This is a genomic window from Sorangium sp. So ce185 (assembly GCF_051526825.1).
GTDB lineage: Bacteria > Myxococcota_A > Polyangia > Polyangiales > Polyangiaceae > Sorangium > Sorangium cellulosum_D.
In genome coordinates this window covers 173,015-230,685 of record NZ_CP150316.1, presented here as the reverse complement: position 1 = coordinate 230,685, position 57,671 = coordinate 173,015, and the positions used below count along the sequence as shown (strand labels likewise).

The window sequence follows — 57,671 nt, the reverse complement described above, 5'->3', positions numbered from 1 at the left end:
GGTTCGGGATCGGCGATGAGGACGCCGCCGTGGTGGCCCGGCTGCGCGCCGCGACCGACCCGGGTCGGGACGAGCGCACGCTCGGCGCGGCGCCGGGCCTGGAGGCGCTGCGACAGCCCGGGGCGCTGGCCGGCGGGCTCTTCTCGCTGGCGGGCCTCACGTTGCTGGGGGCGACCGGCGACACGAAGGAGGCGCTGGATGAAGCCGCCGAGCAGCTCGCCGGGCTCGCGACGCTGCCGGCGCGCGGCGAGGTCGCGATCCCGGTCGCGGTCACCTCCGACGTGCTCGGCTCCGGCGCGGCCCGCGTCACCGCCCGCGTGCGGCTGCCCATGGCCGCGATCCAGGACGCGATCGCGCTCGGCTCGCGCTGACGCCAGGCCGCCTCGGGCGAAGCCCGCGCAGCGCTCGCCGCGGGCTCACATCGACACGTTGATCGTCGGCGTCTGGTCGGTCGTCCAGCCGTCGGGGCTTGGGAAGTAGGTCGTCTCCTCGTCGCCGCCCCGGGTCGTGTGGATCTGGTACCGGCGATTCGCTCCGCAGTTGAAGAGCGCCCCATAGACGATCGATTTCGTCTCACCGGGGTCGACCTGCTCGGACGAGCTCTTCGCGAGCTTGTCCCACGTGCCGCCTCTCGCCTTCACCTTGCTCTCGTCCCAGTCGACCGCGAACGGCTGGCTGCCGGAGTTGTGCACGCGCACCGTGATCTGGCACCCGGCCACGGCGTCGTTCGGCACGCTCGCGGCGACCGCGGCGGCGATGGGCAACACGGCGGCGGCGGCGATCAAGGTCCGGCGGATGAGCACACGTCGATCGAGCTTCATGGTGAGTCCTCCTCTGGTTGCGGCCGTCGATTCACCGCGACGGCGCGCTCGCGGGGGCAGGCTCAGCAACCGGCAGGCCAGGCGAGAGATCGCGCCGATCCCCGGAGATCGAGCCGTCTCGCGGCCGCGCGCCGCCTGCCTCGGAGGCGCCGAGACGCCCGCGCTCCGCACGGCCGGCTCGCCGGTGCGCCCTCTCCGCGGATCTCTGCGGGTGACACACTGTCACAGGGGTGTCCGGTGACACCCTGTGACAGGAGACGCTACGCCCGCTTCGGCGGGATCGGGTACATCGCGGCGAGGTCGTCGTTCCGCCGGAACCCGAGCGCCTCCCGGTGCACGCGCAGCTCCCAGAGCGCCTGCGCGGCCACCTCCCGCTGCCGGTTGTAGGCCGCGATCATCGCCGCCCGCTCCCGCGCGTCGGCGCCCTGGCCGCGGGCGAGCTCATCGAGCGCCTTGCCCTGCAGCTCGAGCTCGAGCAGCGCGACGTTGATCTTGTCCTCGGACCTCCCGAGCGCCGAGGCCATCTCCCTGAGGATCTCGCCGGCGAGATCCGACGGGGCGGCCGCGGGCAGGCGCTGCCGGAGGCGGTCGAGGTACGGGCTCTTGTGCCCCTGGTCCTTGAGCTGATCGACGAGCTTCTTCCACGCGGGCTCGGACATGCCCCTTCAGCGTAGCAGCGCCCCGGGATCGCACCGCCTCGCCGCGGGCGCGCGGCGCCGCCGGGGCCGGCCGAGCTCGCCCGCGCCGCGGCCGCGCGCGGCCCGGCGCGCCGCGCGGTCAGCCCCACCCCTCCAGCACGACCTTCCCCACGGTCTGCCCCGACTCCAGGCGCGCGTGCGCGGCGCGCAGGTTCGCCGCGTCGATCCGGCCGAGGTGCTCGCGCCGCGTCGAGCGGAGGCGCCCCGCGTCCACCCACGCCGCCACGCGCGTGAGGATCTCCCGCTGCGCGACCATGTCCGGGGTGCCGTGGAGCGACCGCGTGAACATCAGCTCCCACGAGAAGCTCGCGCTCTTCGACATCAGCTTGCCGAGGTCGACCGGCCCCGACGTCTCGACGATGCCGACGATGCGCCCGAGCGGCGCCACGACGTCCGCCATCGTGTCCCACCACGCCTCGGTGCTCTGCGTGTTGAAGATCAGCTCCACGCCCTTCATGCCCGCGGCCTCGAGCTGCGGGCGGAGCGGCGCGCGGTGGTCGACGAGGACGTCGGCGCCGAGGAGCGCCGCCCACGCCCGGCTCTCCTCGCGCGACGCGGTGGCGACCACGCGCAGCCCGGCGGCCTTCGCGAGCTGCACCACCATCGAGCCCACGCCGCCGGCGCCGCCGATGACGAGCACCGTGCGCCCCGCGTCGCGGCCGTCGGGCTCGACGCGGAGGCGCTCGAACAGCCCCTCCCACGCGGTCAGCGCGGTGAGCGGCAGCGCCGCCGCGTCGGCGAACCCGAGCGTCCGCGGCATCGGCCCGGCGATGCGCTCGTCGACGAGGTGCACCTCGGCGTTGCTGCCGGGCCGCGCGATGCTCCCCGCGTAGTACACGCGGTCCCCCGGGCGGAAGGCGGTGACCTCCGCGCCGACCGCCTCGACGACGCCGGCGGCGTCCCAGCCGAGCACGCGCGGCGCGTCCTCGACCCGGGGCTTCGGCGAGCGGACCTTCACGTCGACCGGGTTCACGGCGACCGCGCGCACCCGCACGCGCAGGTCGCGCGGCCCCGGCTCCGGCTCCGGAAGCTCGACGTCGAGCAGGCTCTCGGGGTGATCGATCGGGAGGTAACGGTGGAGTCCTACGGCGCGCATGGCTTCTCCTCGCGGGGACCGGCAGAGGTCCCCGTCACGCATCGCAAGGTGCACCCGGCGGCCGCAGCGCACAATCGGCCCGCGGAGACGAAGATCTGTGAATGCAGTTCATCAATGACGCCGACGCGACGGCCGAGCTCACCCCGCGGCCGTCGCCGCGCCGTCGGCGGCCGTCAGCGCGCCCGGAGCGCCTCGTCGAGATCGGTCCAGAGGTCGTCGAGCGACTCGAGGCCGATCGAGAGCCGGAGCAGGTTCGGGGGCGCCAGCGTCCGCGGGCCCTCCACGGTCGCCCGGTGCTCGATCAGGCTCTCGACGCCGCCGAGGGAGGTCGCGCGGAGAAAGACCTTCACGCGGCCGGCGACGCGGAGCGCGTCCTCGGCGCCGCCGCGCACGAGGATGGAGAGCATCGACCCGAACCCGCCCTGCATCTGCCGCGCTGCCACCGCGTGACCGGGGTGGGACTCGAGCCCCGGGTACAGCACCCGCTCGACGCCGGCGTGGGCCGCGAGGCGGCGGGCGAGCTCCAAGGCGGTGGCGCTCGCCCGGCCGACGCGCACGAAGAGCGTCCGCATGCCCCGCAGGAGGAGCCACGCCTCGAACGGGCCGGGGACCGCGCCCTGCACGTGGCGGAGGTGGCGGACGCGCTGCCACGCCTCGTCGTCGCGCGCGGCCACGAGCGCGCCCGCGAGGACGTCGCTGTGGCCGTTGAGCGCCTTGGTGGCGGCGTGCATCACGAGGTCGGCGCCGAGGTCGAGCGGCTGCGTGTGGACGGGCGTGGCGACGGTCGAGTCGACGGCGAGCCGCGCGCCGCGCGCGCGGGCGATCTCGGCCGCGGCCGCGATGTCGACGACGTCCCAGGTGGGGTTCGCGGGCGTCTCGATCCAGACGAGGGACGTCGGGCCGCGCTGGACGGCCGCGCGGAGCGCGTCGAGGTCGGTCGCGTCGACGAGCTCGAGATCGACGTTCCACGTCGCGCACCACTCGGTCATCCAGAGGCGGAGGCCGTGGTACATCGCGCGCGAGGCGACGAGGCGCGCGCCGGGCCGCACGAGCGCCTGCACGGCCGTGGTCGCGGCGGCCATGCCCGACGCGAACAGGCGCGCGTCGGCGCCGCGCTCGAGGGCGGCGAGCAGCGCCTCGGGCGCGCGGTACGTCGGGTTGTCGTCGCGCGTGTACTCGTGGGCGGCGGGCAGGCGATAGCCCTCGTCGCGCGCGTACGTCGTGCTCGCGTGGAGCGGCGGCACGACCGCGCCGGTCGCGTCGTCGATGAAGTGGCGCGCCTGCGCGGCGAGCGTCTCGGGAGAGGTCATCGGGGCCGAGGATAGCGCGGGCGCCGGCGCTCGCGCCCGCCCCGGTCGATGGCCTCGCGGCGCATCGACGCGGCGGGCCATGGGCTGCGAGGCGATCCGACTCAGTCCACGCGCACGACCGCGACCTGCGCGACCTTCCCGGGAGGCTCGACGTCCACCGTGAGGAAGTGTCGCCCGATGCCGTCGAGCCGCTCGGGGATCGCGCCGCCGCCGCCCGAGATGTACGCCGGGATCCCCGCGTTCTCGAACGCATAGAACGAATGGATGTGGCCGTAGAACGTGAGATCCACGCGCCCGTCCGCGAGCATCGTCAGCAGCTTGTTCGCCTCGGCGCGGCTCGCGAACGCGCCGTTGCGCGAGCCCACCGGATCGAGGGGCGCGAGGTGCATCGTGACCACGTGCAAGCGCTCCCGCCCCTCGGCGAGCCAGCCGTCGAGCCACCCGTACGCGAGCGGATCGATCGTCGCGCTCGCCGAGTCGAGCATCGTGAACTGCACGCCCCGGAACGCGAAGCTGAAGTTCCCCCGGCCGAACCACTCGTGATAGAGGTCGTCCCGCGTGCCGAGCTCGTGGTTGCCGAGCGTCGCATAGCACGGGAAACGCAGCGTCTTCATCTCGCGCTGGAACCGCTCGAGCTGCTCGGGCGAGCCGCGCGAGGTGAGATCGCCGCTGATGAGCGCGAAGCGGACGCCCTCCGCCTCGTTCATCTTCGCGTAGATGTCCTGAACGCTGTCGATCTTCTCCTGGACGTCGGCGAACACCGCGAACCGCCACGGCTCGAGCCGCGCCTCGTCCGGCGGGCGCAGCGAGAGCGCCGCCTCGGCGCCGGGCGGCAGGGAGAGGCGGAAGGTGCGCTGGGTCGGATGCGGCGCCTCGACGAGCTCCACGGGCACGCGCTCGTCGCCGACGCGGGCCGAGAGCTCGGCGTCGACGAGCATGTTCTCGATCGTGATCGTCCACGGCCCGCCCGCCTCGTCGGTGAGGCGCATCGAGAGCGCGGGCGCGCTCGCCCAGAGCGAGAGCGCGCCCGGCTCGAGGCGGCGGATCGCCGCGAGCCCCTCGTCCACGGCGACGCGCGCCTGGCCCCGCGAGGCCTTCCCCACCTCCAGGTCGCGGCGCGCGCGGCCCTCGGCGACGTCGAGGCAAGAGAGGGTGAGCGGCGCGGTGAGGGCGAGCAGCGCGAGGAGAGCGTGTCTCGGGATCATGGCGAGTCTCCAGGGCGGAAGAGCAGCGACAGGCGCCCGACGTACGCGGAGCCGGCCTCCACGTCGGCGAGCAGGCCCCAGCGCCGCGAGGCGTAGAGCCGGCCCTCGAGGCCGAGGTGGCCCGGGACGCCGCTGCCGAGGCCGGGGATCTTCGCGCCGCCGGCATACCCGTCGTGCCGGTGGTCGTAGACCACCTTGGCCTCGCCGCGCGGATATCCGGCGTGCCCGAGGTACATGCCGAAGGCGAAATGGGGAATCAAGAGCTCGTTCCCCTCGAGCGGGCGGCGGCCGTAGCGGTAGCCCTCGACCGCGATCCCCCACCCCATCTCCGCGAACGAGCCCCGGAGCGTGCGCCCGATGTGGGCGAGGTCGAGCCGGCCCTGGAGGGTGACCTCGCCGGTGGTGATCGAGAAGTCGTCGGAGGTGTAGCGATGATGGGTGATCGCGCCCTCGAGCTCGAGGAACGAGCCGTCGGCCGCGCGCGGGCTTTCCGGCGTGCGGGGGCCGAGGAAGCGGTACGCGGCCTCGGCGCGGAGGCGCGCGTTGTCGTCGTTCAGGGAAAACCAGCCTGAGCCCGAGAGGCGGAGCGAGCTCAGGCGCAGATCCATGCCCGGCACGAGGAACGTGCGGTAGGCGAACGTGGGGTCGTACACGTAGGCCACGCCGAGCTGCGTCTCGACCCAGGGCAGCGACCGAGGAGGGCTGCCGGTGCCGCCCTCCGGGGCGAGCACGCCGTAGAGGTCCGCGAGGAGGGAGATCCCGAACAGGCCTGCGCCCGTCACGGTGGTGAGCACGATGGGGGCGATGACGCGCCGTGAGGCCCCGGAGACCGCCGCGCCCGCGAGGCCGCCCACGGCGAGCCCGGCCCCTGCGCCCTCGAGCCCGAGGAGGATCCACCCCGTGCGCGCCTCGCCCAGGAGGAAGTGCCCGGTGCCGTGCGCGACGACCCCGGGGACCACCGCGCCGGCCGCGGCGAGGGCGCGCCGCCCGGTGGAGACGCGTTCCCTCGCCGGCGCGGCGGCCGCAGGCGCTTCGCTCGATGCGGATGCCGCAGGCGCTCCGCTCGACGCGGCGGCCGCAGGCGCTCCGCTCGGCGCGGCGGCCGCAGGCGCTCCGCTCGGCGCGGGCACGGCCGGGGAGCCCGGCGCGCCCTTGCCCTCCCCGGCCTGGGCCGGCGCGGCGACGAGGAGGAGCAACAGGGCGAGGAGGTGGCCTGTCGTACGCGGGGTCCTCAGCATCGAGCTCTGCGCGGCGGAGGCCTACCGTGGCACGGTCGCTCGGACTTTGCACGCGTCGACAGCACCCCGGCCACGACGTCGCTCCTCGGCCAGGGTCGGCCGCGTGTCCTCAGGACCACGAGCACATCGGGCTGCTCGCGCCCGCGGAGCGGACGGCGGGACATCAGCGACTCTTCGACCAGCACGACGCGCAGCGCCCGTATCGCCTACGAGCCCTGCGTGCGCGGTTATAGATTCAAGTTGACAACCACGTCGTCCGCGCCTCCGGCGGACCGCTCACAGGGCCGGTGAGACCGGCAACGCCGGGGCGAGGCGCGCGACCGAGATCGGGACCGGCTCAGCCGAGATCCGGGAACCAGCTCCCGTGGATCCCGAAGGGAACGCGCCTGGGCAGCGCGATGGTGGCGAGCGCGGGTGCCGCGAAGTCGGCCGCATCGAGCACGACGAGGTCGCTCGCGTTCCGTCTGCGATCGTAGACATAGCCGATGGCATAGCCGTCGTCCTCGTCGGAGCCCGGCGTCCTGGGGACGAAGACGCACTCGCCGGGGAAGCGATCGGGCCCGAAGTCATGGACCGTGGAACGGCCGGTTGCGACATCGTACTTGCGGAGCGCGGTATGGGTCGGAATGCCGTTTACCAGGTTGCGGAGCTCGAGGGCGTACACGTACCGGTGCGCCGATCCCGTACGGCGGTCGTCGATGCGCGGGAACTCGGCGTGCAGCGCGTCGAGCGCGGCCTCATGGACGACGCCCTCCTCGAGGTCCACGGTGTAGCGATGGAGCCGTGAGGGCGCGTCCAGCGTCGAGGCGCGCATGACGTCGAGCACGATCGTCCCGCCTTCCTCGTAGGCGTTGGCGGTGTGAACGACGCTGCAAGGCGCGATCGGGAACCAGCGCACCTGGTCGCCCCGGCCGTCGCGCGGCAGCACGCCGATGCGCGCGCCGTAGTCGTCGCTCCACTGGATCGGCACGGGAGTACGCCAGCCATGGAACAGCACGGGGAGATCGAGGAAGACCGCGTAACGTCGCGTGATCGCGAAGTCGTGCATGTAGGTGGGGCTCCCGACCTCGATCGGCTCCGATTGCACCAGCTCACCGGACGCATTCGCGCGGTAGTACGTGACGAACGGCGCCTGCAGGCCGTAGACGAAGAACAGCAGCTCTCCGGTCGAGGGGCAGATCTTCGGATGCGCGGTCATGCCGCGGGTCAGGCCGCCCGCGAAGTCGAGCGCGCCGACGGTCGCGAGCTCGCCGGTGACGACGACCGGAGGCGCCGTCTCGACCAGGGCCAGCAGCCTTCCCGCGTGACGGACGATGTTCGTGTTCGACGTCGTGGGCGCGTCGATCCAGCGGTTCCGGTACCAGCGGGCCCGACCGCCCTCGATGCGAACGCCGTGCAACATGCCCTGGCCGAGAAACCAGGTGGGCGATGGGCCGTTCCTCGGGTTGGGCCCATTGCGGACGTAGGTGCCCGCCAGCTCCGGCGGCAGCGTCCCCGTCACGTCGAGGTCGTGAACGGCGATCTCGTCGGGCACCGGGGCGAAGTTGCCGGTCAGGTGAAAGGGCAGGGTCTCGGGCGAACTGGGTCCAGTCATGCGCTCTCCTCGTCGTGGCCGTACCCGCTCCCCTCGGCCGGAGGACATCGCAATGGGACACCCGCGTTCGTCGCGCGTGCAGGGTGAAGGCTTCTTCTCGGCGGGATGGGCGCCCCTGCGCACCCGCGGACCACGGTAGCAGCCGCGAAGCGGGGCGCAACCGGCGCTCGACGAGTCCCACGCACCAGGAGCCCGCCGCGGGATCTGGAAAGAGAGTTTAACGCAAAGGCGCAAAGACGCAAAGGCGCAAAAAAAAAGAACAGTTGTTACGCGCTTTTTGCGTCTTGGCGCGTTTGCGTCAAAATTTCTCTTTGCTCGCGAGGCAGATCCCCGGTGGGATGTACGGACGCGCGGAACTAGGCCCCTCGCTGCCGCTCGAGCCGCTCCCGCATCACGTTCGGGATCCTCCCCGCCGCCTCGATCGCCCTCTCGAGCGCCGCCTTCGCGTCCTCGTGGCGGCCGCGCCGAGCGAGAGCGCGCGCCCGCGCCTCGATCACCTCGATCTGCTCCTGCCCCACCGAGTGGCGGGCCGACCGCTCCTCGAGCTCGTCCCACGCCTCGTCGCTCGCGTCCCGCGTCGCCAGGTCGATCATCGACCAGAGCACCTCTTCCGCGGGCGCCATCGCCGCATCCTCGCGCCCCGCCGCCGCGGCCTTCGCCTGCTGCGCCCGGATCGCCTCGATGATCTCGCGCGCCCTGCTCTCTTCGCCGCGATGGAGGAGCAGCCTCGCCAGGAGGAGATGCACCACCGGCCGCGCCTCCTCCCCGCGCAGCTGGCGCTCCAGCGACACGACCCGCTCCACGTGCGGCATGGCCGCGTCCAGGTCGCCCATCAGGTAGAGGTACTCGCCCAGGTTGAACTCCCCCACGACCTCCATGGTGCCGAGCCCCAGCTCGCGCGAGATGGAGAGAGAACGGCACAGGTCCAGGACCATCCCCTCGTTGTCCCCGAGGCACGCGCGGAGCATCGCCCGGTTGTTGATCGCGGGCCCGAGGTGCAGGAGATCGCCGCGCTCCTCGCACATGTGGATCGCCCGATCTAGCACCGCGCGTGCCTCGTCCAGCTTGCCCAGCCCCGGGTAGATGAAGCCCAGCAGGAGCAGCGACACCACCAGCGTCTCGTAGCCGTCGTCGCCCAGCCCTTCGGCCTGCGCCGCCGCGCGCTCGAACTGCTGCGCCGACTCCTCCTCCCGGCTGTCGCGGTGGAGCGAGCGCGCCACCGCCATCGACAGGCGCGCCGCGAGCGCCGGCGGCAACTCGCCCGGAGCGAGCGCCCCCGCCTCCTCCACCCGCTGCTTCGACCGCCCGTAGTCATCCATCCAGTCGAGCGCCGTGGCCTCGTCGAGCAGGATCTCGACCTGCTCGGTCACGTCGCCCTCCTCGACCGCCATCGCGCGCGCGCGATCGAGATCCCCGAGCGCGTCGTGGTAGCGGCCCAGCCGGTAGCGCATGAGCCCGCGGCCCCGGTACGCCGCCCTCCGCCGCGCCCCGCGCTCCGGGGCCGGCTGCGCGAGCGCCCGGCTGTAGTAGAGCTCCGCCTCCACGTAGGCGTGGCGCGCCCGCGCCCGCTCGGCGAGCTCCAGGTAGACCTCCTCCGCGACCGTGGCGAGCCCCGCCTCGGCCGCGTGGTGCGCGATCTTGTGCCGCCGCTGGTCCCGGCCCTCGTGCGCCGCCTCGCGGTGGTGCTCGTACGCGGCCAGGTGGATCCGCCGCCGCTCGGCCTCGGCGACGTCCTGCGCGACGGCCTCCCGCACCATCGCGTGCCGGAAGCGCAGCCGGCCCTTCCGCTCGTCGACCAGCACGCCCGCCCTCAGCAGCCGCTCGGTCCCGACGCGCGCGTCGAGCGGGAACGCCGCGCCGTCGCCGCGGAGATCCAGCTGGCGCAGCACGCCCGCGATCTCGTCGATCGACACGTCGGCGCCCAGCAGCGAGACGAGCCGCGCGTGCGACCCGAGCGCCGGCCCGAGCGCCTCGATCTCCGCCTGCGCCAGCGGATCGAGCTCCGGCAAGGCAGGCAGGCTGTCGAGCTCGTCCGTCGCCAGGTACCACGCGTCGCCCCGCCGGTGCCGGCGCAGGATCCCCTCGCGCTTGAGCCCGTGCACGAGCTCCACGAGGATCAGCGGCACCCGCTGGGAGCGCTCGAGCAGGCGATCGATCGCCGGCTCCGGCACGTCCCGCGCGGGCAGGAGCAGCCGCCGGCACAGCGCCCGCGCGCTCTCGTCGTCCAGCGGCTCGAGCCGCAGCGCCTCGCGCCGGGCGGCGCGCTCGCCCCAGGAAGGGTTCGCCTCGGCGAACGCCGGGCGCCCCATCGCGCAGATCCACAGCGGCGTGGCCTCGTCCGCGAGCGCCGCGTACTCGAGCGCCGCGAGCGTCGCGTCGCGGGCGTAGTGCGCGTCGTCGAGGACGACGAGCACGGGCGCCGCGGCCGCGCTCCGGCGCAGGCACTCGCCCGCGGCCCGCACGCGCGCCGAGTGCAGCGCGCCGGGCGCGGCCCGGAGCGCCTCGAGCTCCGGGAAGATCTCGACGCCCGTCTGCTCGTCCACCCACCCGAGCGCCATCGCGAGCCCGGAGCAAAGCTCCTCGCCGACCGCGGGGCCGAGCCGCTCGGCGAGCGCCGCGCGGACGCCGCTCTCCGGGGGCTCCTCGGGCACGCCGAGCGCCTCGCGCACGAGCTCGTGCAGCGTCGCGTCCGAGGCGGCGCTCGTCGGCTCGTGCCCCCGGAGATCGATGATGTGGGCGTGCGGCAGGCGCTCCCGGAGCCGCCTGACGAGCTCGGCGAAGAGGCTGCTCTTGCCGTGGCCGGGCCCGCCCGTCAGGGAGACGACCGTGGGCTGCCGCAGGCGGAGCGCGTCCTCGGCGCTCTGCAGCAGCTGATCGAGGATGTCGCGGCGGCCGACGAACGCGTCGGGCCGCGTCGCCTCCCGCGACTGGTCCTCGATGCCCGGCGGCAGCTCGTCGGCCGCCGGGGCGTGCGGCGCCTCCGGGAGCGCGGCCGACGCCTCGGGCGTGAGGAAGGGCCCGGTCGGCCCGGAGGCGGCTGGCCACCGCTCGGCGCGCGAGAAGAGCGGGCTCAGGAGACGCCGCGTCCCGTCCGCGCGCCCCTGGATGGACACCGGCGCGAGATCGATGAGCACCCGCGCGCACACCCCGCGCCGCAGCAGCTCGTCGGCCGCGCGCCGCGCGCGGCGGGCAGGGCTGGCCGCGCCCTCCTGGGCGAAGACGCCCACGTAACGCGCGCCCGAGGCGTGCGCGAGCTCGCCGCCGAGCGCCCGGAGCCGGCGCTGCACGGCGACGCGATCGGACGCGCTCTCGAAGAACAGGAGCCCCATCACGCGGCGCTCGATGCCGGCCACGGAGCGCGGCGCCTCGCGCTCGCCCGCCGTGCGCTCGTCCCGGAGCGCGCGCTCCAGCGCGGCGCGGAGCTCGGTCGCGCTCGCGAACCGCTCGCTCCGTTCCTTGGCCAGGCAGCGGTGCACCACCTCCTCGACCGCCCGCGGCACGGCCGCGCTGGCCGACAGGCGCGGCGGCCTGCGGCTCCGGTGGTCCTCCAGCACCGCCGCGCGCGGCCCCCAGAACGGGGGCCGGCCCGCGAAGAGCTCGTAGAGGATGACGCCCATCGCGTAGATGTCGGCGCGCGCGTCGAGATCGGCCCACCCGGCGGACTGCTCCGGCGCCATGTACTCGGCCGTGCCGACGGCCAGGTCCTCGTCCTGCCCGTCGTAGCGCCGCCCCACGACGCGGGCGATGCCGAAGTCGATGAGGGTCGCCTTGTGCTGATCGACGAGGATGTTCTCGGGCTTGAGGTCGCAGTGCACGTAGCCGCGGGCGTGCACGGCCTCGAGGGTCGCGAGGGTCGCGAGCCCGAGCCGGGCGGCCTCCTCGAGCTGCGGCGCGGGGCGCGCCGCGAGCCGGGCGGCGAGCGTGGGCGCGGCGATGTGCTCGATCACCGCGTAGGGCGAGCCGTCGTCCAGCACCCCCCACGCGTGCACGGCGGGCACGTGGGGGGCGCCGATCGACGAGAGCGCGTCGACCTCACCCCGGAGGCGCTGGGCCGCGTCGCGCCGGTCCGCGCGCGCGAGCTTGATGGCCACGCGCGCCCCGCCGCCCTCGGGCTCGGCCTCGACGACGAGGCCGAAGCCGCCCTGCCCCAGCGTCCTCCGGGTCCAGAAGCCCGGGAAGCGAGGCAAGGAGACGGGGACGATCTCCGTGATGTCCGGCGGGATCGACGACTGGCCGGACGGCGGCCGAGCGGACTGCGTGCACTCGGGGCACGCGCCCTGGCTCCGCCGCCCGCAGGCCGGACAGCGCCCCGCTTCACGGGCCGCGCGTTCCGGCTCCTCGCCTCGCAGGGCTTCCGAGCGCATTCACGCTCCTAGGGGGCGGGCGGCAAGAACGTGGTGATCACCTCGTCCATGCGCTCCCACGGCGAGACCGAAGGATTCCTGAGACACCCCCTGTAGAAGCCGTTCACCGTGTCCGTCCCGTTGCAGATGGTATCGCAGGAGCCCACGATCGTCATCGGACCACACTGCTGAACGGTCGTGGCCCCGGTCCCCGGGTCGACGCTGATGTGGCCGGCCGCACAGTCGCGCTGCAGCTGGCGCGCGCGCGTGACGCCTGCTGGTGAGTAGCAGGCCCGCAGAAAGGCCGGCTCCACCGTGCCGAACATGTTGCCCCAGAACGCGCCCTCTCTCACCGGATAGGCCGTGCGCTCCGCGGCGGTCGATGGCATCTCGTTGTTGCGCAGGGAGATCCTCACCGAGACGCCGTACCAGTTTATCCGCGCGGCGAGGCAGGCCGTGATCTGACGCTGAACGTATGTGTTGGGACCGATGGGGGTGGTCGCCCACCAGTGCGCGTACCCGAGCTCGCCGCGGTAGACCTCCGGGCGGGAGACCCCGCCGCTGTCGATCCATGAGAACGAGAACGTCTGGTCTGGGCGCAGCGCACAGCTCACGATGTAGCGGAGGAGGTCCCGCGCCATGGCGCCGTTCGTTCCCGGGTCCCGGATGGTCGACAGCGCGTTCTGGCTCAGCGCGTTCTGGCTCAGCGCGTTCTGGCTCAGCGCGTTCAATGTCAGCGAGTTCTGGCTCAGCGCGTTCTGGCTCAGCGCGTTGATGAGGTAGCCGTTGTCGCCCTCGAGCGCGCCCTCCGCCTCCTCGAGCAGCGCTTCCGGGTCGGAGTCGAGCTCAGCACCGATGCAGGCAGTGGTAACCAGAGGTACGACGAACAATGCAGCGAGACGCGCGCAGGAAAGTTCCATGATCGTCTCCCCCTTTCATCTCAGGGTTTTCAAAGCGAGGTCGAGCTATGGGAAAGTTTAAGTTACCATTTGGAAACGCCCCTGTATATGGCTTCGTAAAAGTTAATAAAAAACGTATCGCTCGATCAAAAATATATCGTTTGGTTGAACGAACACGAACGAGCGCCGCGTCGGCGGCTGGGAGCACGCAACGCACGCGCAGGTGGTAAGATATCGACGCACCACGCGAAGAGGCGACATGACGGACGAAGATGACGAAACCAGGACGTTGTTGTATGCTGAAAGGCTTATCGCGCACAGCGAGCTCCCGCCAGGTACGATGGCCGGCGAGTACATCCTCGAGGAGTTCATCGCCAAGGGCGGCTGCGGGGCCGTGTTTTCTGCGCGGCACCTCCACACGGGGAAGCGCGCCGCTGTCAAGGTGCTGAACGAGGCAGTGGTCCACTCCACCCGCGTGCTCGACCGGTTCGCGCGCGAGATCGAGGCCCTGCGCAGGATTTCCCACCCGAACATCGTCGAGATCTACGAGGTCGGCGAGATCGACGATCACCGGCCCTTCTACGCGATGGAGCACCTCGAGGGCCAGACGCTCGACGCGCTCATCAAGGCCGAGAAGCGGCTCGGGCTCCGCGACGTGCTGGAGCTGATGGAGCCGGTATGCGCGGCGCTCGGGGCGGCGCACGCTGCAGGGATCATCCACCGGGATGTCAAGGCGAGCAACATCTTCATCTGCTCGGGCCAGCCGCGCACCGTGAAGCTGCTCGACTTCGGCATCGCCAAGATGATGGCCCCCGAGGAGAGCTCGACCTGGCTCACCACCGCCGGACGTATGCCCGGGACGCCATCGATCATGGCGCCTGAGCAGATCCTGGGCGGTCCCATCGATGCGCGGGTCGATATCTATGCGCTCGGGGTACTTCTCCATCGCATGCTGGTAGGTAGATTACCATTCCACACAACCGACACGGACGAGATGGTGCGAAAGCACCTGGAGGAGACGCCGCTGCCCCCGAGCGTGCGGGTCCCGCTGCCTCTCGAGCTCGACGCGGTGGTGCTGCGGTGCATGGAGAAGATGCGTGAGCGGCGTTACAGCTCGGTCGAAGAGCTGATGAGCGCGCTCCGGGACGCCATCGGCGGGCCGGCATCGGTCTCGCCGGGCGGCCCTGATCCGACGCACGCGGCGGTGGCGGTTTACCTGGAGGTGCGGACGCGCGGCGGCGCCGACGAGCTCGACGAGGCGCTGGCCGCCGATATCGGGCAGGTGCTCGACCTCGCGGAGGCGCGGCTCTCGCGCGCGGGCTTCATCCTGGCGTCGCTCACCAGCAACGAGGTGCTCGGGGTGCGCCTCCTCCCGGCCACTGCGGCCGAGGAGCGGCGGGCGCGGCGGATGGCGCTCGACGCCGCCGCGTCGCTCCACGAGGCGCTGGCCCATCGCCCCGACGCGGACCCGCGCGTGCACGTCAACGTGTGCGTCCACGCGGACGAGGTGCAGGCGCGCCCCGGGCCGCCGCCCGAGATCACGGGGGGCGCGCTGATGAACGCTGGTCAGTGGGCGCCGGCGGACGAGGTGCACGGCGTGTTCGCGACGCCGAGCGCGACCGCGGGCATGACGAGCAACGACCCGGCGGAGCCCACGCCCGTACGATGACCGCGCGATGACCGGCGATGACCGCGCGACGACCGCGCCGCGCTTGCGTCTCCGGCCCGGTCCTCTGTACCTCTCCATCGGAGGAGGATCCCATGACGAAGGCCGCTGTTCTCCAGTTCTTCCCCGACTGGATCCACGCGCAGCAGGGCGAGATCGAGCGCCGAGGAGCGCTCAGGATCGAATACGACATGAGCCGCCTATCGCGCTGCTTCACGACCTGGCGCGGCGCCAAGATCGGCGACATCGTCGCCTACGTCCGCTTCCACCCCCGCGGCGAGATCGTGCAGGGGAGCGTCGTCGAGGAGGTGCGGGCCGAGGGGAGGCCGCCCGGGCCGGTGGTCGCGCACCGGGCCGCGCCGCTGGAGCTCGCGGTGCCCGACGACGCCACGGGCGTGGAGCTGTGGTTTCACCATTTCTCCCAGACCAGCCGTCGCTGCGACGCGTGGGACAGCCGCTTCGGGGAAAACTACTGGTTCGACGTCGGCGGCCCGCCGCCGCGGAGCCCGGCGCAGCCGGTCGTCTACCGCGCGGGGGCGCAGGCGCGGGCCGACATCGCGAACGTGCAGACCGCCCAGGTCTCGAAGATCAACGCGTTCCCGAGGCCCGCCGACGGGCCGAGCGTCGGGAAGGACATCCAGACGAACCTCAACCTCGTCGCGTGGGTCAGCCACACGGCCTGGGGCGCCAACGCGTGGATCGATGTCCACGTGTTCGACGGCGGCGACGCGCTCATCCACGCCGAGACGTTCCCGCTGGCCTATGCCGGGTTCGGCCCGGTCCAGCAGTATATCTTCACCGGCAAGATCTTCCAGGGATCCACGGCGACGCCAGGGTCGGTGTCGCCGCGGCCGGACGCGCGCAAGGTGCAGTTTCGCTTGTACTATGAAGTCGACGGCCAGGTGTTCACCGATGGCATCCTGCACCAGGCGGAGCTCCCCGAAGACGCGCTGATCTGAAAGGCGCCCTGCGCGCGCGCAGGGAGCGCGGCGCGCCACGGCGCAGGCCGCCGTGGGCCCTCCCGCGCCTCGAAGAGGGCTCTCTGGCTCCTCGAACGCCTCCCGGGCGCGCCGGAGGCGGCCGGACGCGCCCCAGACGTCCGCGCCGCGCCGCGGCGCGGCGCTCGCCGCGGGAGAGCGCCCCGTGGTAAGAGAGCGCTCCCATGGCGAGCCGCTTCTACGTCACGACGCCCATCTATTACATCAACGACGTCCCGCACCTCGGCACCGCCTACACGACGATCGCCGCGGACGTGCTGTGCCGCTATCACCGAGTGCGCGGCCACGAGAGCCGCATGCTCACCGGCACGGACGAGCACGGCCTCAAGATCCAGCGCGCCGCCGAGGCGCGCGGCCTCGCGCCGGGCGTCCACGCCGACGAGATCTCCGCGGCCTTCCGCGCCACGTGGCCCAAGCTCGGCTGCGCTCCGGACGACTTCATCCGCACGAGCGAGCCTCGCCACAAGAAGGCCGTGCAAGAGCTGTGGCGCCGCATCCAGGCGCGCGGGGACATCTACCTCGGCCACTACGAGGGGCTCTACTGCGTCGGGTGCGAGGCCTATTATACCGAGAAGGACCTGAAGCAGCCCGGCAACGTCTGCCCGCTGCACCACCGGCCCGTCGAGAGCGTCAAGGAAGAGAGCTACTTCTTCCGCCTCTCCAAGTATGGAGACGCGCTGCTCGACTACTACCGGCGCAACCCCACCTTCGTGCAGCCGGCGAGCCGCCTGAACGAGGTGACGAGCTTCGTGCGCGAGGGGCTCCAGGATCTGTCGGTCTCCCGCACCACGTTCCAGTGGGGCATCCCCGTCCCCGGCGACCCGAAGCACGTCATGTACGTGTGGTTCGACGCGCTGGCGAACTACCTCACCGCGCTCAAGGAGCCCGAGGACAACACGCGCTTCTGGCCGGCCGACGTGCACCTCGTCGGCAAGGACATCCTCCGCTTCCACGCCGTCTACTGGCCCGCGTTCCTGCTCTCGGCCGGCTACGGCGAGGCCGAGCTGCCGCGCCAGGTGTTCGCCCACGGGTTCCTCACCTACAGCGGCCAGAAGATGTCGAAGACGCTCCGCAACACCATCAGCCCCGTCGAGGTGGCGGAGGCCCTCTCCGAGGCGGCGGCGGCGGCCCTCCCCGGCGGCGCGGGCGCCGCGGCCGGCGCGCCGCCGGTCGGGGTGGACGTGGTGCGCTATTGCCTCATGCGCGCGATCTCGTTCGGTCACGACGGCGATTTCAGCATCCAGGACCTCCTGGCCCGGTACGGCTCGGAGCTCGGCAACGCGCTCGGCAACCTGCTGAACCGGGTGCTCCCGTTCGCCGACGAGGTCCCCGAGAAGGGGGAGCTCGGCCCGCTCGAGGAGGAGCTCCTCGCCGCGCAGCAGCAGGCCTCGGCGGCCGCGGCGGCGGCGTTCGACGCGCACCAGCCGACGCGCGCGCTCGACGCGATCTGGACGGTGATCGCGGCGGCGAACCTCTACATCGACAAGGCCGCTCCGTGGGTGGCCAAGAAGACCGATCCGCGGCGCCTCGGGACGATCGTCGCGACCCTGGTCGAGCAGCTCGGCGCGATCAGCGTGATGATCTCGCCCGTGATGCCGGTGGTGGCGGCCAGGATGCGCGATCAGCTCGGGCTGCAGCCGCTCGCGCCCGAGCCGGGCAACGACCAGTGGCCGCTGCTCCCCGCCGCCCGAGCGCCCGGCGAGAAGCTCCGCAAGGGCTCGCCGATCTTCCCGCGCCTCGAGAAGGAGAAAGAGGCCGAGCTGCTCGCCCGGTTCGCCCCGCCGCCGGCGGACGCCGAGGCGACAAAGGCCGCGCCCGGGGCCAAGGCCGCGCCCGAGGCGAAGGCGACGCCGGAGGCCAAGGCCGCGCCCGAGGCGAACGGCGGCGCCGGCGCCGCTGCCCAGCCGGCGCGTGAGGGCAAGGGCCCCGTGCCGTTCGACGACTTCGCCCGGCTGGACCTCCGGATCGGCGTGGTCGCGAGCGCCGAGCGCGTGAAGAAGAAGGACCGATTGCTCGATCTGCGGGTCGATACCGGCGACGGCGCGCCCCGGCGCATCATCTCGGGCATCGCCGCGAGCTACGCCCCGGAAGAGCTGGTCGGCAAGCGGGTCGTCGTCCTCTGCAACCTGCCGCCGCGCGACTTCGGCAAAGGGCTCGTGTCCGAGGGCATGCTGCTCACCGCCGAGGTCGACGGGCGAGTCCGCACCATCACGGTCGAGGACGCGGCGCCGGGCACGCCGGTGCTCTGAAGCCACGATCCAATTTGTAACATTTACTGCATTACCGGCACACGGCAAACGCCCCGGCGCCACCGCCGCGGCGTTCCGACCAGCCCGCATCCGTCCGTTCCAAACAGATACCCCCGGCGCGCTGTGCCGTGTTATGGGTCTTTTCCGATGATTCCCAGTCGGCTCGTCGAGATCGGCTCGCCGGGATCGCCGTTGGGGAGGGAGACGGAGGGTTCGATGCGCTTCCTTGGCGGCCTGACGAGGTCTCGTGGGCGGATGTCGATGGCGGCGGCCCTGCTCGCCTGCACAGGGCTCCTGGGGGGCTGCGACGACGGGAGTCCGCAGAAGAACGATGTCGCGCCGCCGGCCGAGCAGGCCAAGAACGGCCAGGCCAAGGTCGATGAGGGCAAGGCCGATCCGGCGAAGGGCGACACCATCAAGATCGGCGTGATCGCCACGATGACGGGCCCGCTGGCCTCGCTCGGCGAGGAGGCGATGCGGGGGGTCGACCTGGCGTTCGACGAGCTCGGCGGCGCGATCCCCGGCAAGAAGATCGTCCTCGTGAAGGAGAGCTCGGACGCGACCCCGAACGTCGCCCGGGACGCCGCCCGCAAGCTCATCGAGCAGGAGAAGGTCGACTTCATCGTGGGCCCGCTGTCGGGGGACGAGGGGCTCGCCGTCCGCGATCTCGCGAAGAGCCACCCGGAGCGGGTGTTCGTCAACGGCAGCGCCGCGGCGCAGGACATCACGCTCCGCGACCAGGCGCCGAACTTCTATCGGTTCTCGCCCGACGGCGCGCAGTGGATGACCGGCGTCGGGAGCTACGCCTTCAAGGAGAAGGGCTACAAGCGGGTCGCGACCCTCGCCGAGGATTACTCGTACCCGTACACCCTGGTGGGCGGGTTCATGGCCGAGTTCTGCCACGTGGGCGGGCGCGTGCCGAAGAAGCTGTGGGTGCCGCTCGGGACCAAGGACTATAGCTCCGTGATCTCGTCGCTGCCGAAGGACATCGACGCCATCTACGTGGCGCTCGGCGGCGCCGACGCCCTGACGTTCCTCAAGCAATACAAGCAGTTCGGCGGGAAGGCGCCGCTCATCGGCGGCTCGAGCACGGTCGACCAGATGGTCCTCGACTCGAAGGGGGACATCGCCGAGCACCTCGTCGGGACCATCTCCGGGGTGCCGATCGCGGACGACAATCCGAGCGAGGGATGGCAGGCGTTCGTCAAGGCGTACCGGGCCAAGTTCCCCGACGCCTACAAGTTCCCCTCGGGCACCCTCCACTCGTATTACACGAACATGAAGGCGGCCCTGCTCGCCCTGAAGCAGGCCGGCGGCGACCTCTCGAACGGCCAGCAGAAGCTCAAGGACGCCCTGGGCAAGCTCGAGTTCGAGGCGCCGAGCGGCAAGGTGAAGCTCGACAAGAACCGCAACGCCATCTCCGACTCGTACCTGACCGTGGTCGAGAAGAAGCCGGACGGGACGCTCTTCAAGCGCCTGCTCCAGGTCGTCCCCGAGGTGAACCAGACCATGAAGCTGCCCGAGGACGAGTTCCTCAAGCTGGGCTCGTTCAACCGCGACAACCCCAGCTGCCCGTGACGCGGGCGCCGCTCCGCCGCGCGGTGGGGCGCCGAAGCGCGCCGCGGCGGCGGGCGGACCGGACGCCAGGGAGATGACCCAGCTCATCCTCGTCACGCTGAACGGGCTGACCCGCGGCGCGCTCATTTTCCTCGTCGCGAGCGGTTTCACGCTCGTCTTCGGCGTGATGCGGCTCGTCAACCTCGCCCACGGCGCGCTCTGCCTGATCGGCGCTTACGCCGCCCACTCCATCCTCGAGGCGACCGGGAGCTGGGCGCTCGCGGTGCTCCTCGCGCCGCTCGTCACGGTCGTCGCGGGGCTCGCCCTCGAGCGGACGCTCCTCCGGCCGACGAAGGGCTCGGACATGCGCCAGGCGCTCGTGACGATCGGCGCCGGGATCGTCATCGCCGATCAGCTCCTCGCGCAGTACGGCGGCCACACCGTCGACGTGACCCCGCCGCCCGCCATCGACGGCAGCACCAGCGTCGCCGGCGTCGTCTACCCGACCCTCCGCCTCGCCACGATGGCCGCCGCGGTCCTCGTCGGGGTGGCGCTCTGGCTCCTGATCCAGCGGACGCGGCTCGGGCGCCTCGTCCGCGCGGGGATCGACGACCGGGACATGGTCGCCGCGCTCGGCATCGACGTCGACGCCGTCCTCCTGGTCGTCTTCGCGCTCGGGGCCTTCCTGGCGGGGCTCGCGGGCGCGATCGGCGGCACCAACCTCTCGATCTCCCCCGGCGACGACGGGAGCTACCTCCTCTCCTCGCTCGTCGTCGTGATCGTCGGCGGGCTCGGGAGCATCGGCGGCGCGGCGCTGGGCGCGCTCCTCGTGGGGCTCATCGAGCAGGTCGGCCTCGCGTACTTCCCCACGTACTCGGTGATCGTCACGTACCTCTTGATGATCGCCGTCCTCGCCTTCCGCCCCCAGGGGCTCCTCGGGAGGGCCGGGTGACGGCCGAGGAGCCCCGGAGCGCCGCCGGCCCGAGCGGCCCCGCGGCGCTCGCGATCCTCGCGCTGCTCGCGGCGTGCCCGCTGCTGCTGCCCGACTTCTTCGTGGTGCAGATCGGGGCGCAATCGCTGTTCCTCGGGACGGTCGCGCTCAGCGTGGTGTTCCTGTCGCGGTTCGCCGGGATGTTCTCCCTGGCGCAGATCGCGATCTACGGGGTGAGCGGCTACACGGTCGCGATCCTCACCGCGACGCACCGGCTGCCGTGGTACGCCGGCGTGATCGCGGCGCTCGCGATCGCGAGCGCGGTGGCGTTCGTGTTCGGGCTCGTCGCCTGCCGGACGCAGGGCATCTATTTCTTCATGATCACGCTCGCCCAGGCGATGCTGCTCTACCGGTTCGTCGACCAGGATCACGCCCTCGCCAACGGCCATACGGGCATCAACGGCGTGCGGGCGCCGTCGTTCGGCGCGATCTCGCTGTCGAGCCCGGGCGCGTTCTATGGCGTGAGCCTCGCCGCGGCCGCGGCGATGTACTGGCTCGTGCGCCGCGTCGTCCGGACGCCGTTCGGCCTGACGCTCCAGGGGATCCGCGACAACCCGCGCCGGATGCGGACGCTCGGCTTCAACGTGGCCGCGTACCGGGTGGCCGCGTTCACCCTGGCCGGCTTCGTGGCGGCGGTCGCGGGCGTGCTCGGCGTCTGGTACAACGGCTCGATCTCTCCCGGGGCGATCGACATGTCCCGGACCGAGGCCATGGTGGTGATCGCGGTCGCCGGCGGCCTCGCGCACCTGGAGGGCGCGTACCTCGGAGCGCTGTTGTTCACGCTGGTCACCAACTTCGCCAGCTCGTACACGGACCGCTTCAACACGCTCATCGGGCTGATCTTCCTCGGGGTCACCCTGTTCCTCCCCGAGGGGCTGGCGGGCGTCGCGCGCCGGGCCGCGCGCCCCCTCGGGCGGCTCCTCCGCCCCGTCGAGGGCCGACTTCTCCGGCGAGGGGGCCGCCGTGATCGCGGGCCGTGATCGCGCGCCGGCGCTGGAGGTCGCGGGGCTCGGGCGTCGCTTCGGCGGGTTCCACGCGCTGCGGGGCGTCTCGCTCCGCGTCGAGCGCGGCGAGCGCCGCGCGATCCTGGGGCCCAACGGGGCCGGGAAGACGACGCTGTTCAACCTCCTCTCCGGGGAGCTCGAGCCCACCGAGGGCGCGATCCTGCTGTTCGGCGAGGACGTCACGCGGCTCTCCCCGCACGAGCGGGCGCGCCGGGGGCTCGGCCGGACGTACCAGACGGCCCACCTGTTCGCCGAGCTGACCGTGCGCGAGCACCTCTTCCTGGCCGCGCGCGGGAGCGGCCAGCGCCGGACGAGCCTCTTCGCGGCGCTGGCCGAGCGGCCCGACTGGGCGCGCGCCGACGCGATGGCGGAGCGGGTCGGGCTGAGCGCGGAGCGCGGCACGCCCGCGGCGGCGCTCTCGCACGGCCAGCAGCGGCAGCTCGAGATCGGGATGGCGCTCGCCGGCGGGCCGCGGCAGCTGCTCCTCGACGAGCCGGCGGCCGGCCTCTCGCCAGGGGAGCGGGGCCGGCTCCTGGATCTGCTGTCGGAGCTCGAGCCGGACATGACGGTCCTGCTCATCGAGCACGACATGGATATCGCGCTCGAGTTCGCGAGCGTGGTGACGATCCTGCACCAGGGGCATACGGTCGTGACGGGGAGCCCGGAGGAGATCCAGTCGAGCGACGAGGTGCACGCGCTCTACCTCGGAGCGGTCCATGGGTGACCTCGGAGCGGTCCATGGATGACGCGCTCCTCTCGATCTCGGGGCTGCACGCGTATCACGGGCAGGCGCACGTGCTCATGGGGGTAGATCTCGAGATCGGCCAGGAGCCGCTCTCGCTCGTGGGCCGCAACGGGATGGGGAAGACGACGCTCTGCAACACGCTGATGGGGCTCGTCCCGCGCGCGGAGGGGCAGGTGCGGTTCGGCGGGGTGGAGATCCTCGGGGAGAGGCCGGATCGGATCGCGCGCCTCGGGATCGGGTATGTCCCGCAGGGGCGGCGGATCTTCCCGTCGCTCACGGTGGAGGAGCACCTCCAGATGATGGCGGAGCGCGGCGGCGAGCCGGGCGCGGGCTGGACGCGCGAGCGCGTCCACGCGCTGTTTCCGCGGCTCCTCGACCGCCGGCGCGTCCTCGCCGGCGCGCTCTCCGGGGGAGAGCAGCAGGCGCTCGCCATCGCGCGGGCGCTGATGATCGGGCCGCGCTTCCTTATTTTGGACGAGATCTCGGAGGGGCTGGCGCCGCTCGTGGTGGAGCAGCTCGTCGAGGCGCTGCGATCGCTGTCGCAGGAGGGCATCGGGATGCTCGTGGTGGAGCAGCGGCTCGCCGTGGCGGCGGCGCTCTCGCGCCGGCTCGCGGTCATGGTCGGCGGGCGGATCGCGCTCGAGACGACGTCGGCCGCGATGATGGCGAGCGCGGAGGATCAGCAGCGGTACCTCGGGGTGAAGGGCCGTCGAGGGCAGAGGGCGCGGTGAGGGGCTGAAGGCAGGGCGCGCGGCTTCGTAAGATGACTTACCTATCTGGCCGATGACGTCGCCACCGGCGGATGCCGGTCCCTGCAGCCGACGGCAGCCGCCCGACGTGGCCGCCGCCGCAATCGTGCTTCTCGCGGCGGCGGGCGGGGGACGCAGGGGGAAGCCGGTCCGCGCGCCGGGGGACATGCTAGCTTCACTCGATGCGTAGTCGCCTTGCATCGAGGAGGCGGTGAGCATCTCGTTGCGGGGACGCGAGGCCGTGGCCCTGGCCATGGCGGTCGCGGCGCACCTCGCGATCCTCGCGGCGCCGACGCCCGAGCGGCCCCCCGCGGCCCCGGCCGGGCCGCAGGCGGCCGTCGACGGCATCGACATCGAGCTCGAGCCGCCCGCTGCGCGGGGCGCCGCGGCGGCGCCGGCCGGAGGCGAGGCGGTCGCGAGCGCGCCGGAAGAGGCCGGCGAGGTCGGCAAGGCCGCTCCGGCCGAGAAGACGCCGGCGCCGGCGCCGGGCGCCGCGGCCGCCAAGGTCGCCTCGACCGAGCGCGCGAGGCCGGCTCCGGCCGCGCCCGCGGCGCCTGCCGCCGAGCCGAAGGAGGCGCCGGAAGCCGCGGCGCCGGAGGGCGCCGTGCCGGACTCCGCGCCGCCGGAGGCGACGGCGCCCGCCGCCGAGGCCGCCGCGCCTGGGGCTGAGGCGCCCGGGCCCGTGGCCGAGTCGCCGGCGCCCGCCGAGGCGCCCGGGCCCGTGGCCGAGGCGCCGGGCCCTCCGGCGGCGGCGCCGCCCGGCGGCGAGTACGGCGGCCCGCCCCCCGCGGCGGGCGGGGGCGTCGCGCTCGCGCCCGGGATCGGGACGCCCCTCTGGAGCGTGCCCGGCCTGCTCCCCGGCCCCGACGCGCCGCGCGCGGCGCCGACGGCCGCCCCGCGCGCCCAGCCCCTGGATCCGGCGATCGCGGGCAAGGTGCTGAACGAGACGCTGCACAGCAAGGACAAGAGCGTGGGGATCAGCGTCCCGGCCGCGGGCGTGGTGGCGAGCACCCTGGCGGACACGGTGCGCGCCTCGGCCGCGCCGCTCGACGCGCGCGCGACGTTCGAGGTGAAGCTCGGCGCCGACGGCCAGGTCCTCGGCGTCCGGCTGGTGAGCGCGACGGCCGGAGACGGCCCCACGTGGGATCGCATCGTGGACGCGGCCAAGGGCGCGCTCGCGGGGAGCGCGCTGCAGATGGGGCCCGACCGGCAGCCGGTGACGGTGACGGTCAAGGTCCAGTCCAAGGTGCAGTATCCGTCCGGCAGCAAGAAGAAGCCCACGCCGGAGCTCGTGTGCGCCGAGGAGGTGCTCGAGCAGCTCCAGCAAGCGGTGGAGAACCCGAACATGATCGGCGACCGGCGCGGCCTGGGCGGCGGGGCGGCGGCGGCCGACATGGATGAGGAAGAGAGAAAGCGGCTCTTCTGCATCCCTATCGGGCTCCGCGTGAAGGGGGATCTGTCGGATGTCGGGGCGCACAGGATCAACGTGGTCTCGGCGTCGTTCGCGGTGAAGCGCGAGGGCGAGCGCGCGCTGCCGCACGAGGACATCCTGCCGATCGACACGCGCGTGCCGTGGGCGCCGAAGGACCCGAAGAAGACGAAGCCGCCGCCGAAGCCGAAGAAGAAGTGGAAGAAGAAGAAGCAGCAGCAGCCTTGAGGCTTCGCGTCGAAGGTGACCGTCTGCGCGGCGCCCGTTACCAGGTCCATCGCTGACGAAGGAGGCGATGGCGACGGGAGCGGCGTGGGCCGATCGGGGGGCCCCGCGGATGCCGGCCAGGGAAGCCGGCGCGTTCGTTACGACGCCCGCGTCGGCTTCCGCGGGGCTGGCGACTTACGCCCCTTCCGCTCCGGGACGCGCGAGCGATTCCCCGGGATCGAGCGCTGTGCCGCCCTGACCGGTTCCGGCGCGAACACCTCGCTCATGGAGGCGGCCGTTACGGCGCGGGCGATCCATCGATCGAGCTCCGCCGGGGTGGTGCAGGCCTCGATGTGAGCCCGCTCCTCCGCCGTCAGCGACAGGCCGCGCGCGTCGAGCACGGCGAGCAGGGCCTCCTGCTTGCCCTCGATCTTGCCCTCGGCTCTCCCGCGCTTTTCAAAGAAGAGCCGGAAACGCCGAGACGCTTGGGTTTCAGGGACTTTGCTCGGATCCATGGCCAGCTCCCTGAGCGAGGCGACCATCGCGTCGCTCAGCACGGCCAGGATCGCACGTGCCTGCGCGTCTCGCAACGGCTCGTCGGTGAGGTGCTGCTCGGTGAGCTCCAGGGCGCGCACCACGATCCTGCGCGCAGCGGGCCCGTGGCGGTGGTGCACGGCCCAGGCGGCGAAGAGCGCCAGCTCCGGATACGCCGGATCGAGCAGCGCCTCGACGCGCCGACCCGAAAGGAGCAGCACCCGCGGCGTCAGCTCGAAACGCGTGCCGAGCTCGCCCCGAAAGCGCGCGGCCCGCTTCGCCCAGGAGGCCACGCGGCGGCTGGCCGTGATCACGATCACCTCGCCCATCGCCTTCTCCTGATGGACGAGCACGCTGACCGCCAGCGGCCAGCTCCTCCGCTTACGCTCATCGATGGAGTTCTGGATCTCGACCATCACCCAGCCTAGCCCCCGCGAGCGCAGGAGCAGGTCCGGACGAACCTCGATGGCCCTGGTGAAACGCACGGTGGCATCGGTCGCCTCGGCCGGCGTGCCGAACGAGCTACCGGTGAGCCGCCGGAAGAGGTCGGCGAGCAGCGCTGGACGGTCCCGCAGCGCGACGATGAGCACCACGTGAGGCGTTCCCGGCATCCGCTCCTCTCTACTCGACGCGAGAAGAGTTGGCGAGGCATCAAGTTGCGCGATCGATGCTCGTCTGAGGCCCGCCCACCCGCCGGAGCAATCACGAGATCCTTTCTTGCTATTCCTGACCAAACACGTCTGGTGCACGTAATGAAGTGCAGAACGCGCCAAGAGCTGCCTGCCGGAAGAGCGGAGAACGGCCGTGTTGACCTGCCGCGGAGCCAACGTGGGTGTGCTGGGAGGGGCCCGCGAGCGCCTCGGGCCCGGCGCCCCTGGCGGCCGCCACCCCCTCGGCCGCATCCGCCACCCCTGGCTGCCCGTAAGTCCCTGGAATTGCGTGCGTCCCGGCCTGGCACGCCGTTCAACGCGAGGAGGCCTTGAGGACGGCGAGAGCGGACGTGTACTCGGCCATCGCCGCCGAGATCGTCGCGGCTTGCCGCTCGAGCGACGATGCGCGGTGGAGCGCCTCGCGCTGCCGCGAGAGCGCATCGCGCGCGAGATCATCATCGCCCGCCAGGACCGCGAGCTCCGCGCGTCGCTCCCATTCACCGGCGTTCGCGGCATGCTGTTCAGCCTCTCGCGCCAGCGCCGCGCCGTACTTCTCGAGGGATTCCAGGCGGCGTTCCACCTCGTCGAACCGGCGAGCTTCCTCATCCCCGGCGTTCGGCTGATCCTTCGAACGACGTCGCAATCTCGAAAGGACGCGGGCGAACCAGGGAATCGCCGTTTCCCGTGCCCGCGCGGGGCCGAGCCGAGCAGCGGCGGCCGCGGCATCATTCATGCGCTTCAGCTCGCGTTCGATTCGCTCGGCGAGCTCGGCGAACTTCTCACCTTGGGAAGCCATTTCGACTCAGCAGCCTCGAGACCCCCGCAAACGCCGGGCGCGTCACCCGCCCGCGCCGCGGAGCCCCGCCTCGGTGACGGCCCGCTCCACGCGGTCGGGCGACCACGCGCCGGCGTGGCGCGTGAACAGCGTTCGCCCCTTGAACGCGCGGCCCGCGAGCGCCGCGGGCATGTCGGGCCAGCGCGCGACGAAGCTCCCCTTCGGCGCCCCCTTGCGCGCGGCGACCCAGGGAGGGGCCCCGCCCTCGATCGTGAACCAGTCGCTCACCCGCTCCACGTCCTGGGCCGCCTCCAGCCGCCCGACGAGCTTCGTGCTCGTGTTGCCGAACACGTTGTAATCCACCGAGCGAGGGCTCTGGGTGCATAGCAAACAACCGACGCCGTATTTCCGCCCCTGGGTGAAGAGCCGGATGAGCGGCTGCTTGGCGGGCGGCTTGCTGCCGCCGGCCGGGATCCAGTCGCGCGCCTCGTCGATGTAAAAGAGCAGGTTCACGCCGCCGGAGGTCGCGTCCACGGTCGTGATCATCCACCGGTACAGCTCCGTCGCGAGGGCCGCGAGGAAGAAGTGCTTCTCGTCGTCGTTGCTGAGCGCGTTCAGGTAAACGATGTTGAGCGGGACGCGCCCCGGCCTCGAGGGCCGGAGCAGCTCGGTGAAATCGAGGCGCGTCCCCCCCGAGAACAGCCGCGCGGACGGGCCCTGCACGAACGTGTTGAGCCGGCGCGCGAGCCGCTCGCGCTCGGACTTGCGGATCAGGCTGTCCACCTCGTCGATGCCCAGGTCCTCGGGGGCAGTGACGGCGGCCACGATGTCCCTCAGCCGGACCGGCGCCGCGCGCGGCAGGCGCTGCAGCACCTGGAAGAGGAACGTGCGCTGCGACTCCTCCTCGCCGCCGCACGCGCACAGGCTGACGAGGTTGGCCGCCACCGCCACGAGCAATCCCTCCTCCTCCTCGGCGCGGAGCGCCGGGTTCGCGATGTGCGACAGCTCGCTCGCGCTCGGGAGCCGCAGGGGGTCGAGGCAGAGCCGCTGGCCGTGCGAGGACCCCGGGGTGAGGATGCGCGGCTCCATGCGCTCCTGGAGCTCCTCCCACGCGCGGAGCAGCGCCGGCGGCACGTCGGGGCGCGGGCGCGCTTCCATCATCTGGACGAGATCGCCCTGCGGGTCGATCGCGAGGACGGGGACGCCGGCCCGCAGCGCCTCCTCCGCGATGATCTTGGCCATCCACGTCTTGCCGCTGCCCGCCGCGCCGACCACCGAGACGTGCGTCCGCAGCACCGCGGGATCCATGCAGACGGGCGAGCCGCCGTCGTCGAATCCGAGGAGCATGCCGGCGACGTCCGCGGTCCGCGCCGCCGGCGGCCCTGCTCCCGCGTCGAGCGCCGCGGGCGTCGAGCGCTCGCCGCTCGGCGGCGCCTTCCCGCGGCCCGGCGGCGCCTCCGCCGGCGTCGAGCGCGCGCCGCCCGGCGGCGCCTCCGCCGGGGCCTTTTTCCTTCGGCCCGGCGCCGGCCTCGGGCGCTCGCCGGCCGGCTTCACGACCGCCAACGCCTCTTCCAGCTCGGGATCGTCCTCCACCATCGGCTCGTCTTCGAGCGGCTCTCCGGCCGCGACGCGCGCGCCCTCCTCCGGCGCCTCGCCGCGCGTCGCCTCGAGCGCCGCCCAGCGCCGGTCCCACGCGCCCCTGTCCTTGTGGCCGAGCTCTGCGACGCAGGCCCCGGAGCGCTCGTGCTTGCAGCCGTCGCAGTAGGTGCGGTCACCCGGCGGCGAGAGCCCCCCGGCGCCGAGCGCGTGGTCGGACCAGGCCACCATGCTGGCGATGAGCTCGTGGATCTTGCCGCGCTTCGCCTCGACCTCCTCCCAGCGCGCCTCCCGCACGCTGCGGGTCGGGTGGAGGTAGAACACCGCCACGTCCGGCTTCGTGCCGTGCTGGTGGTGGTGCATCAGCGCGTACGTGAAGACCTGGAACAGATCGCTGTTGGGAGAGGTCGCCGGCGTGAGCTTGTAGTCGACGATGCGGTGCTTCCCGAGCCGCGGATCGAAGTACACGTAGTCGATCGCCCCGGTCACGTGGACGTGGACGTCCTCCCCCACGTGGAACGTCACGTCGACCCGCTTGCGCGAGTCCCCGAACAGCTGGCTCCTGAGCTCCGCGGCCGGCAGGCCCGCCGCCCGGGCGTGCACCGCGAGGCGCGCGAGCTCGTCCATGTAGACCTGGACCGCGGCGATGAACCCCAGCCGCAGCGGCACGGGGCGCGCCGCGAAGGCGTCCAGGTCGAGGCAGCTCGCGTTGAACCAGCGCATCAGCGCCTGCTGGAGGGCCGCGGCGTCGCGGGCGCCCTCGAGCGCGGCCAGCACCTCGTCCGAGCTCGCGGCGGCGGCGTTGAAGCGCTCGACCGCGGTGTGGAACAGCGCGCCGCAGCCGGGCGCCTCCCCGCCCTTGCGCCAGATGCGGCTCACCACCTTCCGCCCGTCCTGCCGCTCGGCCGTGGCGCGCGTGTCGAACCAGTGGAGCCTCGGGCACGTCGCCGCGACGCGGAGCTGGGTCACGTTGACGTGGACGAGCCTCATTTCCTGCCCCGGAGCTGGACGAAGAGGTCGTCGTCGGTGGCCGTCGCGTGGACGAGCCCCTCGTCGTGGAGCGCCTGCGCCGTCTTCTTGATGTGCGACCAGACCTCCGGGAAGCGCTTGTCGGGGACCTTCTTCCGGCCCGCGAAGATCTGCGCGAGCTCCCTGGCCATCAGGCCGAGGCGCCACGACAGCTCGGCCATGACGTGCTCGCGCGTCTGCTGCGGATCCCACGGCGGGGGCGGTACCGAGTCCGTGCCGCCCTTGACGATCTCCTCGGTGAGCAGCTCGCGCAGCAGCGGGTGCGCGAGCAGCAGGCTCTGGCGCTGGAAGGACGCGATCACCTCGTCCTCGGTCACCTTGCGGTACTGCCCGCGCGGGTGCTCGATCTCGAGGTCCTGGCTCTTCGCGGCGCCGAGGAGCCCCACCAGCGAGTCGAGCTCCGCGTGCCCGGCGAAGTCGAGGTGGAGGTGGAGGAAGCGCTGGCGGCCCAGCTTGCAGAGCGCGTCGTACGCGGCCTTGCCGGCGCCGCCGAGCCGCAGCGGCCGGCGCTCCTCGTCGGTGACCAGGATGCGCTTGTCCGTGTGCTTCGTGTCCTCGGCCATGCGCTGGAGCGGCGTCCGCGCGCCGTGCCCGCTCGGCGCGCAGAGGAACGTCACGCCCGTGGTCACGATCACGCCGTCGGCGCGCCTCTCCTTGGCGAGGAGGTGATATGCCGGGGCCTTCCCCCGCTTCTTCGCGGTGAGGTGCTCGATGCCGAGGAGCGTCGCGTTGGCCTTGCCGGCGCACCTGGAGAGCAGGCGGTGCGTCAGGCTCGCGAGGTTGTCCTCGTCGGGCGGCAGCGACGCTTGCTGCAGCCGGCGGCGGTTCTTGCCCTCCTCGAGCTTCTTTCTCACCTCGGCGTCGATGACGTCCTCGAGCTTCGGCGGCGGCGGCTTCGCTCCGCCGTCCTCGGGGCCGGGCCACTCCTTGAGCCAGCGCTTGCCGCCGACGGCCGCGAGCCGGTCCTGTTGCGCTTCCCAGCGGTCCCGCGCCCAGAGGATCGCGTCGCGCGGCCGGAGCTCCTGCACGCCGTCGAGGCGCCGCTCGAGCCACTCGCTGCCGAGCGGGAAGAGCCGATCGCGCTTGCGGGCGGCGATGACCTCCTCGATCTCCTTCTCCTCGAAGCCGGAGAGCGCGGCGTCGAGCCGCCCCGCGAGGATGGCGCGGGCCTCCTCGGGCGAGATCATGTGCAGCTCGAGGATCCGCTCGGCGATCCGGTCCCACGCGGCGGCCGGGATCACCTCGCCGGTGCGCAGGGAGAGCATGGACTGCTTCACGCCGGAGACGATCACGACGAGGTGCTTGGCCCGGTCGAGCAGCGCGTGGGCGTACGACATCAGGGCGCGTACGGCGTCCGGATCGAGGTTGTCGACCTGGTCGAGGCAGAGCACGAGCGGGAGCTCGGCGAGCGCGCACAGGTGGGAGAGGACGTGGAGGACGCGCTCCACCGCGGCGTCGTCCGGGAGGGAGAGGCCTTCGTCGCCGGCGGCCTGATCGAGCAGGCGCGTCTGGTCGAGCAGGCGCGCCTCGTCGGGCCCGAGCGTCTCGCCGGAGAGCCAGAGCACGGCGGCCAGGGCGCGCTTCTCGGCGCTCGGGTCGCCGAGGCTCGCGTGCGACGTCCCGGTGAGGAACGCGTTGAGCACGGGGATGACGGCGTTCTGGGGGTCGATCTTGGCGCCGAGGCGGGCGAGCGCCTCTTTGCGCGCCTCGATCTCCTTGGGGCCGGTCATCATCTTGCGGCCCTTGAACGCGCCGGTCCGGATGAGGGCGCGGTTGAGGATGGTGTAGAGGCGCGACTGCGTGTAGTCGCTCCCGCGGTGGCCCGCGAGGTCGCTGACGGTCGCGTTGAGCACGTACCGGAGCATCCGCTCGGGCGAGGCGAGGATGTTGTGCAGGTAGACGACGGTGGCTTTGTCTTCGCCGGCCCACTGGAAGAGGCGCGCGAGCAGGTGGCTCTTGCCGACGCCGGGCGCGCCGATGAGCAGGGCGCCGATGCTTGTCGGCTCCTTGGCGGCGTCCTGCACGACGCGCGTGAGCTTGGTGAAGGCGTTCTTGTGGATCGACTCGACCGTGGCCTCGCCGCCCCCGACGTCGGTGATGCGGTGGCTGCGGAACGGGTTGGTGCCTCGGAGCGCCTGGAGGAAGCGCTCGAACGTGGGCTCCTCGGCGCTCATGCGTCGTGCCTCCGCGCGACGTAGACGAGCAGGTTGCCGGCTTCGAGGATGCCGGCCTCGCGCTCGGCCTCGGCCATCTGGTGGTGGCGGCCGTCGGAGGGGTCGAGCGAGTAGCGGCGCTGGCGCCGGAGGGCGGCGAGCTCCGCGTCGAAGGTGGCGCGCGGGACGTCGGGGAGCGCGGCGCGGAGGGCGCGGAGGGTGACGTAGTTGTTGCCGCCGGAGACGCGGTCGAGGGCGGTGAAGGCGGCGTCGAAGCGGGCGGCGAAGGGGGCGGCGGGAGCGGGGGCGGGGGCGCCGGCAAGGGAGGCGGCGGGGGCGCCGGCAAGCGAGGCGGCGGGGACGCCGTTGGAGGGGGCGTCGGTGGGCGCCGCGTCGGCAGGGTCGGCAGGCGCTGTGCGGGCGCCGCGAGGGGCCGTGGGGCGGGGAGCGCCGTCGGTCGGGGCCGTGGCGGGGCGCGCGGGCGAGTCGGCAGCCGGAAGGACGGCGTCGGCGAGGAAGAAGAACAGCGGCTTCTTGCCGGTCAAGGCGCCGATGGTCCGGGGAATCCGGCGCTCGGCGAGGCGCTGATCGAGCGCCGCCTTGAACGCGCGGCCCAGGGCAGGCAGGAGGCCCTTGGGGAGCTGCGCCAGATCGACCGCGGGCGCGTCGGGCTTGCGCGCCGACTGGAGCTGCACCTCCAGGAGCCGGTCGGACTGCGCGACCGTCTGGAGATCTTCCTTGAGCAGCACGAGCACGGTACCGGGCGGCGGCTTCTTCCTACCTTCCGCGTCGCGAGAAAGCAGCACGCGCGCCTTCGCCTCCTCGGTGATCAGCGCCTTGATGGTCGCCGTGGGCTTGTCACCGGCCAGCTCCGCGAGCCGCGCGATCGTCGGGGGGTACGACGCGCCGCCGAGTTGCTTCTGGGACTCGAGGATGCCGAGGAGCTTCGGCAGGGGCGAGGGCGGCGGAGCTTTCTTGCTCGCCGTAGATTTCTGCCTCGCGGGCGCCTTCTTCGACGCTGCGGCCGTGCGGGGCGCGGCAGCCTTCTTCGACGCTGCGGCCGTGCGGGGCACGGCAGCCTTCTTCGGCTTCTCGGCGCTGCTCTTCCTGGCTGCCGTGGACTTCGTGGTCGTCGCCCGCGCGCGCGGGCTCGATGCGCTGTTCGTGTTCGTGGCCCACCTCCCGAGCGTCCGAGATTACCCGGGCGTCCAGCCATGGGAAGAGGCTCCGCGCCGCGGCGCGGCGGCGGAAGGCGAGCGTCTCGCGGGTCACGGGCTCGGGAGGATCCGATCAGTCTCCAGCGGCGAGGAAGACGACGCGGCTCACGACTCGCGGGTGGTCATCTCGGCTCGGACGTCCTCCCAGGGGAGACCGACGGGGCCCTCGCGCTCGAGGCGGTCCAGGCGGCGGTCGAGCTCAGCACGAAGCTCGGAGCTCAGCGGAAGGTCGTCCGAGGAAAGGCTTCGCCAAAGGTCATCGCTCAGCTCGAGCTTCTCATCGGCGGTGAGCTTGGACAGATCGAGTGTGGGCTTGTCCATGGGTGGATCCTGCACCAGCGGGGCCGGAATGCCAGCACACGCGAGCCTGGCCGGGGCGTCGAGGGCCCCCGCCGCAACGCGGGCGAGGCTTGCACCAGAGCGCTGGCGGGAAGTGCTGGCCAGGGATCGTGGGGTCGGAGGAAGGCCTCTCCAGCGCAGAGACGGGTGCCGCCCATCTTTTGCTAGAGGCACGTCCACTGGGAGACGGGTGTCACGCATCTTTTGTTGGAGGCACGTCCACCGCGGAGATGCGTGCCACCCGTCTTTTGTTGGAGGCACGTCCACCGGGAGACGGGTGCCACCCATCTCCCGCGTGGACGAGCCAGGTCACCCGGATGGGTTCACGGCGTCCCGCCCGCCTCGGGCGGGGGCGCCGGGACGGCTTCGGGCTTCCTGGCGGGGGCTCTTCGACGGGTCCTCGCAAGATCGTCGACCATCTCGACGTAGGGCGCCAGCAGGAACGCGGCGAGCGCCTCGCTCCCCGGGATCTCCGGATCGGCGTGGCTCTCGATCTTCTGGATCAGGCTCCGCAGCGCATCTCGGGCGGCGCTCCACTGCGGCCGGCCATCGGTCGGCGTTCCCTCCTTGGCGAGGACCACGTTCGTGAAGCCGTACGCCTCGCCGAAGCGCGCGTGGGCGGCGACGAGCTGCCGGTGATGCCGGGTCCCGCCGAACCCCTCGATCACCGCCTGCGCGCGCTCCTCCTCCAGCGTCTTCATCCGCTGCACCATCGCGGCCCACTGGACCCGGGGCCGGCGCGTGATGAAGCGAAGCCCCTCGGGCGTCGGGAAGAGCTGCGCGTAGAGCCAGCGCGCCTCGGACGGCGCCGGCGTCTGCCCATCGTCGGAGAGCGCGGCAGCCCCCGCGTTCCACTGCTCGAACGCGCGCCACCGGTCGTCGCTGTCGGTGTTCGCCGCGCTCCGCTCCTCCTCGCTCGCCGCCGAATGGCGCTGATCGGCCTGCGCGCTCGCCCGCAGGTCGCGGAAGCCCTGAAGCTCGGTCGCGGCCGCGTCGAAGCGCCTCCACGGCCTGTCGATGTGCGGCGGCAGCGCCGCGAGGGGCTCGAGCCCCTTGGGCAGCGGCGCGTCCGCCTCCTTGCGCTTGCCGCCCTTGGGCCGGAGCACCGCCGCGATGCGCGCGCTCATCTGATCGCGGAGACCGATCACGTCATCCGCGACGAGATCCGGGGGGAGGGCCATGGTCGAAAACATCGGGGATTCACTCACGGGGGAAACCTCCTGTGATATCATATGGTTCTGGCCTGCCGCGGTGGCGACATGCCGTCGTTTCGTTGCGGCGTCGCGACGCGGCAACAGATATGCCGGCGCAAGATGAGCCCATGTATCGGGTGCAGCGGATGAGGACAGCAATGAGGGAAGCGCAAGGGTCTGCCACGAACCGCAACGGATTGCGGCGTTGCGCAACGCATGCGCTGGCGCGCCACGAGAGTTTGCGCGTCGAGCTACGCAGGGGCGTTGGCGGCGCGCAGGGGATCCATAAACTTGCAGCGTCCCCTTAAGGGCTAGCGTCCGACTGATCCTTACCGAGGGCCGCCGTGCCGGGCGCCGCGGCCGGCGGTCGCCTCAGGTCACGGCCGTCTGATCGTAACCGGCCGACCATCGCCATGGGCGCGGCCCATTGCAGCGCTCGTCAGGGTCGACGAGACTGGACGCGGGGCCGCGTCGGCCCACGGCCCCGGGCGGGCCTGGAACGGTGCCCGCCGAGGCGGCCTCCGCCCGCGTCGCCACGATGTTCGCGTTGTTCTGTTCAGGTCGCGTCGGCGTCGCCAGCGGTCGGAGCAGTGCGCGCCGAGCTCGCCCACGCGTCGGGCGGCAGTTCGTCGAGCCGTTCGCACGGCCAGCCCGCCTGCAACCTGCCGATCACGTCCGTCGCCCAGGCGAGCGGGTTGGCACCGTGCATCCGACACGAGCCGAAGATCGTATAGCCGATGGCCAGGCGCTGAGCTCCCTTGTCGGAGCCCGCGCATAAGTAGTTCTTTCTTCCGAGCGCGACACGCCTTAGCTGCCGCTCGACTCCCCCAGTCGCACCGCCTTTCCCCCAGGCGCACCGCCTTGGGGGACTGCCGGGCCCAACGCCTAGCGATCGTGCAGACCGGCCGACGGACGGTCCACACGATTCGCATTATTTGGCATCGCAAGCTCTATTTTTTTCCCTTTGTTTTCGCGGCCGGCTTGGGGGGCGGCGGAGCATGCTCGCTGATCTTGAAGGTCTTCTTGAGCAAACGTTCAAGACACAGAACCACAACCTTGCGACCAAAGCTGGCGCCGGATCGGCTCATGACATCACGAATTTCGAAGCCCAGATCTCCGAGTTCGTTGGTCAGGTGCACCGTACCATAGCAATCGTAGTCATCCTGAACAATGTCATCTTGCTTGGGCAGAACCATCTTCCAACAAACTATATAGTCAGTAATCGTCAGCGGATGATTAAAGACGCTCTGCCCATCAAAATCATACTTGTACTCAATCGCAAGCAGATCGTCCTTTTTGAGAGATCCGTCTGCGCCAACGGCCAAGCTGTCCACGCCACGACCCGAGAAGGTGAGTGCCCTGGGCCAGAGAGCCGCTGTCGAATCCTGCGAAGTCACCAAATGCGAAAAGAGTGTATATAGCGCACCTACCCAGTGTTCCTCACCGGGAAGCGGTGTAACAAACCACTTATCGTGAAGCACGGGTACACTGGTTACACGAAATCGCGTGCGCTCACTGATCCCTTCCTTCAGTTCCTCAGCCTGCTGCGTCTGGGTCTCACGTTTCACGTCCACGGCCTCCTTCCGCAGCCGGTCTACAAGGCGTTGGAAGGTAGACTTCTTCTGGTACGCGGTATCGAGGAAGGACTTGATCTTGTCAACGAACGCATCGCTTCGGAGCAGCTTGATCGCATCCTCTGCGAGGTCGTTGCGATTTGTGACCAAGTCGAACGGGCCATCAACAACCAGAGCGTAGTGGGATTGCGCCTCGCCAGTAGCGAGGATCCCATATCTGGCCTCAAGCTTGCCATGGGAGAACAGTTCATTGTACGGGCAAACCTTGACCCCGTTACAGGAAATGAACGCGCCACGCTGATCAGTTAGGCGGACCCCAGAAATGGTTTTTCCTCGCCGATCGAGGTATTCATACTGCTTATGAGCTCTTGTGTTTCCATCGATGGCAGAGCAAGGCTATAATGCCGCCCTGCATGCTCGAACATCATAGCATGACGATCCCAGAACGTCCCATCACGCAGCCTCGTGATCTCGTGCGGATCCTTGATCGGCGCAGTAGCGTCAGGCTTCGCGAGCCAAAAATAACCGGCTGGAACATCATGCAGCGATTTCCCTGCCCAGATGCCGAGCGTGCACCGGTCATTATAACCGGTACTCTGCCTGAATGCATTCTGCGCGTCCGTGGGAAAACCAGTCTCCTTCGGCTTCAGGACTCTCACATCACCGTGCTTTGTCGAAGACAGAATATAATTGTACAGATAAGACGACTCCGGCTGCGTTGCCTTCGCAGTAAAGTAAGTATCAAAGTCCTCGACTTCGTAGCCCAGCACAACAATCATCGTTCCTTGCTTAAATCCATCAAAGTAGTCGCGACTCAGATGGTCAATAACGCTCTTGGTCTGCGCATCAGGAAGCTCGAGCAACTGCTCAATGTTCTTCCAAGGCTCCAAAATTCGATCAGGCGTAATATCTCGCTGAATATCCAGCGTTGCACGTGGGTTCTCGAGGAGCTTGAAGCGGAAGGTAGGCTCTCCTGCACACCGCGTAATAACAGCAAAACGATTAGAGGCGAAGCACAACTTGGAACCTTGGCACTTATAGCCAAGAGCGGCGCCTTTGGTTTTTGTGGTCCGCCCAATAGAGAAGAAAGCGACGTAGGGAGCAATATTCTTGCTCGGCTCAGGAAGTTCACTGAGACCCACACCGTCATCAAAGAAAATGAATCCCCGCTTCTGCGGAATGGGATAAATCTCGATACGTCGAGCTTTAGCATCGTACGCGTTGGAGACGAGCTCTCGAACGATTTCACACGGGTAACGCCGATTTACAGAGAGCTCAGAGAGGACGTGCTTAAAATCGATCTCCGGATTCATAGGCGGCATGTATTATTCCTCGCTCCCGCCGGGGACGTTTATAGACTGTATTCAGCATTGCGCGACAACAATACACATCAAGCACTATCTATGAGATCGGCAGGATTTACCTCGCGCGACGCGCAAGACACGAAGATTGGGTTACCCACCTATGCAACTTCTTAAGTCGAGTCCTCATTCCATCGCTTTCGCTTACTAACTCGACCGCGGCCCTCTCGGCGTTATCAGCCGCCTGGATCGCTCGCCGCCGCCTCAGCGCGGGGCGCCATGAACTCCAACCCTGCCTTGTCGTGCCACCCCCATCCATCGTGGAAAAGTAGCGTATCCGACGGCTACCCCGTCTTGTCAAGGAGACCAGCGCAGGCGCGTGCGGCTCCACGCCGGAGAAGGCTCCAGCGGGCCTCTATGTCCTACGCCTCGCATTCGAAAAGCGGCCCCTGCAACGGCTCGAGCGTCAGCGGACGAGCTGTTCAGCATCGCGTCAAGCGCCCGCGGGACGCTTCCGCGGCCGACCTCGCTTGATCTCCGGCATCGCTGCGCTGCGGAGAAGAACCGCGGGCGACACATCCAGCGCATTCGCGAGGCTGAGGAGCGTGCCGAGGCTCATGCTCTGCCGCCCAACCTCGATCGCCTGCATGGTCCGCAGCTCGATTCCGGCGGCTTCCGCGAGCTGCTCCTGCGTCATGCCGCGCTTCTGGCGTAGACGCCGCAGGTTCGCCGCGATGTAGAGCAGGAGGGTATCGAGCGTGAGCGTTCGCACGCTGTTCGCGTACCCCCGAGCCCGGTCCAGAATAATGATCCAGCGGATCGGATTTCCTTGACCTGCCGGCTGTCGGTCCGTAGCGTGACGAGACCACAAAAGTGCCGCCCGCGGGTGCTGGTAACACCCCGGGCGGCGTGGCCGAACCCCGCTTCCACGAGGTCCGACATGGAAACCGTACGTCTACGCCCCGACGGGGGCCAAGAGATCGATCCGCCCTCCCGCCGCCGCCCCCGCCCCGCAGCTCGCAACCGCCTCGCCCGCCCGCCCAAGACCCCTCACCAGCCCCCTCCCCCTGCCGTCTACCTCGATCCCACCGCGCTCCTCGAACAGCGCCCGCTCATCCGCCGCACCCTCCGCGCCCGCGGCGTTCTCCCCGCCGATCTCGACGACCTCACGCAGGACACCGTCCTCGGCGCCTGGCGCAGCATGCGCGCCGGCCGCTTCCGCCCCTCCCCTTCCGCGGCTCCCGCCGACGCCCTCCGCGCCTGGCTCGCCGGGGTCGCCGCGCGACAGGCATCGCACTACCGCGACAAAGCCTACCGCCGGCACGAGGCGCCCCCGCTCGATCCTCACCGCCTCTCCACGCTCGCCGCCCCCTCTCCAGAGGCCCGCCTCGTCGCGCGCGGCCTCCTGCGCGCCTTCCACCGTCTCCGCCCCGAGCTGCGCGAGATCCTGGCGCTCGCCGCCACCGGCGTTACGTCGCACGAGATCGCCGCCTCCCTCTCGCTCCCCCGCCCCACGGTCGCCACCCGCCTCCGCCTCGCGCGCCGCCTCTTCGCCCGCGCCCTCACCCGCTCCCGGAGGTGGCCGCGATGAGCCGCGCCGCGCAGCGCGCCTCCACGACCGCGCTCGCCGACATCCCCGCGGCCCTCGCGCCGCCGCCCATCGACATCGACACCGCCACGGGGGCGCCATGAGCGACGCCGTCGACAGCCTCCCCGCCGCCCCGCTCGTCGACGTGCTCACCGCCCCGGAGACCACGCTCGTCGACCTGGTGCTCGACATCCCCGGCGCCGCCTCGCGCGTGCTCGGCCTGCACGGCCTGCTCGAGCTCGGGCGCCTCTCGCCCCACGCCATCACGCAGCGCACCGAGCTCGGCCTCCACGACGCCCAGCGCCTGCTCGCCGCCCTCGAGCTCGGCCGGCGCGTCCACGCAGCGCGCTCCCGCCGCCCGAGGCGCCTGCGCTCGCCGCGCGACATCGCCCGCTTCTTCGAGCCCACGCTCGCACCGCTCGTCCACGAGGAGCTCTGGATGGCCGCGCTCGACGTCCACCGCGGCGTGCGCGGCGTCCGCATGCTCTCGCGCGGCGGCCTCACCGCCACCGTCGTCCAGCAGACCGACGTGCTGCGCGCCGCCCTCGAGATGGCCGCCGCCTCGTTCGTGCTCTGCCACAACCACCCGAGCGGCGACCCCAAGCCCACGGACGAGGACGTCGAGCTGACCAATGCCGTCGAGCGCGCCGCGCACCTCATCGGCGTGCCCCTCGCCGATCACGTCATCGTCACCCCCGCCCGCCGCTTCTCCTCTGTGCTCCGCCGCTGACACCGCTCCGGCGCTGCCGCCGGTCCTGCGCGACGCCAACCGAGGTCGGCCGCCGCCGCCGTTGCGGAGATCTCCTTACCGATAGCAAAGTCACTGCATCACGATAACTGACGTCCACGGCATCGGTGGGTCGCACATGGCCCCGCAGTCGCGGTGCCTGGCCCCGGCTTGGCATACCGCTCACTCCTTCCATACCGCCGTAATTCTCACGCGACCGACACGATTCCCAGACGATTGGCTCCTCATGTCGGCAATCGGTTGCCGTTCGATGTTTCGATGCAGTGCAGCTCGATTGTTCACAGTGCGACGCGACGGCGCCTCCATTCTCATCTTTTCGTCGATTCGAGATGGCACATGACGCGATGATGGATTAGCATCGTCCCCCGATGCACAACCGCTCTGACCAGTTCGCGAAGAACATGCTGCGCGACGGGTTGAGCCTCGTCTCGGCGGCGGAGACCGAGGTCGAGGTCCTGGCGGCGACCCAGAAGATCGATGTCTACAGCGTGCCTGATCCAGCGCGCGACGCCGAGCGCGCCAGGATGGGCCTGCTCGGAGAGCTGGCCGCGGAGCCAAGCCTGTTCGAGCCGTTCCACGGTACACCGAGCCTCCGTCAGGTCCGGCGGTGTCTGCGCAAGCAGCTCACGTGGCATCACGAGCTCGAACGCCGCGCCCGCGCCGCTGCCGGCGCCGTCGCGCCGGACGAGGACGCCGACGCGTCGCCGCAGCCTCCGGTGGCGTTCCCTGCGCTGGTCGTCATCAGCCCGGGGCGACCCGAGACCGTGCTTGACGCCTACCGCTGCGAGCGGGCGCAACCAGGCGTCTACCACGCCGTGCCCGGCCTCGTGACACGGGTGGTGGTGCTCGCGGAGCTGCCCCGGACGCGCGCGACGCTGATGCTCCGGCTGCTCGGCTCAGGCCGCGTCCTGCGCGACGCGCTGGCCGATCTCGCGGCGCTGCCGGACGATGCCTGGGAGAAGAGCATCGCCACGCCGCTGCTGATACACTTCCGGCTCGGAACCGAGGAGCCGGCGATCGACAAGGAGGACGAGGTGAGCGCAGAGATCCGGGCGTGGGTCGAGGAGTACGAGCGGAAGCTTCGGGCCGAGGCGCGCGCCGAGGAGGCGGCGCGTGCCGTGCTGACCGCGCTCCGGGTTCGCGGCATCGCCGTGCCGGACGTCGCGCGGGAGCGCATCCTGGTCGAGAAGGATCCGGAGACGCTGGAACGGTGGCTTGAGCGGGCCATCGTCGCAGCGTCACTCGCCGAGGTGCTCGACGGGCTGAGCTGAGCGACGCTGCTGCGCCTGCTCGCCGCCCTCGAGCTCGACCGTCGCGTCCACGCAGCGCGCTCCCGCCGCCCGAGGCGCCTGCGCTCGCCGCGCGACATCGCCCGCTTCTTCGAGCCCACGCTCGCACCGCTCGTCCACGAGGAGCTCTGGATGGCCGCGCTCGACGTCCGCCGCGGCGTGCGCGGCGTCCGCATGCTCTCGCGCGGCGGCCTCACCGCCACCGTCGTCCAGCAGACCGACGTGCTGCGCGCCGCCCTCGAGATGACCGCCGCCGTGCTGTCCTAAAACTGCAAGAACAGGCCGTTGCCGCTCACTGCGCCAACGTAGCGGCCGACTACGGGGTGTTGCCTATTCCGCCTCGATCTCGTCCAGCCGCAGGCGCCGGTGTCCCTCGAACACCGTCAAAATCCGGATGTCCTCACCAGCGACACGGTAGATGATTCGATAGGATCAAAGGAAGACCTCTCGGACGTCGTTGCGCCCTAGCTCTGGCACGACGCATCCGCCGAACGGCGTCGTCGCCGCGAGCTCCGCATGCTGAACGATGCGCGCTGTCCAGCGCGCAGCAGCCTTCCGGTCATCGCGTGCAATGAAGCAAAAGATGTCGACCAAGTCGTCACGCGAACGTTCCGTCCAGACTACGGCCACGCGATCGGCCCAACCTCGCGCTCCAGCGAGTCCATGAGCGCCTTCGTGTCCATCACCCGGCCCGCGGCGTCGTCGGCGAGCCCCTGTGCAATCGCACGAAGGAGGCGTACGCGGTCGTCCTCCGGACGTACGGGATCGGCCTGATCGCTCGTCGGAGTGATGGGATCCATGAGGGACAGGGTAGCGTACCGGCCCCTGCATGAGCAAGCCGTGGCTGGCAGCACACTGGGCCAAGCGCCTTCTGCGCGAGCCACCGACCCCCGCGGCCGTCCCGCTCGTCGACGTGCTCACCGCCCCGGAGGCCACGCTCGTCGACCTGGTGCTCGGCATCCCCGGCGCCGCGTCGCGCGTGCTCGGCCCTCACGGCCTGCTCGAGCTCGGGCGCCTCTCGCCCCACGCCATCACGCAGCGCACCGAGCTCGGCCTCCACGACGCGCAGCGCCGCGACGCCGACCAAGGTCGGCCGCCGCCGTTGCGAATATCTTCTTACCGATGGCAACGCCACCCCATCACGGTAGTTGCTGTCCATGGCAGCGGCCGGGCGCACATACCCCTGCAGTCTCGCTGCCTTGCCCCCGATCTGGCGACTCGCTCGTTCACCACGCAGCTAACAAAAGCGACCGACAACGATTTTCACACGACTGGCTCCCCACGCCGGTAAACGCTTGTCGTTCGATGCGCGGCGGCGCGACGATGCCTCATCTCGCGTCATCTCATCGATTCGAGATGGCACATGACGCGACGATGGATTAGGGTCGTCCCCCGATGCACAACCGCTCTGACCAGTTCGCGAAGAGCATGCTGCGCGACGGGCTCAGCCTCGTCTCGGCGGCGGAGACCGAGGTCGAGGTCCTGGCGGCGACCCAGAAGATCGATGTCTACAGCGTGCCTGATCCAGCGCGCGACGCCGAGCGCGCCAGGATGGGCCTGCTCGGAGAGCTCGCCGCGGAGCCAAGCCTGTTCGAGCCGTTCCACGGTACGCCGAGTCTCCGTCAGGTCCGGCGGTGTCTGCGCAAGCAGCTCACGTGGCATCACGAGCTCGAACGCCGCGCCCGCACCGCTGCCAGCGCCGTCGCGCCGGACGAGGACGCCGACGCGTCGCCGCAGCCTCCGGTGGCGTTCCCTGCGCTGGTCGTCATCAGCCCGGGCCGCCCGGAGACCGTGCTTGACGCCTACCGCTGCGAGCCGGCGCAACCAGGCGTCTACCACGCCGTGCCCGGCCTCGTGACGCGGGTGGTGGTGCTCGCGGAGCTGCCCCGGACGCGCGCGACGCTGATGCTCCGGCTGCTCGGCTCAGGCCGCGTCCTGCGCGACGCGCTGGCCGATCTCGCGGCGCTGCCGGACGATGCCTGGGAGAAGAGCATCGCCACGCCGCTGCTGATACACTTCCGGCTCGGAACCGAGGAGCCGGCGAGCGACAAGGAGGACGAGGTGAGCGCAGAGATCCGGGCGTGGGTCGAGGAGTACGAGCGGAAGCTTCGGGCCGAGGCGCGAGCCGAGGCGCGCGCCGAGGAGGCGGCGCGTGCCGTGCTGACCGCGCTCCGGGTTCGCGGCATCGCCGTGCCGGACGTCGCGCGGGAGCGCATCCTGGTCGAGAAGGATCCGGAGACGCTGGAACGGTGGCTTGAGCGGGCCATCGTCGCAGCGTCACTCGCCGAGGTGCTCGACGGGCTGAGCTGAGCGACGCTGCTGCGCCTGCTCGCCGCCCTCGAGCTCGACCGTCGCGTCCACGCAGCGCGCTCCCGCCGCCCGAGGCGCCTGCGCTCGCCGCGCGACATCGCCCGCTTCTTCGAGCCCACGCTCGCACCGCTCGTCCACGAGGAGCTCTGGATGGCCGCGCTCGACGTCCGCCGCGGCGTGCGCGGCGTCCGCATGCTCTCGCGCGGCGGCCTCACCGCCACCGTCGTCCAGCAGACCGACGTGCTGCGCGCCGCCCTCGAGATGGCCGCCGCCTCGTTCGTGCTCTGCCACAACCACCCGAGCGGCGACCCCAAGCCCACGGACGAGGACGTCGAGCTGACCAATGCCGTCGAGCGCGCCGCGCACCTCATCGGCGTGCCCCTCGCCGATCACGTCATCGTCACCCCCGCCCGCCGCTTCTCCTCTGTGCTCCGCCGCTGACACCGCTCCGGCGCTGCCGCCGGTCGTGCGCGACGCCGACCAAGGTCGGCCGCCGCCGTTGCGGATATCTTTTTACCGATGGCAACGCCACCCCATCACGGTAGTTGCTGTCCATGGCAGCGGTCGGGCGCACATACCCCTGCAGTCTCGCTGCCTTGCCCCCGATCTGGCGACTCGCTCGTTCACCACGCAGCTATAAAAGTGACCGACAACGATTTTCACACGACTGGCTCCCCATGCCGGTAAGCGTTCTGCGTTCGGTGCGCACGGCGCGACGATGCCTCAAACCGCCTCTTCTCGTCGATTCGATGATGGCGCGTGATGCGATGATGGATTAGGGTCGTTCCCCGATGCACAACCGCTCTGACCAGTTCGCGAAGAGCTTGCCCGGCTCGGAACCGAGGAGCCGGCGATCGACGAGGAGGACGAGGTGAGCGCAGAAATCCGGGCGTGGGTCAAAGAGTACGAGCAGAAGCTTCGGGCCGAGGCGCGAACGGAAGGCCACAGGGAAGGCCTTAACGAAGGCCTTAACGAAGGCCTTAACGAAGGCCGCAACGAAGGGCGTGCCGAGGAGGCGGCGCGTGCCGTGCTGACCGCGCTCCGGGTTCGCGGCATCGCTGTACCGGACGTCGCGCGGGAGCGCATCCTGGCCGAGAAGGATCCGGAGACGCTGGAACGGTGGCTTGAACGGGCCATCGTCGCAGCGTCGCTCGCCGAGGTGCTCGACGGGCTGAGCTGAGCCCTGCCGGCCTACGCCGTCGCGGCCGTGCCGAAGCGCCTCCGCGCCTGTCGACGTGGCGGCATCATGGACTGGCCGCGTGCGCCCCCGCCGCGCGCCCCCCGGCGCGCCTCCCCGGCTCGAAGCAGACCGGCAGGCGCGCCGGGCCGTGCACGATGAGCGCCTTGCGCGGCTCCCACGGCTCCTTGCTCGCCAGCTCCAGGCCCCTCAGCCGCGTGAGGAGATCCGGCAGCGCGATCCGGGCCTCCAGGCGCGCCAGCGACGCCCCGATGCAGAAGTGGATGCCGTGCCCGAACCCGACGTGCGGGTTGGGATCGCGCGCGACGTCGAACCGGCCAGGGTCGCGGAATTGCTGAGGATCTCGGTTCGCGGAGCCGATCACGGGCAGCACCAGCTTCCCGGCCGGGATCGTCTGGCCATGCACCTCGATCGCGCGCCTCGTCTCGCGGAACACCATCTGGAGCGGCGAGCGATGGCGCAGGACCTCCTCGATCGCCGAGGGCACGAGATCGGGCGCCGCCCGGACGCGCGCCAGCTCCGACGGGCTCTCGAGCAAGCACAGGATCGCGTTGTCGATCAGGTTCGTGGTCGTCTCGGTGCCCGCCGCGAGGAGGAACTGGAAGAAATTCAGGAGCTCGTCCTCGTTCAGCCGCTCGCCGTCCACCTCGGCCTCGACGAGCCGGGTCAAGAGGTCGTCCTCCGGCGCCCTCCGGCGCGCGTCGAGCAGGTCCGCGACATAGGCCTTCATCTCCTCCTTGACCGCGGCGTGCTCGCTCACGACCCTGGCCGCCTCCTCGCCCCCCGAGAGGGTGTGGCTGAGGTTCACGATCGCCTCGCTCCATCGCATGAAGCGCGCCCGGTCCTCGGCGGGAATGCCGATCATCTCGGCGATCACCATCGTGGGCAGCGGACCCGCATAGTCCGCCGCGAGGTCCATCGTCCCGTGCTCGATCCGCTGGTCCAGGAGCTCGCGCGACAGCTCCCGGATGCGCGGCTCGAGGCCCGCGATGGATCGCGGCGTGAAGGCCCGCTGGACGATCCCGCGGAGCTTCGTGTGGCGCGGCGGGTCGGAGAAGACGATCCACTCCGGGGCCTTGCCGGTCGGGGGCGTCACGGCGGAGCTGAACGCGTCGTGATCGGTCAGCGCCCGCTTCACACCCTCGTAATCGAAGATCATCCAGAGATCGAACGGGGCGATGTGGAGCGCGGGAGAGCTGCTCCGCATCTGCTCGTACAAGGGGTAGGGATCGCGCCGTATCTCGTCCGGAAACAAGTTCATCGCCAGGACCTCCGTCGTGTAGCGCCGCCGGGAGCTGCCGCCCGCGGAGAGACGATGCTAGGGGATGTCGCGAGGGAATGGCGCGCTTGAAGACGCGTCGCCCGCGTCCTCGAGGCCCGGCGCAGCCCGGCCGCCGCCCCGCGCTCCGCCGCGCCGGAGAGGGTGTCCCCGGCGCACCTGCGGGCGCTGTTCGTCCACGACGTCGGGGCTGCCGCCTGTGCTTCTGTCGACTTGCTGTCCTATTTGCGTTCGTAGAAGGTGAGGCTCACCCCACCCGCCGCCCCGCCGGGGTCGGAGCTCACATACGACTTCGTGTTGAGGATCGCGTAAGGGCCGTCCGCGCGCGTCTCGAAGACCGGCACGAGCGCGCCGAACGGTCCACAGTTCCTCACCACGATGACCTCGCCGTCACTCGACGACAGCGCGTACCTGGCGTCCAGGACCGTGCTCGCTCCGATGAGCTGGTAGTCCGCGCCTCCGGGGAGCACCGAGCCCGAGAGGCCGCTGAGCAGCATGCCACCGGTGACGGTGCCCCCGGTGATGGGAATGATGTTGCGCGTGCCGCGCTTGCTCGCGCCGACGGAGATGGAAGAGCCGAGCGTGACGGTCTCGGTGAACACGCTCGAGCCCCTCGCGCCGGTCGCCGTCGAGCACTCCCACGATTGATGGGGGACGCCCTCGGGATCCTTGAGCTGGATCTTCGGCTCTGCGGCGGCGACGTCGGAGATGTCATAGACGTCGAACTGGATCGTGCCCGCCTCGGCGTCGACGACGCGGGTGCCCGCGAACTTGCCAGTGTTGAGCCACGCGAGCGGGCTCGACGTCGCCACCTCGAAGTCCGGGACGACCCGGACCACCGAATCGCCGGCCGGAGCGACGCCGCAGCTCCGCAAATAGATGAGCGATCCATCGCTCGCCTTCAGGATGTTGATCTGCTCGAGCTCGATGGATCCGTTCGACAGCGTGAGCTCGAGGTCCATGCCGCCGGTGAGGAACGTGGCCTGGATCTTGTCGCCCTCGAGCGTGCCCCCCTTCACGTCGAGGAGGCGGCGGCGTCCGAACTGGGTGGTCCCGACATCGTGGATCTCGCCGAGCTGGAGCGTCGCCCGAAAGACGAGCTCGCCGCGCGTGGGGAGCGGAATGCCGCCGGGCATACCGCAGGTCCACGACGGATCGGGGACGATCGTCGCCTCGCCGCCGCCGCCGCTGCCGCCGCCGCCGTCGCCGACCATCCCGCCGGTGCCGCCGCTGCTAGCGGTCTCCATGGCTCCACCGGTCCCGGCGACTCCGCCGCCCGCGCCGCCCGTGCCGGCGCCGTCACCGGTGCCCGTCGTTCCACCAGGACCGCCCGACGTCGCGCCGCCAGAGCCGCTGCTCGTCGTTCCTGCGCTGCCATCCTCGCTGGACGAACCACACCCGCCAGAGCAGATGCCAAGGACTCCAATCAGCAAGAGCTTTATCGAAACATTCCCGATCTTCATCATCGGATCCACCTATCCAGGCAAGGGCATGTCGCTCGGGCGAGCTCTGATTCAGAACTGCGAAAAGAACTTCCAGATCGACTCACCGGAATTGCTCGGCATGGCGTGGCCGCCGCTGAACTCACACCAGACGACGGGGTAGCCCGCGTCGCAGCCCTCATAGCTGACGCAGGGGCTCGGGTCGACCGGCGTGGTCTGCGAACCGCAACCGTTTCGCTCGAGGAAGACATCGCGAGCGGTCCGACCATTGTCGAGCGGAACCACGTTGTCGGCGTCGCCGTGGGCGCCCCACATGGCCACAGGGTGGTCGCCGTCGTCGCAGCCGCTGTAGAGCGCGCCGGACATGGGGGCGATGGCGCGGAAGACGTCGCCCATCGCGCAGCCGATCGCGTAGGACATCATGCCGCCGTAGCTGAACCCCGTCGAAAAGATCCGGCTCTCGTCGATGCAGAGCTCGGCGCGGAGGCGGTCGAGCATGGCGCGGAGGAACGCGATGTCGCGGCCCCCCGAGTTCGCCCAGCCCTGGTCGATGCCCTCGGGCGAGACGAAGATCGCCGAGCCGGCGGCGCGGCTCTGGAGGCCGTAGTAGCCGCCGCCGAAGCCGGTCGCGACCTGCTCGGCCGAGCCGCCGCGGGGATGCCAGGCGAAGATCAGCCGGTAAGCACGGTTCGCATCGTAGCCGTCCGGTACGGCGAGGATGTACTCGCGCGTCGTGCCCCCGACATCGATGCTGAAGCGGCCGCTCGTCGGCGCCGTCGCGCTGCCGCAACCGGCGCTCTGCGTATCGCCCCCGGAACCGCCCGAGCCAGAGCCGGCGCCCGAGCCGCCCGCGCCAGCTTCCCCCGAGCCCGGGCGCCCGCCGCTGCCGCCAACCCCCGCCGACGAGCCGACCGTCGCCGACGAGCCGACCGTCGCCGACGAGCCACCCGTGCCGGAGCCGCTCGCGCCAGGCCCGGTGAGCCCTCCAGCGCTGCCGCCGCCGTCGGTCGTCCCATCTCCTTGGCTGGTGGAGCAGGCCAGCGCCGCGAGCGCGACGAGCCCTGGAGCGATCGCGCCCCAATTTCGAAGCGTTTCCATTCGCCCTCGCCTCCCTGTCCCGAGATCACCGTCCGTCGCCGCGTCACCCGGTGCGGGTGACCGCAACGACGTCGTACCCGAGCGCTCTGGCGCGAGGCATAGGCATACCCGCCTATGCCCCGATGCGGAACGTCACGCCGACACGGGTGGACTGGACGATCCGCGCGAGCGTCGCCTTCGAACGCGCACCGCCCAGCGCGCGACGCCGATCTCTCCCGCCTGTCGCCCCCTCACCCGGTCCACGCCGCCCAGACCTCGTCGCGCTCCACGCGCGGGGCGCGCTCGACCACCAGCCTGGCAAACACGGTCGGGTGCGGGACGCGGTCGAGGCGCACCGTCCGCCAGGGGAACACGGAGCGCGATCCGCAGGCCCGGGTGGCGCAGCGCCGAGGCCGCGAGCACGGTAGAGCCCGCCAGTCCGGACCGGAGCGACCCCCAAAAGCCTTGCCAGCCGGCGATGAACGCGCCGAAGATGCTCGTGAACGACAGGAGCAGCGCGCCGCGCCCCGCGTGGAACAGCGCATAGCGCCGGTGCACGGCGTGACCGGTGCACGGCGTGACCGGTGCACGGCGTGACCGGTGCGGAGCTTGCCGAGGCGTGGCTCGTCGGGAGGCGCCGTGGGGCGCTCCGCCGGCTGGCGAGATGGGTGCGGCTCCACGAACGCGGCGTAGCACGGAGGCCGCCGCGACCGTGAGAAAAGCACGCCAGCGCCGGCGCGCGGCCCCCTCGAGCCCGTCACGCCGCCAAGCATCGGTGCCAGTGCGGGCGACAGCGCGACCGGATGACGCGTGGCTGCACGGCGCCCCCCGATGCGCGTGGGCCGCAGCGCTGATGTCTGTAGACCTCTATCGCCCCGCCGCCGAGCCGCCATGAGGCCCAGAGTCGCCAGAGCTCGCCGGCGCCGCGCGCGCCGAGAGGCGTGCACAACGCTTGCATAGGCCCGGCAGCGACATCGCTGCGAAGCCCGGGTCGCAGCAGGAGCCGACCTGTCGAGGCCGATGCGAATTCGGCCGGCCGCCCATCGAAAAGTCCACCGATGACGGCCGGCGGAGAATATAAGACGGCCCGGGATTCGAGGCAGCTGTCCGCTCCTCCACGTCGAGGACGCGGTGTTTCCCCCAACGTGCCTGCGCGCCGGTGCAGTCGACGGCCGCTCGCCCCACGCCCCCATAGGTGATCCTGCGCATGAGAGTCCATTTCCCCCCTCGATGGATCTGCGGCGCCGCCGCCCTAGCGGCGGCGGCGTGGGCCGCGCCAGCGTCCGCTCAGGAGGCGGGACCGGCGCGCGGCCTCGCGCTCGACCGCTTCAACCCAGCGCCAGCGGGCGACCGGATGTTCAGCGTGGCGTCGCCGTACGCGGCCTCGCCGCACCAGGACGGCAGCCCCACGCTCCACCTCGCCCTGCTCGGCGACTACGCCCACAACCCGCTCGTGCTCACGCGCGTGGGCACCGAAGACCACCTCGGCGCCATCGTGGGGCACCAGCTGTTCCTGCACCTGAACGGCTCGCTGTCGCTCTGGGACCGGCTGCACATCAACGTCGACGTGCCGCTCGCCGTGCTGCAGGAGGGCGATAGCCCGGCGGCCGAGGGGCTCTCGTTCGCCTCGCCGAGCGGCGCGCAGCTCGGCGATCTCCGGGTCGGGCTGCGCCTGCGCCTGCTCGGCGACTACTTCGACCCGTTCCAGCTCGCCGTCGGCGGCTACGTCTGGTTCCCGACCGGCGGCGGCGAAGGCTCGTTCGTGGGCGAGGACTCGGTGCGCGGCATGCCGCAGCTCATCGCCGGCGGCCGGATCCCGGGCTTCGTCTGGTCGGCCGCGGCCGGCGTCGATCTGCGCCCGGCGCAGACGTTCGCGCAGGTGCGGCAGGGCCTGATGTTCAACGGCGGCGCGGGCGTCGGCCTGCTGCTGCTGCCCGAGGAGCAGCTCCAGATCGGGCCCGAGGTGACGGTGTCGACCGTGCTGGAGGAGCCGGAGGCGCGCAACACGAACGTCGAGGCGCTGCTCGGCCTGCGCTACCGCTTCGCGCCGGCGGTCCGCGACTTCGAGATCGGCGTCGCGGCCGGCCCCGGCTTCACGTCGGGCATCGGCACCCCGGACTTCCGCGCGGTCGCGATGCTCGCGTACTCGCCCGAGGTCCGGCGCGAGGACCCCGACCGCGACAAGGACGGCATCGTCAACGAGAAGGACGCCTGCCCGGACGTGCCCGGCGTCGGCGACCCCGATCCCAAGAAGAACGGCTGCCCGCCGTCGGATCGCGACGAGGACGGCATCCTCGACCGCGTCGACGCGTGCCCGGACACGGCCGGCATCGCGAACGACGACCCGAAGAAGCACGGCTGCCCGCCGCCCGGGGACCGCGACAAGGACGGCATCACCGACGACGTCGACGCGTGCCCGGACCAGGCCGGCCCGAGCAACGAGGACCCGAAGAAGCACGGCTGCCCGCCGCCGCCCGACAAGGACGGCGACGGCGTGATCGACGCGGAGGACGCCTGCCCCGATATCCCCGGGCTCCGCACCTCGGATCCGGCGACGAACGGCTGCCCCGGCGATCGCGACGGCGACACGGTGCGCGACGACAAGGACGCCTGCCCCGACGAGAAGGGCAAGCCCGACCCGGATCCGGCGAAGAACGGCTGCCCCGTGGCGGTGCGCGTCACCGAGCAGGAGATCGTCATCCTGCAGCAGGTGCAGTTCGACACCGGCAAGGCGACCATCAAGAAGGCGAGCGACGAGCTCCTCGACGAGGTCGCGGGTGTGCTGAAGGAGCACCCGGAGATCACCAAGATCGAGGTGCAGGGGCACACAGACCCGCGCGGCGGACGCGCGTACAATATCCGGCTCAGCCAGGCGAGGGCCGAGTCGGTCACGAAGGCGCTGGTCCAGCGCGGCATCGAGGCCGAGCGGCTCGCGTCGAAGGGCTACGGGCCTGACGTCCCGATCGCGGAGAACGACACCGAAGAGGGACGCCAGAAGAACCGCCGCGTGCAGTTCAAGATCCTCGAGAAGAAGCCGAAGCAGCAGCAGGAGGCGCCGTGAAGAGACGTTACGTCATAGGTGGTCTTGTCGGGCTCGCCGTGGTGGCCGGGCAGGGCGGCGCAGCGCACGCCGATCCCGAGCGGCTCTTGGAGGTCAGCCAGAGGGGTGACTTCCTCCTGATCGGCAACACGCTCGGATACGAGTGCGGCTCGGATGTGACTCTGCCGGCCCCTGTCGTCGGCACTGTGCCGGAGGAGTGCGGCGGGAGCGGCAACACCGACACCTCGCCCGATATTTTCTGGCGCTCCGACTCGCCCACGGCAGGGGCGGCGGAGGCGAACCGAGGCATCGCCGCGGACCAGGCGCGGAGCACGGCCTGGCTCCAGGTGCCGGCCGGCGCCAGCGTCACGCACGCGTTCCTCTACTGGGGCGCGCACACGGCAGCCAACGCGGGCGCGGACACGACGGTGACGCTCGATCGGCCTGGCGCGGGCGGCTTCTCCGCGGAGATCGTCGCCGCCGCGCCCTCCGGGGGCTCGTTCACCGCGTCGTCAGAACCGGGCGTTCCAGCGGCGCCACACGCGTATTACCAGTCGTACTCGGACATCACCGCGCTCGTGCAGGCGAACGGTACCGGCGCCTACCGGGTGAGCGGCGTCAGCACCAAGGCCTTCGGGGACAACGACAACAACAACTTCGCCGGTTGGTGGATGGTCGTGTTCTACGAGCTCGCCTCGGAGCCGCCGCGCCACCTCGCGCTCTTCCACGGCCTCGACGCGGTGAACACCGGGAATTCCCGGGAGGCCACCCTGGACGGGTTCCTGGTGCCGGCGGCGGGCTACGACGCGAAGATCGGCCTGGTCGCCTTCGAGGGGGACCTGGCCCATACCGGAGACCAGTTCTTCTTCAACGGAGGGGCCGCGCTCAGCAACGCCCAGAACCCGGTCTCCAACTTCTTCAACGGCACGCGCTCCAGCCTCGGGGGGCTGGTCTCGGTCGACGGCGATCTGCCCCAGCTGACGGGCGCCGCCGGAACCATGTCCGGCATGGACATCGACGTGCTCGACATCACCCCCAAGGTGTCCCCGGGCCAGACGTCGGCGCCCATCGTGGCGTCGAGCAACGGCGATCTGTACTTCCTCGCCGGCTTCATCACCTCGATCTCGACCTTCAAGCCGGAGTTCACGTCCTCCACGAAGGCGGCTCGCGACGTGAACGGCGGGTCGCTGCTCCCCGGCGACACGATCGAGTACACGATCGTGATCCGCAACACGGGCAACGACGCGTCGGTCAACACCGTGATGACCGATCCGCTGCCCGCGGGCGTGTCCTACGTGCCGGGCTCGCTGGCGATCGCGGCGGGGCCGAACATGGGCGCCAAGACGGACGCGGCCGGCGACGATCAAGGCGAGTACGACGCCACGAGCCGCACCGTCACGGTGCGGGTCGGCGATGGCGCGACCGGCGCGACCGGGGGAACGATCGCGGTCAACGGGACGACCACCGTGACCTTCCGGGTTACGGTCGACGCCGGCGCCACGGGGCTGATCGAGAACCAGGCGATCATCAACGCCGCCGGGCAGCAGGGCGCGCCCAACGAGGAGACGCCGACCGACGGCGACGACGAGACCGGCGGCCCCCAGCCGACCGACGTCGTCATCGACGAGTGCGAGACCGACGCGCAGTGCGAAGGGGACACGCCGCACTGCGACACCGCGGCGACGCCCAACGCGTGCGTCGAGTGCACCACGGACGCGCAGTGCGGGCCGCTGACCCCGCAGTGCGACCTCGATGGCAACGTCTGCGTCTGCGAGCCGACGGGCGCCGAGATCTGCACCGACGCGATCGACAACGACTGCGACGGGGTCATCAACAACGGCTGCGACGCGGACGATGACGGGATCGACGATCTCGTCGAGGTCGACGGCGGCACCGACCCGAACGACGCGGACAGCGACGACGACGGCGTGCCCGACGGGCAGGAGCCGCGCTGGAACGAGGACACCGACGGCGACGGCCTCATCAACGCGCTCGACCCGGACAGCGACAACGACGGGCTGTTCGACGGCACCGAGCTCGGCCTGCCCTGCGATAACCCGGCCACCAACGCGGCCGCGGGCCACTGCCGCGCCGACGGGGACGAGGGGGCGACCAAGACCGACCCGCTCGACGCCGACAGCGACGACGGCGGCGTGTCCGACGGGAACGAGGACGTCGACCTCGACGGCGTCATCGACGAGGGCGAGACCGATCCGAACAGCGGCGAGGACGACGCGACCCCGCCGGTGGACTCCGACGGCGACGGGCTGAGCGACGCGCTGGAGGAGACGATCGGGACCGATCCGAACGACGCCGACAGCGACGACGACGGCGTGATCGACGGCGACGAGCCGAACTTCAGCGACGACACGGACGGCGACGGCCTCATCAACGCGCTCGACGTCGACAGCGACAACGACGGGCTGTTCGACGGCACCGAGCTCGGGCTGGGCTGCGACAACCCGGCCACCAACACGGAAGCGGGCCACTGCATCGCCGACGCGGACGAGGGGGCAACCAAGACCTCGCCGCTCGACGCGGACACCGACGACGGCGGCGTGACCGACGGCAACGAGGATATCGACCGCAACGGCGTGATCGACGCGGATGAGACCGACCCGAACGACGGCGGCGACGACCTGCCGATGGTCGACACCGACGGCGACGGGCTGATCGACGCGCTCGAGACCGAGATCGGCACCGACCCGAACGACGCGGACAGCGACGACGACGGCGTGATCGACGGCGACGAGCCGAACTTCCGCGACGATCACGACGGCGACGGGCTCATCAACGCGCTCGACCCCGACAGCGACGACGACGGGCTGTTCGACGGCACCGAGCTCGGCCTGCCCTGCGGCCTCGAGGCCACCGATCCCGAGGCGGAGAGCTGCATCGCGGACGCCGACCCGGAGACGAAGACGCACCCGCTCGATCGGGACACGGACGACGGCGGCGTGCCCGACGGCGTGGAGGACGCGAACCACAACGGCGCCATCGACGAGGGCGAGACCGATCCGAACAACGGCGACGACGACCCCGTGGCGGACGATCGCGACGGCGACGGGCTGCCCGACGCGGTGGAGGAGATGATCGGGAGCGATCCGGACGACGCCGACAGCGACGACGACGGCGTGCCCGACGGGCAGGAGCCGCGCCCCGGTGAGGACACCGACGGCGACGGGCTCATCAACGTGCTCGACGTGGACAGCGACAACGACGGGCTGTTCGACGGCACCGAGCTCGGGCTGGGCTGCGACCACGAGGGCACGAACGCGGACGCGGGCCACTGCCGCCCTGACGCGGACAACGGCGCGACGAAGACCGACCCGCTCGACGCGGACACGGACGACGGCGGCGTGCCCGACGGCCAGGAGGACGTGAACCTCAACGGCGCCATCGACGAGGGCGAGACCGATCCCAACAACGGCGACGACGACGGGATGCCGGCGGACACCGACGGCGACGGGCTGAGCGACGCGGTCGAGGAGGAGATCGGCACCGATCCGAACGACGCGGACAGCGACGACGACGGCGTGCTCGACGGCGACGAGCCGAACTTCAGCGACGACCACGACGGCGACGGGCTGATCAACGCGCTCGACCCCGACAGCGACGGCGACGGGCTGTTCGACGGCACCGAGCTCGGGCACGACTGCGCCGACGCGGCGACCGACCCGGAAGCGGGGACCTGCATCCCGGACGCCGACCCGACGACGACCACGAACCCGCTCGACGCGGACACGGACGACGGCGGGGTGAAGGACGGCGACGAGGACGCGAACCACAACGGCGCGATCGACGCGGGCGAGACCGATCCCAACGACGGCGACGACGATCAGACCGACGCGTGCAGGCAGGACAGCGACTGCGGCGGTCCGACGAGCGGGTCGATCTGCGTGGATCATGCCTGCGTGGACGGCTGCCGCGGCGCCGACGGCAACAGCTGCCCGTCCGGCGAGGTGTGCAGCTCGACCGACAGCGCGCCGGGCACCTGCGGGCCCGCCGAGGCGAACGATCCGACCGGCATCTTCGCCGAGGGCAACGGCCTCTGCACCGCGCGGCCCGGCCCCGCGGGCAACGCCCGGAGCGCGGGAGCGCTCCTGCCCATGCTCGCCGCCCTCGCCGGCCTCGCCCTGCGCCGGCGCCGCACGGGCCGCTAGCGAACGCGAGAGGGCCCCGCCGCGGCGCGGGGCCCTCTCATGTAGTTTTCTTGCCCACCTGTAGCGCTCCTCCGTAGCGTACCGCGCCGAGGAGAACCACCATGGAGATGCTGCTCGCCAGCGAGCGCCGCGTCACGCGCCGCGCTGCGATCGTGGAGTGCCATGCCGTGCGCGAGCGGGGCTTCCGGCTGCTCGGGACCCGGGCGATCGACCTGTCCGTCGACGGCATGCTCGTGCTGACGAGCGCCCGCGCGCTCACGGGCGAGCCGGTGATCGTCTCGTTCCGGCTCCCGGACACGGACGTCTGGATCGACGCGACGGCGACGATCGCGCGCACCCTGCACGGCCGGCGCGAGGGCGACCCGGGCCGCGCCGTGGGCCTGCGCTTCGATCCGCTCGACAGCGCGTCGAGCCGTCGCCTCCGCGCGGCGCTCGAGCGCTTCCCGCCGACCTACCCGTACCGCGCGCAGCGCGTCGATTATGCGGCGACGGCCGCGATGATCGCGCTCAGCTGATCGGCGCGCAGGCGAGCGGGCCGACATCGCCCCTCGCGAGACGGCCGCCTGCGCGCGGCGACATCGCCCCTCGCGTCGACAGGCGCCTCGCACGCCCGTTCGCCACACAACCTGTCTTCCTGCGCCCACGACGGCCGGCGCGAGCGTTCACCACACAAATTCGCGGCAGGAACGATAAGCCATCTTTGGCGTGAGCGCGCGCGAGCATTGACTCGCTGGAGACCACAGCTACCCTGGTCATCGCGCAACAGGCGAGCATCCGCACACCGCCGCGCGAGCCTCACGGCCGCGCGGCGCAGCAACGGAGTCGACCATGCAAACGTTCCTTCGATTCGCGCGAGCGATCGCGGCGGCGGCGCTGCTCTGCGCCGTCGCCGCCCCGGCCGAGGCGCAGGTGCTGGGGCCGGCGCCCGAGGGCTGCACCGACGAGGTCCTCCCGAGCGGCGCGCGCATCCGCCTCTGCATTCCCCGTCGCGGATGGAACGGCGACCTCCTCGTGTGGGCGCACGGGTATGTCTCCCCTCTCCAGCCCCTCGACTTCTACAGCTTCTCGTTCCCCGAGGGGTTCAACCCGCAGGAGGCCGCGCTGAGCCGCGGTTTCGCCTTCGCGACGACGAGCTATCGGCGGAACGGGCTCGCGATCCTCCCGGGGGTCGAGGACGTCCGGCAGCTCGTCGCGGCGTTCCGCGCGAGGGCGGCTCCGGCGCACACGTACCTGTTCGGCGTCTCCGAAGGCGGCCTCGTCACGACGCTCTCGCTCGAGCGGTATCCGGAGCTGTACAGCGGCGGGCTGGCCATGTGCGGGCCCATCGGCAGCTTCCGGGAGCAGCTCAACTACTTCGGCGATTTCCGGGCCCTCTTCGATTATTTCTTTCCCGGCGTGCTCCCCGGCAGCGCCATCCAGATTCCCCCGGAGGTGATCGCCGGCTGGTTCACCGTCTACCTGCCCAAGGTGCAGGCCGCCATCGCCGCGAACCCGAGCGCGGCCAGGCAGCTCGTCCGCACCGCGAAGGCGGCCATCGACCCCGACGACCCGGAGACCATCGCGACGACCATCGTGAGCGTGCTCCAGTTCAACATCTTCGCCACGAACGACGCGGTCGAGCAGCTCGGGGGAAACCCCTACGACAACCGCGGGCGCCTCTACTTCGGCTCGCACGACGATCTCTTGCTCAACCTGCGGGTCGAGCGCTTCGCCGCCTCGGCGCGCGCGCTCCGGAGCGTCGCCGAGCACGAGACCACCGGCGACGTGTCGCTCCCGCTGGTGACGCTCCACACCACCCTGGACCCGATCGTCCCCTACTGGCACGAGCCGCTCTACCTGCTCAAGGTCGACACCTCGGACCGCGGCGTCGTGGTCCCTCTCCCGGTCCACCGCTATGGCCACTGCGCTCTGACCAACGAAGAGATCCTGGGCTCTCTGAAGCTCCTCCTCGCCCTCGGCCGCTGAGCGCGCGCCCCGCCCGGCCAGAGCGCGCGGCGCTCATCCCTGCATCCATGCAGCCACACCTAGCCCGGAGCGCGGCGGCCAATCGGCGGAGCCGCAACCGTGGCGGTGTGGAACCTGACCGAGATCGGAGGTACCTCTCGGGGGCCGCCGGCAAAGGCCGCCGCGCGCGCATCGAAAGGAGCTCGAGCGATGATCACGGTCTCCGGGCCGAACGCCGATCAGATCCAGTACTGGAACGAGGTCGGCGGGCCGAAGTGGGTGGCCCTCCACGACGTCATCTCGGCGCAGATCCGGCCGCTCGGCGCCCTCGCCATGGATCGCGCCAGGATCGCCGCGGGCGAGCGCGTCCTCGACGTCGGCTGCGGCATCGGCGACACGACGCTCGAGCTAGGCCGTCGCGTCGGCCCCTCGG

General features: G+C 71.2%; 48 protein-coding genes and 1 pseudogene (2 of these 49 running past the window's edge). 24 read left to right on the top strand and 25 right to left on the bottom strand.

Features of this window, described 5'->3' with window-relative positions:
• Positions 1-371, top strand: the 3' portion of a protein-coding gene (locus WMF26_RS00875; protein WP_437998748.1) for a hypothetical protein. Its footprint begins 1,534 nt before the window's first position; the window shows 371 of its 1,905 coding nt (coding positions 1,535-1,905); the start codon falls outside the window, past its left edge; its stop codon occupies positions 369-371.
• Positions 372-416: 45 nt separating this feature from the next.
• Here WMF26_RS00875 and WMF26_RS00870 read toward each other — a convergent pair whose 3' ends face one another.
• The 9 genes from WMF26_RS00870 to WMF26_RS00830 form a co-directional block, all read right to left on the bottom strand.
• Positions 417-821 (bottom strand): hypothetical protein, encoded by a 405-nt coding sequence (locus WMF26_RS00870; RefSeq protein ID WP_437998747.1) that lies wholly within the window; start codon positions 819-821, stop codon positions 417-419.
• A 260-nt stretch (positions 822-1,081) separates the two neighbouring features.
• Complete coding sequence (locus tag WMF26_RS00865; RefSeq protein WP_061624030.1) at positions 1,082-1,480, bottom strand: hypothetical protein; 399 nt, start codon at positions 1,478-1,480, stop codon at positions 1,082-1,084.
• Between the two features lie 118 nt (positions 1,481-1,598).
• Positions 1,599-2,615, bottom strand: a complete 1,017-nt coding sequence (locus tag WMF26_RS00860) for a zinc-binding alcohol dehydrogenase family protein (protein ID WP_437998746.1) — start codon at positions 2,613-2,615, stop codon at positions 1,599-1,601.
• 173 nt (positions 2,616-2,788) lie between these two features.
• On the bottom strand, positions 2,789-3,925 hold the full coding sequence (locus WMF26_RS00855; RefSeq protein WP_437998745.1) for a trans-sulfuration enzyme family protein: 1,137 nt from the start codon (positions 3,923-3,925) through the stop codon (positions 2,789-2,791).
• A gap of 101 nt (positions 3,926-4,026) precedes the next feature.
• Positions 4,027-5,130 carry a metallophosphoesterase family protein gene (locus WMF26_RS00850; protein ID WP_437998744.1) on the bottom strand — a complete coding sequence of 368 codons (1,104 nt, stop codon included), beginning with the start codon at positions 5,128-5,130 and terminating at the stop codon, positions 4,027-4,029.
• Positions 5,127-6,368, bottom strand: a complete 1,242-nt coding sequence (locus WMF26_RS00845) for a hypothetical protein (RefSeq protein ID WP_437998743.1) — start codon at positions 6,366-6,368, stop codon at positions 5,127-5,129. Before WMF26_RS00845 ends, WMF26_RS00850 begins: the two co-directional genes overlap by 4 nt.
• Before the next feature lie 337 nt (positions 6,369-6,705).
• Complete coding sequence (locus WMF26_RS00840) at positions 6,706-7,962, bottom strand: carotenoid oxygenase family protein (protein WP_437998742.1); 1,257 nt, start codon at positions 7,960-7,962, stop codon at positions 6,706-6,708.
• Between the two features lie 356 nt (positions 7,963-8,318).
• Positions 8,319-12,326, bottom strand: a complete 4,008-nt coding sequence (locus WMF26_RS00835; protein ID WP_437998741.1) for a serine/threonine-protein kinase — start codon at positions 12,324-12,326, stop codon at positions 8,319-8,321.
• Between the two features lie 8 nt (positions 12,327-12,334).
• Positions 12,335-13,225 (bottom strand): hypothetical protein, encoded by an 891-nt coding sequence (locus tag WMF26_RS00830; RefSeq protein ID WP_437998740.1) that lies wholly within the window; start codon positions 13,223-13,225, stop codon positions 12,335-12,337.
• A 238-nt stretch (positions 13,226-13,463) separates the two neighbouring features.
• Between WMF26_RS00830 and WMF26_RS00825 the strand changes: the two genes are divergently transcribed.
• The 9 genes from WMF26_RS00825 (at position 13,464) to WMF26_RS00785 (ending at position 24,820) form a co-directional block, all read left to right on the top strand.
• A complete protein-coding gene (locus WMF26_RS00825) occupies positions 13,464-14,873 on the top strand; it encodes a serine/threonine protein kinase (protein WP_437998739.1) in 1,410 nt (469 codons plus the stop codon).
• 92 nt (positions 14,874-14,965) lie between these two features.
• Positions 14,966-15,829, top strand: coding sequence for a DUF6209 family protein (locus tag WMF26_RS00820; RefSeq protein ID WP_437998738.1), 864 nt, complete (start codon positions 14,966-14,968; stop codon positions 15,827-15,829).
• Between the two features lie 203 nt (positions 15,830-16,032).
• The gene (gene metG, locus WMF26_RS00815) at positions 16,033-18,117 is read left to right on the top strand and encodes a methionine--tRNA ligase (RefSeq protein WP_437998737.1); all 2,085 of its coding nucleotides are present in this window, start codon (positions 16,033-16,035) and stop codon (positions 18,115-18,117) included.
• Positions 18,118-18,372: 255 nt separating this feature from the next.
• Entirely contained in the window at positions 18,373-19,695 is a 1,323-nt protein-coding gene (locus WMF26_RS00810; protein WP_437998736.1) for an ABC transporter substrate-binding protein, read from the top strand.
• A gap of 73 nt (positions 19,696-19,768) precedes the next feature.
• Positions 19,769-20,626, top strand: coding sequence for a branched-chain amino acid ABC transporter permease (locus tag WMF26_RS00805; protein ID WP_437998735.1), 858 nt, complete (start codon positions 19,769-19,771; stop codon positions 20,624-20,626).
• A complete protein-coding gene (locus WMF26_RS00800; protein WP_437998734.1) occupies positions 20,623-21,645 on the top strand; it encodes a branched-chain amino acid ABC transporter permease in 1,023 nt (340 codons plus the stop codon). Before WMF26_RS00805 ends, WMF26_RS00800 begins: the two co-directional genes overlap by 4 nt.
• Positions 21,629-22,393 carry an ABC transporter ATP-binding protein gene (locus WMF26_RS00795; RefSeq protein WP_437998733.1) on the top strand — a complete coding sequence of 255 codons (765 nt, stop codon included), beginning with the start codon at positions 21,629-21,631 and terminating at the stop codon, positions 22,391-22,393. Before WMF26_RS00800 ends, WMF26_RS00795 begins: the two co-directional genes overlap by 17 nt.
• A gap of 14 nt (positions 22,394-22,407) precedes the next feature.
• Positions 22,408-23,145, top strand: coding sequence for an ABC transporter ATP-binding protein (locus tag WMF26_RS00790; RefSeq protein ID WP_437998732.1), 738 nt, complete (start codon positions 22,408-22,410; stop codon positions 23,143-23,145).
• A 229-nt stretch (positions 23,146-23,374) separates the two neighbouring features.
• Entirely contained in the window at positions 23,375-24,820 is a 1,446-nt protein-coding gene (locus WMF26_RS00785) for a hypothetical protein (RefSeq protein WP_437998731.1), read from the top strand.
• Positions 24,821-24,957: 137 nt separating this feature from the next.
• Here WMF26_RS00785 and WMF26_RS00780 read toward each other — a convergent pair whose 3' ends face one another.
• The 9 genes and pseudogenes from WMF26_RS00780 to WMF26_RS00740 form a co-directional block, all read right to left on the bottom strand.
• Entirely contained in the window at positions 24,958-26,067 is a 1,110-nt protein-coding gene (locus tag WMF26_RS00780; RefSeq protein WP_437998730.1) for a hypothetical protein, read from the bottom strand.
• Positions 26,068-26,296: 229 nt separating this feature from the next.
• Positions 26,297-26,779, bottom strand: coding sequence for a PspA/IM30 family protein (locus WMF26_RS00775; RefSeq protein WP_437998729.1), 483 nt, complete (start codon positions 26,777-26,779; stop codon positions 26,297-26,299).
• A gap of 42 nt (positions 26,780-26,821) precedes the next feature.
• A complete protein-coding gene (locus WMF26_RS00770; protein ID WP_437998728.1) occupies positions 26,822-29,344 on the bottom strand; it encodes a helicase HerA-like domain-containing protein in 2,523 nt (840 codons plus the stop codon).
• Positions 29,341-31,557 carry an ATP-binding protein gene (locus tag WMF26_RS00765; protein WP_437998727.1) on the bottom strand — a complete coding sequence of 739 codons (2,217 nt, stop codon included), beginning with the start codon at positions 31,555-31,557 and terminating at the stop codon, positions 29,341-29,343. The genes WMF26_RS00770 and WMF26_RS00765 overlap by 4 nt, the downstream gene beginning before the upstream one ends.
• The gene (locus tag WMF26_RS00760) at positions 31,554-32,609 is read right to left on the bottom strand and encodes a hypothetical protein (RefSeq protein WP_437998726.1); all 1,056 of its coding nucleotides are present in this window, start codon (positions 32,607-32,609) and stop codon (positions 31,554-31,556) included. The genes WMF26_RS00765 and WMF26_RS00760 overlap by 4 nt, the downstream gene beginning before the upstream one ends.
• 249 nt (positions 32,610-32,858) lie before the next feature.
• Entirely contained in the window at positions 32,859-33,074 is a 216-nt protein-coding gene (locus WMF26_RS00755; RefSeq protein WP_437998725.1) for an addiction module protein, read from the bottom strand.
• A gap of 341 nt (positions 33,075-33,415) precedes the next feature.
• Entirely contained in the window at positions 33,416-34,273 is an 858-nt protein-coding gene (locus WMF26_RS00750) for a hypothetical protein (protein WP_437998724.1), read from the bottom strand.
• Between the two features lie 568 nt (positions 34,274-34,841).
• A pseudogene (locus WMF26_RS00745) lies at positions 34,842-35,114 on the bottom strand (transposase domain-containing protein); the annotation flags it as partial.
• A 121-nt stretch (positions 35,115-35,235) separates the two neighbouring features.
• Positions 35,236-35,853, bottom strand: coding sequence for a hypothetical protein (locus WMF26_RS00740; protein ID WP_437998723.1), 618 nt, complete (start codon positions 35,851-35,853; stop codon positions 35,236-35,238).
• A 36-nt stretch (positions 35,854-35,889) separates the two neighbouring features.
• Between WMF26_RS00740 and WMF26_RS00735 the strand changes: the two genes are divergently transcribed.
• Positions 35,890-36,168, top strand: coding sequence for a hypothetical protein (locus WMF26_RS00735; RefSeq protein WP_437998722.1), 279 nt, complete (start codon positions 35,890-35,892; stop codon positions 36,166-36,168).
• On the opposite strand, the gene WMF26_RS00730 is transcribed toward WMF26_RS00735, so the two are convergent.
• Both WMF26_RS00730 and WMF26_RS00725 read right to left on the bottom strand, forming a co-directional pair.
• Positions 36,165-37,181 carry a hypothetical protein gene (locus tag WMF26_RS00730; RefSeq protein WP_437998721.1) on the bottom strand — a complete coding sequence of 339 codons (1,017 nt, stop codon included), beginning with the start codon at positions 37,179-37,181 and terminating at the stop codon, positions 36,165-36,167. The genes WMF26_RS00735 and WMF26_RS00730 overlap by 4 nt on opposite strands.
• Before the next feature lie 472 nt (positions 37,182-37,653).
• Positions 37,654-37,932 (bottom strand): helix-turn-helix domain-containing protein, encoded by a 279-nt coding sequence (locus tag WMF26_RS00725; RefSeq protein ID WP_437998720.1) that lies wholly within the window; start codon positions 37,930-37,932, stop codon positions 37,654-37,656.
• A 168-nt stretch (positions 37,933-38,100) separates the two neighbouring features.
• Between WMF26_RS00725 and WMF26_RS00720 the strand changes: the two genes are divergently transcribed.
• From WMF26_RS00720 to WMF26_RS00705, 4 genes are all read left to right on the top strand, one after another.
• Complete coding sequence (locus tag WMF26_RS00720) at positions 38,101-38,751, top strand: RNA polymerase sigma factor (RefSeq protein WP_437998719.1); 651 nt, start codon at positions 38,101-38,103, stop codon at positions 38,749-38,751.
• A gap of 97 nt (positions 38,752-38,848) precedes the next feature.
• Positions 38,849-39,478: a JAB domain-containing protein gene (locus tag WMF26_RS00715; protein WP_437998718.1), complete on the top strand. Its 630-nt coding sequence runs from the start codon at positions 38,849-38,851 to the stop codon at positions 39,476-39,478.
• Between the two features lie 386 nt (positions 39,479-39,864).
• Positions 39,865-40,767: a hypothetical protein gene (locus WMF26_RS00710; RefSeq protein ID WP_437998717.1), complete on the top strand. Its 903-nt coding sequence runs from the start codon at positions 39,865-39,867 to the stop codon at positions 40,765-40,767.
• 6 nt (positions 40,768-40,773) lie between these two features.
• Positions 40,774-41,052 carry a JAB domain-containing protein gene (locus WMF26_RS00705; RefSeq protein ID WP_438002504.1) on the top strand — a complete coding sequence of 93 codons (279 nt, stop codon included), beginning with the start codon at positions 40,774-40,776 and terminating at the stop codon, positions 41,050-41,052.
• A gap of 353 nt (positions 41,053-41,405) precedes the next feature.
• Here the strand turns inward: WMF26_RS00705 and WMF26_RS00700 are convergent, their stop codons facing one another.
• A complete protein-coding gene (locus tag WMF26_RS00700; protein WP_437609767.1) occupies positions 41,406-41,585 on the bottom strand; it encodes a hypothetical protein in 180 nt (59 codons plus the stop codon).
• A gap of 29 nt (positions 41,586-41,614) precedes the next feature.
• On the opposite strand from WMF26_RS00700, the gene WMF26_RS00695 reads away from it, so the two are divergent.
• The 4 genes from WMF26_RS00695 (at position 41,615) to WMF26_RS00680 (ending at position 44,275) form a co-directional block, all read left to right on the top strand.
• Positions 41,615-42,076, top strand: coding sequence for a hypothetical protein (locus tag WMF26_RS00695; protein ID WP_437998716.1), 462 nt, complete (start codon positions 41,615-41,617; stop codon positions 42,074-42,076).
• A 104-nt stretch (positions 42,077-42,180) separates the two neighbouring features.
• Positions 42,181-43,095 (top strand): hypothetical protein, encoded by a 915-nt coding sequence (locus tag WMF26_RS00690; RefSeq protein WP_437998715.1) that lies wholly within the window; start codon positions 42,181-42,183, stop codon positions 43,093-43,095.
• Positions 43,096-43,101: 6 nt separating this feature from the next.
• Entirely contained in the window at positions 43,102-43,536 is a 435-nt protein-coding gene (locus tag WMF26_RS00685; protein WP_438002503.1) for a JAB domain-containing protein, read from the top strand.
• 430 nt (positions 43,537-43,966) lie between these two features.
• Positions 43,967-44,275, top strand: coding sequence for a hypothetical protein (locus tag WMF26_RS00680; protein WP_437998714.1), 309 nt, complete (start codon positions 43,967-43,969; stop codon positions 44,273-44,275).
• A gap of 64 nt (positions 44,276-44,339) precedes the next feature.
• Here the strand turns inward: WMF26_RS00680 and WMF26_RS00675 are convergent, their stop codons facing one another.
• From WMF26_RS00675 to WMF26_RS00660, 4 genes are all read right to left on the bottom strand, one after another.
• Complete coding sequence (locus WMF26_RS00675; protein ID WP_437998713.1) at positions 44,340-45,554, bottom strand: cytochrome P450; 1,215 nt, start codon at positions 45,552-45,554, stop codon at positions 44,340-44,342.
• Between the two features lie 239 nt (positions 45,555-45,793).
• On the bottom strand, positions 45,794-46,819 hold the full coding sequence (locus WMF26_RS00670; protein ID WP_437998712.1) for a DUF3237 domain-containing protein: 1,026 nt from the start codon (positions 46,817-46,819) through the stop codon (positions 45,794-45,796).
• A gap of 267 nt (positions 46,820-47,086) precedes the next feature.
• On the bottom strand, positions 47,087-48,112 hold the full coding sequence (locus WMF26_RS00665; protein ID WP_437998711.1) for an alpha/beta hydrolase family esterase: 1,026 nt from the start codon (positions 48,110-48,112) through the stop codon (positions 47,087-47,089).
• Positions 48,113-48,342: 230 nt separating this feature from the next.
• A complete protein-coding gene (locus tag WMF26_RS00660) occupies positions 48,343-48,465 on the bottom strand; it encodes a hypothetical protein (protein ID WP_269084111.1) in 123 nt (40 codons plus the stop codon).
• A gap of 833 nt (positions 48,466-49,298) precedes the next feature.
• Between WMF26_RS00660 and WMF26_RS00655 the strand changes: the two genes are divergently transcribed.
• The 5 genes from WMF26_RS00655 to WMF26_RS00635 form a co-directional block, all read left to right on the top strand.
• Positions 49,299-51,152, top strand: a complete 1,854-nt coding sequence (locus WMF26_RS00655) for an OmpA family protein (RefSeq protein ID WP_437998710.1) — start codon at positions 49,299-49,301, stop codon at positions 51,150-51,152.
• Positions 51,149-55,294, top strand: coding sequence for a hypothetical protein (locus WMF26_RS00650; RefSeq protein ID WP_437998709.1), 4,146 nt, complete (start codon positions 51,149-51,151; stop codon positions 55,292-55,294). Before WMF26_RS00655 ends, WMF26_RS00650 begins: the two co-directional genes overlap by 4 nt.
• 101 nt (positions 55,295-55,395) lie before the next feature.
• Positions 55,396-55,809: a PilZ domain-containing protein gene (locus WMF26_RS00645; RefSeq protein WP_061625426.1), complete on the top strand. Its 414-nt coding sequence runs from the start codon at positions 55,396-55,398 to the stop codon at positions 55,807-55,809.
• Between the two features lie 313 nt (positions 55,810-56,122).
• The gene (locus WMF26_RS00640) at positions 56,123-57,259 is read left to right on the top strand and encodes a hypothetical protein (RefSeq protein ID WP_437998708.1); all 1,137 of its coding nucleotides are present in this window, start codon (positions 56,123-56,125) and stop codon (positions 57,257-57,259) included.
• A gap of 189 nt (positions 57,260-57,448) precedes the next feature.
• Positions 57,449-57,671, top strand: partial view of a class I SAM-dependent methyltransferase gene (locus tag WMF26_RS00635; protein ID WP_437998707.1) — the 5' end (the start) only. The gene runs 638 nt beyond the window's last position; only the first 223 of its 861 coding nucleotides appear in the window; its start codon is at positions 57,449-57,451; its stop codon lies beyond the right edge, outside the window.

Excerpts from the sequence above, each read along its gene's own strand:
- WMF26_RS00870 (WP_437998747.1), bottom strand. The coding sequence starts at position 821 with ATGAAGCTCGATCGACGTGTGCTCATCCGCCGGACCTTGATCGCCGCC.
- WMF26_RS00865 (WP_061624030.1), bottom strand. The coding sequence starts at position 1,480 with ATGTCCGAGCCCGCGTGGAAGAAGCTCGTCGATCAGCTCAAGGACCAG.
- WMF26_RS00860 (WP_437998746.1), bottom strand. The coding sequence starts at position 2,615 with ATGCGCGCCGTAGGACTCCACCGTTACCTCCCGATCGATCACCCCGAG.
- WMF26_RS00855 (WP_437998745.1), bottom strand. The coding sequence starts at position 3,925 with ATGACCTCTCCCGAGACGCTCGCCGCGCAGGCGCGCCACTTCATCGAC.
- WMF26_RS00850 (WP_437998744.1), bottom strand. The coding sequence starts at position 5,130 with ATGATCCCGAGACACGCTCTCCTCGCGCTGCTCGCCCTCACCGCGCCG.
- WMF26_RS00845 (WP_437998743.1), bottom strand. The coding sequence starts at position 6,368 with ATGCTGAGGACCCCGCGTACGACAGGCCACCTCCTCGCCCTGTTGCTC.
- WMF26_RS00840 (WP_437998742.1), bottom strand. The coding sequence starts at position 7,962 with ATGACTGGACCCAGTTCGCCCGAGACCCTGCCCTTTCACCTGACCGGC.
- WMF26_RS00835 (WP_437998741.1), bottom strand. The coding sequence starts at position 12,326 with ATGCGCTCGGAAGCCCTGCGAGGCGAGGAGCCGGAACGCGCGGCCCGT.
- WMF26_RS00830 (WP_437998740.1), bottom strand. The coding sequence starts at position 13,225 with ATGGAACTTTCCTGCGCGCGTCTCGCTGCATTGTTCGTCGTACCTCTG.
- WMF26_RS00825 (WP_437998739.1), top strand. The coding sequence starts at position 13,464 with ATGACGGACGAAGATGACGAAACCAGGACGTTGTTGTATGCTGAAAGG.
- WMF26_RS00820 (WP_437998738.1), top strand. The coding sequence starts at position 14,966 with ATGACGAAGGCCGCTGTTCTCCAGTTCTTCCCCGACTGGATCCACGCG.
- metG (WP_437998737.1), top strand. The coding sequence starts at position 16,033 with ATGGCGAGCCGCTTCTACGTCACGACGCCCATCTATTACATCAACGAC.
- WMF26_RS00810 (WP_437998736.1), top strand. The coding sequence starts at position 18,373 with ATGTCGATGGCGGCGGCCCTGCTCGCCTGCACAGGGCTCCTGGGGGGC.
- WMF26_RS00805 (WP_437998735.1), top strand. The coding sequence starts at position 19,769 with ATGACCCAGCTCATCCTCGTCACGCTGAACGGGCTGACCCGCGGCGCG.
- WMF26_RS00790 (WP_437998732.1), top strand. The coding sequence starts at position 22,408 with ATGGATGACGCGCTCCTCTCGATCTCGGGGCTGCACGCGTATCACGGG.
- WMF26_RS00775 (WP_437998729.1), bottom strand. The coding sequence starts at position 26,779 with ATGGCTTCCCAAGGTGAGAAGTTCGCCGAGCTCGCCGAGCGAATCGAA.
- WMF26_RS00770 (WP_437998728.1), bottom strand. The coding sequence starts at position 29,344 with ATGAGGCTCGTCCACGTCAACGTGACCCAGCTCCGCGTCGCGGCGACG.
- WMF26_RS00765 (WP_437998727.1), bottom strand. The coding sequence starts at position 31,557 with ATGAGCGCCGAGGAGCCCACGTTCGAGCGCTTCCTCCAGGCGCTCCGA.
- WMF26_RS00755 (WP_437998725.1), bottom strand. The coding sequence starts at position 33,074 with ATGGACAAGCCCACACTCGATCTGTCCAAGCTCACCGCCGATGAGAAG.
- WMF26_RS00750 (WP_437998724.1), bottom strand. The coding sequence starts at position 34,273 with ATGGCCCTCCCCCCGGATCTCGTCGCGGATGACGTGATCGGTCTCCGC.
- WMF26_RS00730 (WP_437998721.1), bottom strand. The coding sequence starts at position 37,181 with ATGCCGCCTATGAATCCGGAGATCGATTTTAAGCACGTCCTCTCTGAG.
- WMF26_RS00720 (WP_437998719.1), top strand. The coding sequence starts at position 38,101 with ATGGAAACCGTACGTCTACGCCCCGACGGGGGCCAAGAGATCGATCCG.
- WMF26_RS00715 (WP_437998718.1), top strand. The coding sequence starts at position 38,849 with ATGAGCGACGCCGTCGACAGCCTCCCCGCCGCCCCGCTCGTCGACGTG.
- WMF26_RS00710 (WP_437998717.1), top strand. The coding sequence starts at position 39,865 with ATGCACAACCGCTCTGACCAGTTCGCGAAGAACATGCTGCGCGACGGG.
- WMF26_RS00700 (WP_437609767.1), bottom strand. The coding sequence starts at position 41,585 with ATGGATCCCATCACTCCGACGAGCGATCAGGCCGATCCCGTACGTCCG.
- WMF26_RS00695 (WP_437998716.1), top strand. The coding sequence starts at position 41,615 with ATGAGCAAGCCGTGGCTGGCAGCACACTGGGCCAAGCGCCTTCTGCGC.
- WMF26_RS00690 (WP_437998715.1), top strand. The coding sequence starts at position 42,181 with ATGCACAACCGCTCTGACCAGTTCGCGAAGAGCATGCTGCGCGACGGG.
- WMF26_RS00675 (WP_437998713.1), bottom strand. The coding sequence starts at position 45,554 with ATGAACTTGTTTCCGGACGAGATACGGCGCGATCCCTACCCCTTGTAC.
- WMF26_RS00670 (WP_437998712.1), bottom strand. The coding sequence starts at position 46,819 with ATGGAGACCGCTAGCAGCGGCGGCACCGGCGGGATGGTCGGCGACGGC.
- WMF26_RS00665 (WP_437998711.1), bottom strand. The coding sequence starts at position 48,112 with ATGGAAACGCTTCGAAATTGGGGCGCGATCGCTCCAGGGCTCGTCGCG.
- WMF26_RS00655 (WP_437998710.1), top strand. The coding sequence starts at position 49,299 with ATGAGAGTCCATTTCCCCCCTCGATGGATCTGCGGCGCCGCCGCCCTA.
- WMF26_RS00645 (WP_061625426.1), top strand. The coding sequence starts at position 55,396 with ATGGAGATGCTGCTCGCCAGCGAGCGCCGCGTCACGCGCCGCGCTGCG.
- WMF26_RS00640 (WP_437998708.1), top strand. The coding sequence starts at position 56,123 with ATGCAAACGTTCCTTCGATTCGCGCGAGCGATCGCGGCGGCGGCGCTG.